This window comes from Thalassospira sp. SM2505 (assembly GCF_054901115.1).
Genome location: NZ_CM142731.1, coordinates 3,282,844 through 3,339,744, shown reverse-complemented (window position 1 = coordinate 3,339,744; position 56,901 = coordinate 3,282,844). Strand labels below are relative to the sequence as shown.

Annotated in this window: 53 protein-coding genes (2 of these 53 cut by a window edge); 26 read left to right on the top strand and 27 right to left on the bottom strand. The window is 53.8% G+C overall.

Annotated features, from left to right (window positions below; genetic code table 11):
* Positions 1–742: the 5' portion of a polyphosphate kinase 2 gene (ppk2, locus tag ACTU44_RS15670; protein ID WP_462095873.1), read on the bottom strand. It extends 296 nt beyond the left edge of the window; 742 of the gene's 1,038 nt are visible here — the first part of the coding sequence; its start codon is at positions 740–742; its stop codon lies off the left edge, out of view.
* A 240-nt stretch (positions 743–982) separates the two neighbouring features.
* Positions 983–1,246, bottom strand: a complete 264-nt coding sequence (locus ACTU44_RS15665; RefSeq protein WP_181850256.1) for a DUF1127 domain-containing protein — start codon at positions 1,244–1,246, stop codon at positions 983–985.
* Between the two features lie 137 nt (positions 1,247–1,383).
* Between ACTU44_RS15665 and ACTU44_RS15660 the strand changes: the two genes are divergently transcribed.
* Complete coding sequence (locus ACTU44_RS15660) at positions 1,384–2,325, top strand: transcriptional regulator GcvA (RefSeq protein ID WP_114098345.1); 942 nt, start codon at positions 1,384–1,386, stop codon at positions 2,323–2,325.
* An 18-nt stretch (positions 2,326–2,343) separates the two neighbouring features.
* Here the strand turns inward: ACTU44_RS15660 and ACTU44_RS15655 are convergent, their stop codons facing one another.
* The gene (locus ACTU44_RS15655) at positions 2,344–2,760 is read right to left on the bottom strand and encodes a DUF1489 family protein (protein ID WP_114098344.1); all 417 of its coding nucleotides are present in this window, start codon (positions 2,758–2,760) and stop codon (positions 2,344–2,346) included.
* Between the two features lie 229 nt (positions 2,761–2,989).
* Here ACTU44_RS15655 and ACTU44_RS15650 point away from each other — a divergent pair, with 229 nt between their 5' ends.
* From ACTU44_RS15650 to ACTU44_RS15635, 4 genes are all read left to right on the top strand, one after another.
* Positions 2,990–3,283: a DUF2849 domain-containing protein gene (locus ACTU44_RS15650; protein WP_336082634.1), complete on the top strand. Its 294-nt coding sequence runs from the start codon at positions 2,990–2,992 to the stop codon at positions 3,281–3,283.
* A gap of 11 nt (positions 3,284–3,294) precedes the next feature.
* The gene (locus ACTU44_RS15645; RefSeq protein WP_462095872.1) at positions 3,295–4,950 is read left to right on the top strand and encodes a nitrite/sulfite reductase; all 1,656 of its coding nucleotides are present in this window, start codon (positions 3,295–3,297) and stop codon (positions 4,948–4,950) included.
* Positions 4,937–5,464, top strand: coding sequence for a DUF934 domain-containing protein (locus tag ACTU44_RS15640; protein ID WP_462095871.1), 528 nt, complete (start codon positions 4,937–4,939; stop codon positions 5,462–5,464). The genes ACTU44_RS15645 and ACTU44_RS15640 overlap by 14 nt, the downstream gene beginning before the upstream one ends.
* Positions 5,465–5,689: 225 nt before the next feature.
* A complete protein-coding gene (locus ACTU44_RS15635; RefSeq protein WP_462095870.1) occupies positions 5,690–7,360 on the top strand; it encodes a methyl-accepting chemotaxis protein in 1,671 nt (556 codons plus the stop codon).
* A gap of 31 nt (positions 7,361–7,391) precedes the next feature.
* On the opposite strand, the gene ACTU44_RS15630 is transcribed toward ACTU44_RS15635, so the two are convergent.
* The 7 genes from ACTU44_RS15630 to ACTU44_RS15600 all read right to left on the bottom strand — a co-directional run bounded on the left by ACTU44_RS15630 (position 7,392) and on the right by ACTU44_RS15600 (position 14,752).
* Positions 7,392–7,883 (bottom strand): GNAT family N-acetyltransferase, encoded by a 492-nt coding sequence (locus ACTU44_RS15630; protein ID WP_114098340.1) that lies wholly within the window; start codon positions 7,881–7,883, stop codon positions 7,392–7,394.
* 3 nt (positions 7,884–7,886) lie between these two features.
* Positions 7,887–8,816, bottom strand: coding sequence for a hydroxymethylglutaryl-CoA lyase (locus tag ACTU44_RS15625; RefSeq protein WP_114098339.1), 930 nt, complete (start codon positions 8,814–8,816; stop codon positions 7,887–7,889).
* On the bottom strand, positions 8,816–10,819 hold the full coding sequence (locus ACTU44_RS15620; RefSeq protein ID WP_462095869.1) for an acetyl/propionyl/methylcrotonyl-CoA carboxylase subunit alpha: 2,004 nt from the start codon (positions 10,817–10,819) through the stop codon (positions 8,816–8,818). The genes ACTU44_RS15625 and ACTU44_RS15620 overlap by 1 nt, the downstream gene beginning before the upstream one ends.
* Positions 10,819–11,631, bottom strand: a complete 813-nt coding sequence (locus ACTU44_RS15615) for an enoyl-CoA hydratase/isomerase family protein (protein WP_336082648.1) — start codon at positions 11,629–11,631, stop codon at positions 10,819–10,821. Before ACTU44_RS15615 ends, ACTU44_RS15620 begins: the two co-directional genes overlap by 1 nt.
* A 7-nt stretch (positions 11,632–11,638) precedes the next feature.
* Positions 11,639–13,249, bottom strand: coding sequence for a carboxyl transferase domain-containing protein (locus tag ACTU44_RS15610; RefSeq protein ID WP_114098336.1), 1,611 nt, complete (start codon positions 13,247–13,249; stop codon positions 11,639–11,641).
* Positions 13,250–13,534: 285 nt separating this feature from the next.
* On the bottom strand, positions 13,535–14,155 hold the full coding sequence (locus ACTU44_RS15605) for a 2-hydroxychromene-2-carboxylate isomerase (RefSeq protein ID WP_114098335.1): 621 nt from the start codon (positions 14,153–14,155) through the stop codon (positions 13,535–13,537).
* 123 nt (positions 14,156–14,278) lie between these two features.
* Positions 14,279–14,752, bottom strand: coding sequence for an Lrp/AsnC ligand binding domain-containing protein (locus ACTU44_RS15600; protein WP_068518581.1), 474 nt, complete (start codon positions 14,750–14,752; stop codon positions 14,279–14,281).
* Between the two features lie 203 nt (positions 14,753–14,955).
* On the opposite strand from ACTU44_RS15600, the gene putA reads away from it, so the two are divergent.
* The 3 genes from putA to ACTU44_RS15585 all read left to right on the top strand — a co-directional run bounded on the left by putA (position 14,956) and on the right by ACTU44_RS15585 (position 20,080).
* A complete protein-coding gene (gene putA / locus ACTU44_RS15595) occupies positions 14,956–18,759 on the top strand; it encodes a bifunctional proline dehydrogenase/L-glutamate gamma-semialdehyde dehydrogenase PutA (RefSeq protein WP_462095868.1) in 3,804 nt (1,267 codons plus the stop codon).
* Between the two features lie 300 nt (positions 18,760–19,059).
* Positions 19,060–19,689, top strand: a complete 630-nt coding sequence (locus tag ACTU44_RS15590) for a BON domain-containing protein (protein WP_114098333.1) — start codon at positions 19,060–19,062, stop codon at positions 19,687–19,689.
* Between the two features lie 157 nt (positions 19,690–19,846).
* Positions 19,847–20,080, top strand: coding sequence for a (2Fe-2S)-binding protein (locus ACTU44_RS15585; protein ID WP_114098332.1), 234 nt, complete (start codon positions 19,847–19,849; stop codon positions 20,078–20,080).
* A 93-nt stretch (positions 20,081–20,173) separates the two neighbouring features.
* Here ACTU44_RS15585 and ACTU44_RS15580 read toward each other — a convergent pair whose 3' ends face one another.
* Complete coding sequence (locus ACTU44_RS15580; RefSeq protein ID WP_462095867.1) at positions 20,174–21,232, bottom strand: Glu/Leu/Phe/Val dehydrogenase dimerization domain-containing protein; 1,059 nt, start codon at positions 21,230–21,232, stop codon at positions 20,174–20,176.
* 585 nt (positions 21,233–21,817) lie between these two features.
* On the opposite strand from ACTU44_RS15580, the gene ACTU44_RS15575 reads away from it, so the two are divergent.
* Entirely contained in the window at positions 21,818–22,051 is a 234-nt protein-coding gene (locus ACTU44_RS15575) for a hypothetical protein (RefSeq protein ID WP_114098330.1), read from the top strand.
* Positions 22,052–22,161: 110 nt separating this feature from the next.
* On the opposite strand, the gene ACTU44_RS15570 is transcribed toward ACTU44_RS15575, so the two are convergent.
* From ACTU44_RS15570 to ACTU44_RS15555, 4 genes are all read right to left on the bottom strand, one after another.
* Positions 22,162–22,752: a 2-hydroxychromene-2-carboxylate isomerase gene (locus ACTU44_RS15570; protein WP_462095866.1), complete on the bottom strand. Its 591-nt coding sequence runs from the start codon at positions 22,750–22,752 to the stop codon at positions 22,162–22,164.
* 146 nt (positions 22,753–22,898) lie between these two features.
* Entirely contained in the window at positions 22,899–24,107 is a 1,209-nt protein-coding gene (locus ACTU44_RS15565) for a hypothetical protein (protein WP_462095865.1), read from the bottom strand.
* Positions 24,107–25,243, bottom strand: a complete 1,137-nt coding sequence (locus ACTU44_RS15560; protein ID WP_462095864.1) for an NAD(P)/FAD-dependent oxidoreductase — start codon at positions 25,241–25,243, stop codon at positions 24,107–24,109. The genes ACTU44_RS15565 and ACTU44_RS15560 overlap by 1 nt, the downstream gene beginning before the upstream one ends.
* A gap of 51 nt (positions 25,244–25,294) precedes the next feature.
* Positions 25,295–26,320 carry a hypothetical protein gene (locus ACTU44_RS15555; RefSeq protein WP_462095863.1) on the bottom strand — a complete coding sequence of 342 codons (1,026 nt, stop codon included), beginning with the start codon at positions 26,318–26,320 and terminating at the stop codon, positions 25,295–25,297.
* 194 nt (positions 26,321–26,514) lie between these two features.
* Between ACTU44_RS15555 and ACTU44_RS15550 the strand changes: the two genes are divergently transcribed.
* The 6 genes from ACTU44_RS15550 to pgmG all read left to right on the top strand — a co-directional run bounded on the left by ACTU44_RS15550 (position 26,515) and on the right by pgmG (position 32,863).
* A complete protein-coding gene (locus tag ACTU44_RS15550; RefSeq protein WP_114098326.1) occupies positions 26,515–27,414 on the top strand; it encodes a division plane positioning ATPase MipZ in 900 nt (299 codons plus the stop codon).
* 68 nt (positions 27,415–27,482) lie between these two features.
* Positions 27,483–28,205 (top strand): VWA domain-containing protein, encoded by a 723-nt coding sequence (locus ACTU44_RS15545; RefSeq protein WP_462095862.1) that lies wholly within the window; start codon positions 27,483–27,485, stop codon positions 28,203–28,205.
* Positions 28,205–29,041 carry a J domain-containing protein gene (locus tag ACTU44_RS15540; protein WP_114098324.1) on the top strand — a complete coding sequence of 279 codons (837 nt, stop codon included), beginning with the start codon at positions 28,205–28,207 and terminating at the stop codon, positions 29,039–29,041. The genes ACTU44_RS15545 and ACTU44_RS15540 overlap by 1 nt, the downstream gene beginning before the upstream one ends.
* 112 nt (positions 29,042–29,153) lie before the next feature.
* Complete coding sequence (gene galU, locus ACTU44_RS15535; RefSeq protein ID WP_462095861.1) at positions 29,154–30,041, top strand: UTP--glucose-1-phosphate uridylyltransferase GalU; 888 nt, start codon at positions 29,154–29,156, stop codon at positions 30,039–30,041.
* An 81-nt stretch (positions 30,042–30,122) separates the two neighbouring features.
* Complete coding sequence (locus tag ACTU44_RS15530) at positions 30,123–31,439, top strand: UDP-glucose dehydrogenase family protein (RefSeq protein WP_114098322.1); 1,317 nt, start codon at positions 30,123–30,125, stop codon at positions 31,437–31,439.
* A gap of 8 nt (positions 31,440–31,447) precedes the next feature.
* Positions 31,448–32,863, top strand: coding sequence for a phosphoglucomutase/phosphomannomutase PgmG (gene pgmG / locus ACTU44_RS15525; RefSeq protein WP_114098321.1), 1,416 nt, complete (start codon positions 31,448–31,450; stop codon positions 32,861–32,863).
* Positions 32,864–32,973: 110 nt separating this feature from the next.
* On the opposite strand, the gene ACTU44_RS15520 is transcribed toward pgmG, so the two are convergent.
* Complete coding sequence (locus ACTU44_RS15520) at positions 32,974–34,275, bottom strand: D-alanyl-D-alanine carboxypeptidase family protein (protein ID WP_258548704.1); 1,302 nt, start codon at positions 34,273–34,275, stop codon at positions 32,974–32,976.
* A gap of 219 nt (positions 34,276–34,494) precedes the next feature.
* Here ACTU44_RS15520 and ACTU44_RS15515 point away from each other — a divergent pair, with 219 nt between their 5' ends.
* The 5 genes from ACTU44_RS15515 (at position 34,495) to ACTU44_RS15495 (ending at position 40,437) form a co-directional block, all read left to right on the top strand.
* Positions 34,495–35,208, top strand: a complete 714-nt coding sequence (locus ACTU44_RS15515; protein ID WP_462095860.1) for a hypothetical protein — start codon at positions 34,495–34,497, stop codon at positions 35,206–35,208.
* A 382-nt stretch (positions 35,209–35,590) separates the two neighbouring features.
* The gene (locus ACTU44_RS15510; RefSeq protein ID WP_462095859.1) at positions 35,591–36,850 is read left to right on the top strand and encodes a phasin family protein; all 1,260 of its coding nucleotides are present in this window, start codon (positions 35,591–35,593) and stop codon (positions 36,848–36,850) included.
* 293 nt (positions 36,851–37,143) lie between these two features.
* A complete protein-coding gene (clpS, locus tag ACTU44_RS15505) occupies positions 37,144–37,470 on the top strand; it encodes an ATP-dependent Clp protease adapter ClpS (protein WP_008890601.1) in 327 nt (108 codons plus the stop codon).
* Between the two features lie 3 nt (positions 37,471–37,473).
* Positions 37,474–39,795, top strand: a complete 2,322-nt coding sequence (gene clpA, locus ACTU44_RS15500) for an ATP-dependent Clp protease ATP-binding subunit ClpA (protein WP_114098319.1) — start codon at positions 37,474–37,476, stop codon at positions 39,793–39,795.
* Positions 39,796–39,897: 102 nt separating this feature from the next.
* Positions 39,898–40,437: a hypothetical protein gene (locus ACTU44_RS15495; protein WP_462095858.1), complete on the top strand. Its 540-nt coding sequence runs from the start codon at positions 39,898–39,900 to the stop codon at positions 40,435–40,437.
* Positions 40,438–40,540: 103 nt separating this feature from the next.
* Here ACTU44_RS15495 and ACTU44_RS15490 read toward each other — a convergent pair whose 3' ends face one another.
* Positions 40,541–40,807, bottom strand: coding sequence for a hypothetical protein (locus ACTU44_RS15490; protein ID WP_462095857.1), 267 nt, complete (start codon positions 40,805–40,807; stop codon positions 40,541–40,543).
* A 156-nt stretch (positions 40,808–40,963) separates the two neighbouring features.
* Here ACTU44_RS15490 and ACTU44_RS15485 point away from each other — a divergent pair, with 156 nt between their 5' ends.
* The gene (locus tag ACTU44_RS15485; RefSeq protein WP_462095856.1) at positions 40,964–41,581 is read left to right on the top strand and encodes a hypothetical protein; all 618 of its coding nucleotides are present in this window, start codon (positions 40,964–40,966) and stop codon (positions 41,579–41,581) included.
* Positions 41,582–41,592: 11 nt separating this feature from the next.
* Positions 41,593–43,275: a methyl-accepting chemotaxis protein gene (locus tag ACTU44_RS15480; RefSeq protein WP_114098315.1), complete on the top strand. Its 1,683-nt coding sequence runs from the start codon at positions 41,593–41,595 to the stop codon at positions 43,273–43,275.
* Between the two features lie 70 nt (positions 43,276–43,345).
* Here ACTU44_RS15480 and ACTU44_RS15475 read toward each other — a convergent pair whose 3' ends face one another.
* Entirely contained in the window at positions 43,346–44,506 is a 1,161-nt protein-coding gene (locus tag ACTU44_RS15475) for a GNAT family N-acetyltransferase (RefSeq protein WP_462095855.1), read from the bottom strand.
* 242 nt (positions 44,507–44,748) lie between these two features.
* Between ACTU44_RS15475 and serA the strand changes: the two genes are divergently transcribed.
* A complete protein-coding gene (gene serA, locus ACTU44_RS15470) occupies positions 44,749–45,990 on the top strand; it encodes a phosphoglycerate dehydrogenase (RefSeq protein WP_462095854.1) in 1,242 nt (413 codons plus the stop codon).
* 82 nt (positions 45,991–46,072) lie between these two features.
* Here serA and ACTU44_RS15465 read toward each other — a convergent pair whose 3' ends face one another.
* From ACTU44_RS15465 to ACTU44_RS15445, 5 genes are all read right to left on the bottom strand, one after another.
* Positions 46,073–46,555: a GNAT family N-acetyltransferase gene (locus ACTU44_RS15465; RefSeq protein ID WP_462095853.1), complete on the bottom strand. Its 483-nt coding sequence runs from the start codon at positions 46,553–46,555 to the stop codon at positions 46,073–46,075.
* Positions 46,556–46,627: 72 nt separating this feature from the next.
* Positions 46,628–47,275, bottom strand: coding sequence for a leucyl/phenylalanyl-tRNA--protein transferase (gene aat / locus ACTU44_RS15460; protein WP_114098312.1), 648 nt, complete (start codon positions 47,273–47,275; stop codon positions 46,628–46,630).
* Positions 47,276–47,489: 214 nt separating this feature from the next.
* Complete coding sequence (gene accC / locus ACTU44_RS15455) at positions 47,490–48,839, bottom strand: acetyl-CoA carboxylase biotin carboxylase subunit (RefSeq protein ID WP_114098311.1); 1,350 nt, start codon at positions 48,837–48,839, stop codon at positions 47,490–47,492.
* Between the two features lie 17 nt (positions 48,840–48,856).
* Positions 48,857–49,309 carry an acetyl-CoA carboxylase biotin carboxyl carrier protein gene (gene accB, locus ACTU44_RS15450; protein ID WP_114098310.1) on the bottom strand — a complete coding sequence of 151 codons (453 nt, stop codon included), beginning with the start codon at positions 49,307–49,309 and terminating at the stop codon, positions 48,857–48,859.
* Between the two features lie 11 nt (positions 49,310–49,320).
* Positions 49,321–49,689 (bottom strand): type II 3-dehydroquinate dehydratase, encoded by a 369-nt coding sequence (locus tag ACTU44_RS15445; protein WP_114098309.1) that lies wholly within the window; start codon positions 49,687–49,689, stop codon positions 49,321–49,323.
* 286 nt (positions 49,690–49,975) lie between these two features.
* Between ACTU44_RS15445 and thiS the strand changes: the two genes are divergently transcribed.
* Positions 49,976–50,971 (top strand): sulfur carrier protein ThiS, encoded by a 996-nt coding sequence (gene thiS, locus ACTU44_RS15440; protein ID WP_462095852.1) that lies wholly within the window; start codon positions 49,976–49,978, stop codon positions 50,969–50,971.
* Positions 50,972–51,100: 129 nt separating this feature from the next.
* Here the strand turns inward: thiS and ACTU44_RS15435 are convergent, their stop codons facing one another.
* The 3 genes from ACTU44_RS15435 to ACTU44_RS15425 form a co-directional block, all read right to left on the bottom strand.
* Positions 51,101–51,862, bottom strand: a complete 762-nt coding sequence (locus ACTU44_RS15435; RefSeq protein ID WP_462095851.1) for a DsbA family protein — start codon at positions 51,860–51,862, stop codon at positions 51,101–51,103.
* A 76-nt stretch (positions 51,863–51,938) separates the two neighbouring features.
* On the bottom strand, positions 51,939–52,550 hold the full coding sequence (locus tag ACTU44_RS15430; RefSeq protein ID WP_462095850.1) for a hypothetical protein: 612 nt from the start codon (positions 52,548–52,550) through the stop codon (positions 51,939–51,941).
* Positions 52,551–52,642: 92 nt separating this feature from the next.
* Positions 52,643–53,998, bottom strand: coding sequence for a M48 family metalloprotease (locus tag ACTU44_RS15425; RefSeq protein WP_336082705.1), 1,356 nt, complete (start codon positions 53,996–53,998; stop codon positions 52,643–52,645).
* On the opposite strand from ACTU44_RS15425, the gene ACTU44_RS15420 reads away from it, so the two are divergent.
* Positions 53,985–55,373: a gamma-glutamyltransferase gene (locus ACTU44_RS15420; RefSeq protein WP_462095849.1), complete on the top strand. Its 1,389-nt coding sequence runs from the start codon at positions 53,985–53,987 to the stop codon at positions 55,371–55,373. The two genes, ACTU44_RS15425 and ACTU44_RS15420, sit on opposite strands and share 14 nt — an antisense overlap.
* A gap of 80 nt (positions 55,374–55,453) precedes the next feature.
* Entirely contained in the window at positions 55,454–56,605 is a 1,152-nt protein-coding gene (locus ACTU44_RS15415; RefSeq protein WP_462095848.1) for a pyridoxal phosphate-dependent aminotransferase, read from the top strand.
* A 76-nt stretch (positions 56,606–56,681) separates the two neighbouring features.
* Here the strand turns inward: ACTU44_RS15415 and ACTU44_RS15410 are convergent, their stop codons facing one another.
* A protein-coding gene (locus ACTU44_RS15410) for an Rne/Rng family ribonuclease (RefSeq protein ID WP_462095847.1) crosses the window boundary here: on the bottom strand, positions 56,682–56,901 show its 3' end. Its footprint extends 2,783 nt past the window's final position; 220 of the gene's 3,003 nt are visible here — the last part of the coding sequence; its start codon lies beyond the right edge, outside the window — the gene reads right to left on this strand; its stop codon occupies positions 56,682–56,684.

Genomic DNA, 56,901 nt, shown 5'->3' with positions numbered 1-56,901 from the left:
TGGCCTGTTCTTTTTTGCTGACCGAGAAATAGAATTTGGTCATGCGGATGTTCGACCGGATCAGCATTCTTTCAAGTTCAGGGACAGATTGCAGGAATTCGCTGACATCAAACATGCTGCAAAAACCCATCACCCGTTCAACCATGGCCCGGTTGTACCAGGAACGGTCAAACAGCGCCATTTCGCCACCACTTGGCAAATGTTCAATGTAACGCTGGAAATACCATTGGGTCAGTTCCCGGTCGTTGGGTTTGCCAAGAGCGACAATGCGCGCACCGCGCGGGTTCAGGTGTTCGGTGAACCGTTTGATGGTGCCACCTTTTCCGGCGGCGTCACGTCCTTCGAAAATGATCAGGGATTTAAGGTTTTCGGCCTTGATCCAGTTTTGCAATTTCAGAAGTTCGATATGAAGCGGGGCGATCAATTCAAGATATTGTTTTCCAGGCATCTTCTTGGCGCGTGCCATGGGATCAGCGCTGATATCAGGCGGGAGATCACCGTTGGGAGCAGTGATGACAAAGTCAGCCTTTGATGGTTTGTCGTCAAGGCGGTCCATTGTCATGTTCTCGGCATCAAGCAAAAATCGATCCTTGGTTTCCTTGTCAAGCCCGGTAAGAGCGGCCGTCTTGTTGGCGGCAGCACGGCTTTTGCCTGTATGACGGGTTGCTGCGCGCACCGGCTCGGATTCATTCCTGTTCGAGGATGGCGTCGACTTTTGGTGGGGTTTTTTGCTCTCACTCATGTCCGGAAATCCAAAGTTCTTGAAGACCACTTTGAAAAGTTTGCGGGATAAAGCAGTAACTTGCAATGAACTGGATCAATTTATCCGGGTAGGCCGTATATCGTCTGATCGCTAAAAAAAAGAAACCCGGTCGATCAGGGGATCAACCGGGTTTTGGCGGATTGTGCTGGTGGCACGAAGGGCGGACCTGTTCTGACTGTGAAATCCGTGGGGGCGGAAGCAAAGCAGGTCCGACTGGTGTTAAAGCAGCCGGAAAGACTGCCGGTATTCTTCCTCGGCATCGGCGCGCGTCAGTCCGATATCAAGAAGTTGTGCGTCAGACAGCGACATAAGGGTTCTGCGTTGACGGCGGATTTCGACAAACCGGGAGTACCGGTCTGAGAGGCTGTTGAGGGCTGCGGTCAGATGTGATGGACGCAGCATGGTTGCAACGATTGAAAGCGTATTTTGCGCGTTCTGGTGAGACTCCCGTGACGCAGGAGCAGGGCAAGCCGTGTAAGCCATGATCTTCTCCATGAGTTAATATTGCTAATGCAATGTTTGCTGTGAAAACCATATTGCTGATATGTTTGGTTGATGACAAACGACGATTTCTGATCAATCGGATTAGTTCAACTAATTCATGAATTCGGAGAAGCCAGATGCGACTTCCGCCATTGCAGTCCCTGCGTGCCTTTGATGCCGCTGCCCGCCATCTCAGCTTTACCAAAGCGGCCGAGGAGCTGTTTGTGACGCAGGGCGCGATCAGCCAGCAGGTGCGCCAGCTTGAAGATTATCTTGGTTTCAAACTGTTTCACCGTTTGCCGCGTCAGATCTATCTGACTGAGGAAGGAGCACAGTTGGCCCATGCCACAACAGCCGGCTTTTCTCGAATTTCTGATGAAATCGAACGTTTGATGCTGGTCGAGGAAACCGGTGTGGTCACCGTCAGTGTTCTTCAAAGTTTTGCCGTGAAATGGCTGGTGCCCAGACTGGGATATTTCCGCGAAGCCTATCCCGACATCGATGTGCGTATTCATGCCGATGACCGGATGGTTGATTTGCGCACCGAGGGCATTGATCTTGCCGTGCGGTTTGGGAATGGCAAATATCCGAACCTGCATTGTGAAATGCTGATGCGCGATGAATCGTTTCCGGTATGCAGCCCGGCCTATCTTGCAAGCAATCCTGGCCTGAAAACACCCAAGGACATTGCGGGCCATCAACTGCTTCATGACGCAACGGCGGTGCTTGACCATCCCCATGCCGCAGACTGGGAATTCTGGCTTGATGGAGTTGGCGTCAGCGGCGTGGATGTCAGTCGCGGCCTTCGATTTAATTCGGGAGACATGGTTATTCAGGCCGCACTGATGGGGCAGGGGATCGGCATGGCGCGGACAAGTCTTGCCGCTCTTGATCTTAAGGCCGGAAATCTTGTTCGGCCCTTTCCACAAACCGTGGCGTCAAACGGGGCCTATTATCTGGTTTATCCGGAAGAACATCTGCGGCGGCCGCGTGTGCAGGCCTTTGTCAACTGGCTTAAGCAGGAAGTCGCAGCAACCCTGCGCGAGATTGACGATGACGGGGCCATGGCCCCGGTCTGAACGCCGAAAGGGGCGCGATCAAATCAAACCAAGATCTCGCAATTCATCGGCCATGTCGTCGGGCAGGGTTTCGGTGCCGCCCCCCTGCTTGTCATCGGGCGGGCATTTGTCGGCGGTCAGATAGCGCCATCCCTGAAATGCGCGATGCGGATAGGGGCGGGTTTCAATCAGCTCGGGATCAAGCACGATGCGGCAATATTTCGTGCCTTCCTCATTGACGAACTCTTCCAGGTCGATGACGCGCTGACGGCATCGTATAGCCCCTTTGAAAACCCAATAGATCGATCCGCCATCAAGAATTTCGTCGCGGCGTTTCGGTGTCATCCGCGTGGTGTGATAAACCCGGCCATAAGCAGACTGGAACCATGTTTGCCATTCGCGCAAACCTTCCGGTGTTTCTGTTCCGACGCTGAGCTTGATGATGTGAAGGGGCATTTTTCAGGCTTCTTTTGAGGTCGTTTCATCGCGGGGCAATATTCTGTGTCCTGACCTAGAACCAGTACGATCAGGGGTCAAGGGTGGATTAATTAAACACATAAAATTGTGTAATTAAGTATATTTAACAAAAAAACTTGACCATTTGAGGTTAATCAGACAAATTCTTGTGCAGAAAAGGTCCCGCCATAGGACCAAACCCGAGAGATATACAGGCTGAGAGAACCGAATGTCCCTGCAAGTTGTCACGGCAAACCGTCTGGGTGACGGGTTGGTGGTGTTCCTGACCGCTGATGGTGGTTGGAGCGAGAACATCAATGATGCCCGCGTTGCCGACGGAAAAGATGCCGCCGAGGCGATCCTTGCCCAGGCAAGCGCCCCTGAGCTCGACGTTGTGATCGTCGGGCCGTATCTGATTGATGTCGAACAGCAGGACGGTGGACTGGTTCCGACAAAATACCGCGAAGTTCTGCGCACCAAAGGCCCAAGTGTCCGTGAAGACCTTGGCTATCAGGCGGTATAAGGAGAGACCCCATGTATCGTTACGACGATTTTGACCGCCAGCTTGTTCAGGAACGCACCGAGCAGTTCCGTGAACAGGTAAAACGCCGTTTGGCCGGTGACATCACCGAAGAACAGTTCCGCCCGCTGCGTCTGATGAACGGTGTGTATCTTCAGCTGCACGCCTATATGCTGCGCGTGGCCATTCCCTATGGCACCCTGCGCGCCGATCAGCTGCGTGAGCTTGGTTCGATTGCGCGTAAATATGACAAGGGCTATGGCCATTTCACCACGCGCCAGAACATCCAGTACAACTGGCCGAAGCTCGATGAAATCCCGGATGCGCTGCTTGATCTTGCCAATGTCGAGATGCATGCGATCCAGACGTCGGGCAACTGCATTCGTAACACCACGACAGACCAGTATGCCGGTGCGGCAGCTGACGAGATCGAAGATCCGCGTCCCTATTGCGAACTGATCCGTCAGTGGTCGACCTTCCATCCGGAATTCACCTATCTGCCGCGTAAGTTCAAAATCGCTGTCACCGGTTCGCCCAATGACCGTGCAGCGGTGAAGGTGCACGATATCGGCCTTCGCATGCATCAGAACGAGGCTGGCGAGACCGGCTTTGAAGTGATCGTTGGTGGTGGCCTGGGCCGTACGCCATTTGTTGGCAAGACCATCCGTGACTTCATCGGCAAGAACGACCTGTTCTCGTATCTCGAAGCCATCCTGCGCGTTTATAACCGTTTTGGCCGTCGCGATAACAAGTACAAGGCACGGATCAAGATCCTCGTTCACGAGGAAGGTATCGATAGAATCCGCGATCTGGTCGAAGAGGAATGGGCACAGATCAGGGACGGATCGCTTCGTGTCAGTGACGAGGAAATTGCACATTACATCGCGCAGTTCACTCCGCCTGCCTTCGAAACCCTGTCTGATGATGACGCCGATTTTGAAGTTCACAAGGCTGCAAACCGTCGCTTCTTTAACTGGGTGCGTTCGAATGTGATCGAACACAAACAGCCGGGCTATGCGATTGCCAACGTATCGCTGAAACCGATTGGCGGTATTCCGGGTGACGCGACTGACAGCCAGATGGAACTGGTTGCCGATCTTTCGGAAAAATACAGCTTTGGCGATGTCCGCGTGACCCATGAACAGAACCTTGTTCTGCCGCATGTGAAGAAAGCCGATCTGTTTGCGCTTTGGACTGCACTTGATGCAGCGGGTCTTGGTACGGCAAACCTCGGTTACGTGACCGATATCATTTCCTGCCCGGGGCTTGATTACTGCGCCTTGGCAACCGCGCGTTCTATCCCGCTGTCACAGCGTATTTCCGAGCGTTTCGGCGATCTGGATCGTCAGCACGATATCGGCGAACTCAAGATCAAGATTTCTGGCTGCATCAATGCCTGCGGGCATCATCATGTGGGTCATATCGGTATTCTTGGCCTCGATAAACGCGGCAAGGAATTCTATCAGATCACTCTTGGCGGCGATGCCAGCGAGAATGCCGAGATCGGCAAGATCGCCGGTGCCGGTTTCTCCGAAGCCGAAGTCGTTGATGCCATCGAAAGTCTGGTGACCAAATATATTGATATCCGCGAAAGCGGCGAACGTTTCATCGACACCTATCGTCGTGTCGGCATGGACCCGTTCAAGGAGGTGCTTTATGGCGATCGTTAAGAATGACAGCGTGATCGAACAGGAATGGGTCACGGTTGATGCCGAGGGCGATCTGCCATCCAGCGATGAAAACCTGATTGTACCGTTGGCACGCTTCATGGAAGAGCGTGCCCACCTTTTGGGGCGCAATGGTGGTTTGGGCGTGCAGCTTAATCCCGGTGATGCGCCCGAAGATCTGGCAGATGACCTTGATCGCCTGTCGATCATCACGGTGAACTTCCCCGCCTACACGGATGGACGCGGCTATTCATATGGTCGTGTGTTACGAGAACGGATGGGCTTTACGGGGGAGCTTCGCGCGATTGGTGACGTGCTTCGTGACCAAATTCTTTATATGCATCGCTGCGGCTTCGATTCCTATGACCTCAAGGTCGATGGGGAAACAGCCCTGACCAAGGTGCGTGCTGCCCTGAAGGAAATGTCTGTCTATTACCAGCCGACTGGCGATGGTCGCGTGACAGCACAGTCGCTGCGCGAACGTCGTCGTGTCGCATTGGATCAGAAAGCTTCCTGACCACTTGATCCCAGTAATCACGTCAAGGGCACCAAGGTTGGTGCCCTTTTTCATTGGCGGAGCTGCAATCTTTGGTTGTTGTGTTGTTTGATGGATGGCTCTTTGGTGTAATTCAGAGGTTGCGGTTGTGATATCGGTCACACATTTTGTGACGAGGCCTATGGTGCTGCTTATATTCAACTTATCGAAGTTTATTCTGATAACGTTGCTTGTCGGGGGCTTTTCATGATCGGGGCATTCAATATTCTTAAAATATCGACCAAGGTTTTCGGTGGCTTTGGCATGGTATTGCTTTTGCTTGCCGGTATCGCTTTGCTTGGTGTTTTGTCTATTGCCAGCGTCAGCGACGATTTCGTCCGTTATCGTCAGGTTGCCTTGCAATCAAATCAGGCAGGACGTGTACAAGCTAATCTTCTGGAGGCACGGGTTTCAGTCAAAGATTATCTGCTAACGGGCAGTGCGGCTTCCGCCAATAAGGTGAAGGAACGTCTTGCATCGACGCTGGCACTTAATGAAGAGCTCTTTGCTCATTTATCGGAGCCGGAGCGCAAGGCAGTCGTCGAGGACGCGGAAAAGAATCTCAAAATATATGCAGAGACCTTTGACAGGATCCTGTCCATGCCTGCTGACGATCCGAACCGTATTGATCTTGTAAACGGCACGCTGGATCGGGTTGGACCAATTATTGCTGCTGACCTTGAGAACCTGAAGCTTTCGGTGAAGGCCGAGCAGGATGAACTGGGGCCACATGCGACGAAGGCGGCCCTTCAGTCAGAACTGCTGACAACAATATTGTCAGTGATTGCTGTTGCTCTGGGGTGCTTTGCTGCCTGGTTGATCGGAGCTGGAATATCAAAGCCAATCCACCTGATCACGGCGACCATGAATGACCTGGCCGGTGGGGATAAGCAAGCTGACATTCCCTGTCAGGATCGTGGAGATGAAATTGGCGAGATGTCCAGGGCCGTGCTGGTTTTCAAGGAAAACATGATCAAGGCCGATGAACTTGCGGCTCAGGAAGTTGAAGCGGCGCGTAAGCGCGAAGAACGTGCGCGCAAAATCAGCGAACTGACATCCGGGTTCGATGCCGATATCTCAGAGGTTCTTAAAACACTGGCATCGGCTGCTACTGAAATGCAGGCAACGGCAACCGGTATGAGCAGCACGGCGGAACAAACCAGCCGACAGTCAGGTATCGTTGCCGCCGCTGCAGAACAGGCATCGACCAATGTGCAGACGGTTGCCAGTGCGACCGAACAACTTAGTGCCTCCATTGCCGAGATCAATCAACAGGTTAGCCAATCGACCGCGGTGGCGGGGCGTGCGGTTGATGACGCTGAAAAAACCAATGCACAGGTCCGTGGACTGGCAGAGGCTGCGCAGAAAATTGGCGATGTTGTCGGATTGATCAGTGACATTGCCGAACAGACAAACCTGCTGGCGCTGAATGCGACGATTGAAGCCGCCCGTGCGGGTGATGCTGGCAAGGGCTTTGCGGTTGTTGCCGCCGAGGTCAAAAACCTTGCCACGGCAACATCACGTGCGACCGAGGATATAACTGCGCAGATCACCGGCATTCAGAATGAAACAGAGGGTGCGGTAACAGCCATCGCAGCGATTTCGACCACCATCGCCGAAATTAGCGAAATTTCATCTGCCATCGCCAGTGCCGTTGAGGAACAGGGGGCTGCAACCCTTGAAATCACCCGCAATGTTCAGGAAGCATCGGTGGGTACATCAGATGTCACGACAAACATCGTCAGTGTGAACGAAGCCGCCGGATCCACCGGTGTAGCAGCCGAACAGGTCCTGGGGGCGGCGGGGGAACTGTCAAAGGAATCCGAAATCCTGCGCACCAAGGTCGAACAATTCCTGAATTCGGTTCGCGCGGCCTGATCAGGATTGCTGATCAATTTGAATTGGATTGTCAGGGGGCCAGTGTCATTAAAAGGCACGGCCCCTTGGCGGTTTCATATTCGCGTCCGGCAACAAAGCCGATGGCCTCATAACAGCGAATGGCGCGTTCGTTTTCCGGGTCCGGGTCAATGCCGATCATTGGCGCGCCGCGTTCAAACAGCATCCTTGTCAGCGTTTTTAAAAACATCTGACCATGCCCACATCCCATCATGTCGGGCACCCCGATAAAGGCATCAAGACAACGGGTGTTTTCGGGCAGGGGATCGAAATGGGCTTGTGGCCATTGATGGGCGTCGTAATGCTGCACAAAGGCAAATGGCCGATTGCGGTATGACACAATCAGGGTCGCCATTTCAGGCAGTTCGACATCTTCGGAAATCAGTTCAATCTGCTCGGCCGGGTCGCCCCACCAGCGGACAACTTCCGGGACGTGTAACCAGCGGCCAATCATTGGCAGATCATTTGGGGTGGCCCGTCGGAAGCTGTAATTTGACGGGCCCATCAATTATTCCCCGGCAGTGGATCGTTTCGCCGCAAAGGCCAGATTAACCTTCGAAGCACTTGATCTTCCTATCTGATCACAAATCCAGCTTCCTGTCTCGGCCAGCTTTTCAAGATCGATGCCGGTGTCGATGCCAAGGCCGTTCAACATATAGACGACGTCCTCGGTTGCGACATTGCCACTCGCCCCCTTGGCATAGGGGCAGCCGCCAAGACCGGCAACCGAACTGTCGATGGTGGCAACACCCATCTGAAGCACGGCCAGCAAATTGGCGAGTGCCTGGCCATAGGTGTCATGGAAGTGCGCAGCGAGTTTTTCGACCGGAACATGCTTGGCAACGGCGTCAATCATCGCCTGTGCCTTGGTCGGTGTGCCGGTTCCAATGGTATCGCCCAGACTGATTTCATAGCAACCCATGTCATAAAGGGCCTTTGAAACCTCGGCGACCTTTGCAGGCGCAATTTCGCCTTCATAGGGGCAACCCAAAACACAGGATACATAACCACGCACGGCAAGACCCGCTTCGCGTGCGGCATCGGTTACCGGACGAAAACGATCAAGGCTTTCGGCAATCGAACAGTTAATGTTCTTTTGCGAGAAGCTTTCTGATGCCGCACCAAATACCGCAACCTCGGTTGCGCCGCTGGCTATGGCGGCTTCAAGCCCCTTAAGGTTTGGGGTCAGAACCGGATAGGTCACACCGGCCTTGCGGGTGATCTGTGCCATGACATCGGGTGCATCGGCCATTTGCGGGACCCATTTCGGGCTGACAAAGGCGGTGGCCTCGATCACTGACAAACCGGCATTATTAAGCCGGTTGATCAGTTCAACCTTGGTGGCGGTCGCGACCATGGTCTTTTCGTTCTGAAGCCCGTCGCGTGGGCCGACTTCAACGATTTTGACCCGGCTGGGAAGATCGGAAATCGCGGCCATTATTCGGCCTCCTCGATCGCGATCAGTTCTGCACCATCGTCAACCTGATCACCCACGGCAAAGAACACTTCCCTGACCGTGCCCGAAACAGGAGCGGAAATGGTGTGTTCCATCTTCATGGCTTCCATAATGACAAGCTTGTCCCCGGCGGTCACGGTTTGGCCTGTCTCGGCCATCACGGCGATGATTTTACCGGGCATCGGGGCGGTTAGGCCGCCACCGGCACCTTCATTGCCACCGGCTGCTGCCAGCGGATCAAAGATGTCGAGACGATCAAGACGACCGGCCCGGAATATTGTCATACGATTGCCATCGCGCAGGACGGTTGCCCGTTTGCGGACATTATCGAGCTTGGCAACAATCGCGCCGTTTTCGTCATGTTCGGCAGATGCGATGACAGCGTTTCCGTCAGGCATGTCGATGACATAACCCTGGTCGCGGTAATGGACCTTGACCGCAATATCCGATCCTTCGTGGCGCAGGATCAGATCATGGTGGTTATCGTCATTCAGACGGAAACCGGCCGTGCTGTTCCAGGGGGAATAGGGATCGTTGCTTTGCGCAGCGTGACGGGCAGCCTCGGCATCGCGGGTCAGCAGGATATCAAGGGCGGCAAATGCCAGTGCCTCGTTATCCGGGGTTGCCGGGGCCGGGATCAGGGCATCCTGATAATGCGGGATAAAGCCGGTTTCGACTTCACCGCGCTCAAAGGCCGGATGGCGGGCAATATTGCCAAGGAAACCGGTATTGGTGGTGACGCCAACGATCTGTACATCATCAAGGGCGGATGCCATGCGACGCAGGGCCGATTTACGATCGACATCCCAGGTGATCAGCTTGGCGATCATCGGGTCATAATGGATTGATACCTCGCCGCCTTCATAGACGCCGGTATCAACACGAACATGTTCGGTTTCGCGTGGCATGCGCATATGAACAAGCTTGCCGGTGGCGGGCAGGAAATCATTCTGCGGATCTTCGGCATAAATGCGGACTTCAAAGGAATGCCCGTTGATCGACAGTTCTTCCTGTGCCTTGGGCAGTTTTTCACCGTCAGCCACACGCAACTGCCATTCCACCAGATCCTCGCCGGTGATTTTCTCGGTCACCGGATGTTCGACCTGAAGACGGGTATTCATTTCCATGAAATAGAAACTACCCGACGCATCCAGAAGGAACTCAACCGTGCCAGCGCCTTGATAGCCAATGGCCTTCGCTGCATCGACGGCGGCCTGACCCATTTGGGCACGCAATTCTTCGGTCATTCCGGGGGCAGGGGCTTCTTCGATCACCTTTTGATGGCGACGCTGAAGCGAACAGTCACGTTCAAACAGATAGACCGCGTTGCCATGACTGTCGGCAAAGACTTGAATTTCGACATGGCGCGGTTTGACGATCAGCTTTTCAATCAGGCAATGGTCATCACCAAAGCTGCTGGCAGCTTCACGTTTGCAGCTGATCAGGGCATCCTTGAAATCAGACGCTTTTTCAACGGCACGCATACCTTTGCCACCACCACCGGCCGATGCCTTGATCAGAACCGGATAGCCGATTTTATCGGCCTCTGCTGCCAAAAGGTCAGGGTCCTGATCTTCACCGTGATAACCGGGGACCAGCGGCACGCCGGCCTTGCCCATGATTTTCTTGGCTTCGGATTTTGACCCCATGGCGCGAATGGCACTGGCTGGCGGGCCAACAAAAACGCAGCCTGCCTTTTCAAGCGCATCGGCGAAACCGGCATTTTCCGAAAGAAAACCATAACCGGGATGAACCGCATCAGCCCCGGATTGCGCAATGACTTCAAGCAGACGGTCGGTGCGCAGATAGCTGTCCTTGGGGGCCGGAGCACCGATGTGATAGGCCTCGTCGGCATGTTTGACATGGAGCGCATTGGTATCCGCATCGGAATAAACAGCAACAGTCGCAATGCCCATGCGACGGGCTGTCTTGATCACGCGGCATGCAATTTCACCGCGGTTGGCGATCAATAGTTTACGGGGCATTATTTCTTGCTCCAGTTCGCGGGACGTTTTTCCAGAAAGGCACCAACGCCTTCGCGGCCTTCATCGCTTGCACGCTGATCGGCAATGCGGTGCGCGGTATCGTCAATGACGGCGTCCGAAATCGGTTTGTTGGCAACCGCATAGATCAGGTCTTTGGCGGCATGCATGGCAGCCGGACCATTGGCCAGCAGAATATTTGCCATGTCATCGCCGCGCGCAGCCAATTCATCGCCGGAAACGATTTCGTGAACCAGTCCGATCTGTTTGGCGGTTTCGGCGTTAAACCGTTCGGCGGTCAGGAAATAACGGCGTGCCTGATTAACCCCGATGGCTTCGACCACATAGGGCGAAATGACAGCCGGGATCAGGCCAAGCTTGACTTCAGACAGGCAGAAACTTGCACGATCCGATGCAATCACGATGTCACAGCACGCAGCCAGCCCAACCCCGCCGCCAAAGGCAGCCCCGTTGACCAGTGCGATGGTCGGTTTTGATGCGAAGTTCAAAACCTTCATCAGTTTTGCAAGGGCGCGTGAATCGGCAAGGTTTTCAGCATGGCTGTAACCGGCCATGCGTTTCATCCAGTTCAGATCGGCCCCGGCAGAGAAGCTTTTGCCTGCTCCGGTCAGGATGATCGCGCGTACCAGCGGATCGGCATCAAGGGTTTCGATCTTTGCTGTCAGGTCGGCAATCAGAACATCGTCAAAGGCGTTATGAATGTCAGGACGGTTGAGCGTGATGGTGGCAACGCCGTTTTCCGCAATTTCGCAGATGGCGGCATCAGAAATGTTATTGGTGTTTACATTTGTCATGACGGCCTCACATTCTGAACACGCCAAACCGGGTTTCTTCGACCGGTTTGTTCAGTGCTGCCGACAGGCCAAGGCCAAGAACCATGCGGGTATCAGCCGGATCAATCACGCCATCATCCCACAAGCGGGCAGAGGCGTAATAGGGATGGCCTTGTTCTTCATACTGATCGCGGATCGGGGCCTTGAATGCTTCCTGTTCTGCCTCGGGCCAGGTTTCCCCGCGTTTCTCGGCGGCATCGGCACGAATTTGGGTTAGAACATTTGCGGCCTGTTCGCCACCCATCACAGAGATTCGGGCATTTGGCCACATCCACAGGAAGCGCGGGCTATAGGCACGACCACACATACCATAGTTGCCAGCACCAAATGATCCACCGATCAGAACGGTGAATTTTGGCACATTGGCGGTGGCAACGGCGGTGACAAGCTTTGCGCCATCCTTGGCAATTCCGCCGCTTTCATATTTGCGGCCAATCATGAAGCCGGTGATATTTTGCAGAAACACCAGGGGAATGCCGCGCTGGGCGCAAAGTTCGATGAAATGCGCACCCTTAAGCGCGCTTTCGGAAAACAGGATGCCGTTATTGGCGATGATCCCGACCGGATAGCCAAAGATACGGGCAAAGCCGGTGACAAGGGTTGTCCCGTACTGCGCCTTGAATTCATCAAAGTCCGAGCCATCAACGATGCGGGCAATGATTTCGCGCACGTCATAGGGTTTCTTGGTGTCGGTTGGCACCACACCATAAATCTCGCGCGGGTCATAGGAGGGCGCACGGGGCTCGGTCAAAGTCAGGCCGGGGTTCTTGGTCCAGTTCAGGTTCTTGACGATATCGCGCGCAATCGAAAGCGCATGATTGTCATCCTGTGCGTAATGATCAGTGACACCGGACGTTTTGCAATGCACATCCGCACCACCAAGGTCTTCGGCTGAAACAACTTCACCAGTTGCAGCTTTTACCAACGGCGGACCACCCAGGAAGATGGTGCCCTGCTTGCGCACGATGATGCTTTCATCCGACATGGCCGGAACATAGGCACCGCCCGCGGTGCAAGACCCCATAACAACGGCGATCTGCGGGATGCCCTTCGACGACATGGTTGCCTGATTAAAGAAGATGCGCCCGAAATGATCGCGATCAGGAAATACGTCATCCTGACGCGGCAGGTTGGCACCGCCACTATCAACCAGATAGATGCAGGGCAGATTGTTCTCAAGCGCAATTTCCTGAGCGCGAAGATGCTTTTTAACCGTCATCGGGTAGTAGGAACCACCCTTGACCGTCGCATCATTGGCAACAATCACGCATTCGATGCCGGAAACCCGCCCAATGCCGGTGATAATGCCGGCTGCCGGGACGTCCTCATCCCCATACATGCCATATGCCGCAAGCTGGGAGAGTTCGAGAAACGGCGATCCGATATCAAGAAGCTGGCGAATACGTTCGCGTGGCAGCAGCTTTCCGCGGCTTGTGTGACGCTCGCGGGCGCGTTCGCCGCCGCCCAGCTTTACCGTCGCGATCTGTTCACGAAGATCAGCAACCAGTTTTTCCATGTGTTCGGCATTGTTGCGGAATTCTTCGGAACGGGAATTCACCGCAGATTTCAGTACCGTCATTGTCCGTCTGCACCGTTTGTTATGGGCAATCGGTCGCCCGAGTGAGTGGTGTTTATGGCTGTTGTTATGGGTGAAGTTTACGTAAACGTCAATATTAAATCGGTATTTCAGTACCGGATTTGTATATATGAGGCGTGATCACGATTTATGCGCAGTATTCTGCGGTTTTATGTGCTGGCTGGCGCTACCTGTTCCGTGCGAAAGCGTATCTGTTCACATCAATATTCAGCCGGGTTTTGTCAAATCCGGCATCTGGAAAGGTCAATATGCAAAGATCACGGCTGGTTAGCCAGGCAGGCTGTTTGCCGTGCTTCGGCGCAGTGAAATCCACTGTTCGAGTTGATCAAGGCGGTCATTCCCGAAAAACGGTTCATCCTCGTAAAAGAAGAAGGGGGATCCGAATGCGCCAAGGGCAATGGCCTCGTCGGTGACTTCACGGGTGCGGTCTTTCCAGCGTTGCGATTCAACGGCCAGACGCATTTCACCGGGATTGATCGAATGGCGTGTGGCCGCGGCAAAAACGTTTTCCGGGTTTGCCATATCAAGCCCGTCGGCAAAATAGCCGCGATAGATGTCCTTGGCAAAGCGCCGGGCAAGGGCCGGGGACCGCGACTCAAGCCAGTAGAATGCCCGTGTTGGAACAAGTGCCGAATAGGGGAAGTTGTCGGGGATGTTAAAGGGAGTACCTTGCAGGCGCGCACATCGTTCCATGTCGTGGCGGAAATATTTGCCACGAATCGGCTGGCTAAGCAGCGGGCTTTGTCCTGTCTGTTTGAAGGCAGCACCAATCATGAAGGGACGCCAGATGACCGTAACCCCGACACGCGATTCGAATTCTTCCATTCGCTCGGCAGCGAGATAACCGTAGGGTGAAGAAAAATCGAAATAGAAACTGACTTCTGACATTTTCCTGCGCCTGCCTTGTTTGGTTTCTTTTGGGCAATAGCCGACCCTAACAGGTTTTTATCCTGTTTGAATTTCACGGATTGTGCGCATTAAGCTATTGCAAAGCAACCAAAAAACAGTCGATCAGGGGATCGTGATGCCCGGACGGACTTTTACTTCTTCCATGACGACATATGTATGAGTCTGGCTCACCCCCTGCACTGATGACAGGCGTTCAAGAAACTCGCGATAGGCATACATGTCTTCAACTCGCAGTTTGGCGAGGTAATCGAAGCCGCCAGCAACCATATGACATTCTTCGATTTCCGGCAGCTTGCGAATGGCGGCGGCAAATACGTCAAAAACGTCCGGGGTGGTGCGATCCAGGGTGATTTCGACAAAGACGACCAGAGACTGGTTAAGCTTGCGCGGATCGAGGGTCGCCATATAGCCGGTAATAAAGCCGTGCTGTTCGAGGCGACGTACACGTTCAAGGCAGGGCGTCGGGCTGAGATTGACCCGGCGCGACAGCTCCACATTGGACATGCGTCCGTCGTTCTGGAGTTCCCGCAGGATCTGCTTGTCGATCTTGTCGAGGCTCTTTTGGTTCTTCTGCATAATAATAAACTAACCAGTGTTTGTGACTGCTTAAAGTCGAATTGTTTGGATGATATATCGTATTTTACCGAAAATTGGCAGCACATTTTTTGGGTGAAATAATAATGTCTGTCGTCATAGAGGTGCCATCAGGCTCTGAAAACAGCACTTTGTCCTGTGACGGAGCCCGTGAAAGTCAATACTGCAGGGAGAGGTCGAACTAGATGTTCCGCACTGAATTGCCCCAACCGAATGCCATCCGTAGCCAGATCCGTGATGCCTATCGTGCCGACGAAGAAGCCGCGGTCGAACGCCTTATCGAAAAGGCGCGTCTGAGCCCCGAACAGACTGCACGTGTGCAGGCCAAGGCCTATCAGCTGGTTGCCAATGTTCGTAAGGCCGATAACGGCAAAAGCGGCATTGATGCGCTGCTGCACGAATACGAGCTTTCAAGCAAGGAAGGCGTCATTCTGATGTGTCTGGCCGAGGCGCTGCTGCGCGTGCCCGATGCGGTGACGGCTGACAAGCTTATTCAGGACAAGCTGTTCGACGCAAACTGGCAGAGCCATCTGGGACATTCAGACAGCTTCTTTGTGAATGCCTCGACCTGGGGGCTGATGCTGACCGGTAAGGTCATCAAGTTTGGCAAGGCGGAAAAGGCCGATCCGGGCCGTTTGCTGAAACGCATGATTGCGCGGTCGGGCGAGCCGGTCATTCGCAAGGCATTCAACCATGCGATGCGCATCATGGGGCGCCAGTTCGTTATGGGCCGCACCATTGACGAGGCCGCCGTTCGTGCCAAGGCGAACGAGGAAAAGGGCTATCGCTATTCCTACGACATGCTGGGCGAAGCAGCCCGCACGATGGAAGACGCAGATCGGTATTACAAGGCCTATGAAGACGCGATCAACGATATTGGCCGTGTCGCCAATGGTCGTGGTCCGATCAACAGCCCGGGTATCTCGGTCAAGCTGTCGGCGATCCATCCGCGTTATGATTTCGCCAATTATGACCGCGTCATGAATGAACTGACGCCGCGTCTGAAACAGCTCGCACTGCTTGCCAAGAAATATGACATCGGTTTCACCGTCGATGCCGAGGAAGCCAACCGTCTTGACCTGTCACTTGATGTGATTGGTGCGGTCTTTGCCGACCCTGAACTTGATGGCTGGGAAGGTTATGGTCTGGCGGTTCAGGCCTATCAGAAACGTGCATATTATGTGCTGGAATGGCTGGCAGACCTGTCGACCAAGGTCGGTCGCAAAATGATGGTGCGCCTTGTGAAGGGGGCCTATTGGGATACCGAAGTCAAATTCAGTCAGGAAAACGGTTTTGAAGGCTATCCGTGCTTCACGCGCAAGGCATCAACCGACGTTTCCTATCTGGCATGCGCCAAACTGATGCTGTCACGTCGCGATGCATTCTATTGCCAGTTCGCAAGCCACAATGCGCATACGGTTGCCTCCATCCTTGAAATGGCGGGCAATGACCGTACCTTTGAATTCCAGCGTTTGCACGGTATGGGCGAGGCCCTTTATGAGCAGATCGTCGACAAGGCTGGCGAAAATGTTCCGTGTCGCGTTTATGCACCCGTCGGCACACATGAAGACCTTCTGGCTTATCTGGTGCGTCGTCTTCTCGAAAACGGTGCGAATACCAGCTTCGTGAACCGTATTCAGGACGAACAGCTGCCGATCGAGGAAATGATCGCCGATCCGATTGAAAAGATGGCGGCACTTCCGCGTAAGGGCCACCCAAAGATCCCGGCACCGGTCGATCTTTATGGTGCAGGGCGCGTCAATTCGCGCGGTATTGACCTGACCGATACCAATATGTTGCTGCCGCTCAATGCCAAGCTTGCCGAAATTCAGGGCAAGACCTGGAACGCGGCCCCGCTGATCGACGGCAAACTGGTTTCCGGAACCCCGGTTGATGTCGTGAATCCGGCAAAACTGGCTGAGAAGGTCGGTGATCTGGTGCAGGCCACCAGTGATGACGTGGAAGCAGCAGTTGTTGCTGCTGTCAAAGGCTATGGCGTCTGGAACAAAACACCGGCTACTGATCGTGCTGCAGCTCTGCGTCGTTTGGGCGATCTGCTTGAAGCGAATATGGACGAGTTCATCGCGCTGTGTCAGCGCGAAGCAGGCAAACTTTATTCCGATGGTGTTGCCGAAGTCCGCGAGGCCGTTGATTTCTGCCGTTACTATGCAAACCGTGCCGAGGAAACCTTCCGCGAGGGAACAGCACTTGAAGGCCGTGGTGTGATTGTCTGTATCAGCCCGTGGAACTTCCCGCTTGCGATCTTCCTTGGTCAGGTGACTGCCGCGCTGGCAGCAGGCAATGCTGTCATTGCCAAACCGGCAGAGCAGACTTCTTTGGTTGCGGCCCGTGCCGCAGAACTGATCCTTGAAGCCGGTGTACCCGGTGCTGCGTTCAATCTGGTCCCCGGACCGGGTCGGGTGATTGGTAATCAGCTGATCAATGATCCGCGGATTGCCGGTGTGGCCTTTACCGGTTCGACCGAGACCGCACAGGTCATCAATCAGGCACTTGCGAAGCGTCCGGGTGTGCCCTTGCCGTTGATTGCGGAGACCGGTGGGCAGAATGCCATGATCGTTGACTCGACCGCGCTTCCCGAGCAGGTCGTTCAGGATGCGATCATTTCCGGCTTCCAGTCCGCTGGTCAGCGTTGCTCGGCCCTGCGTGTCCTGTTTGTTCAGGAAGATATCGCAGACAAGCTGTGCCACATGCTGGTCGGTGCGATGAAGGAACTGCGCGTTGGTGATCCGAAATTCCTTGATATCGATGTCGGGCCGGTCATTGACGAAAAATCGCGCAAGACGCTTGAAGCACATGCAGAGCGGATGAAGAAAGAAGCCAAGCTGCTTCATGCCTGTGACGTTCTGCCGGAATGCAAGGACGGCACGTTCTTTGCCCCGCATTGCTTTGAGATTCCGTCGATTGACGTTCTTGAACGCGAAGTGTTTGGTCCGGTCGTGCATGTGGTTCGCTACAAGGCCCGTGATCTCGACAAGATTCTTGATCAGATCAATGCATCTGGCTACGGCCTGACGATGGGGATTCATTCGCGTATCGACGGCACGGTTCGCCAGATTTCGCAGAAGCTGCGTGTCGGCAACTGCTATGTGAACCGTAACATGATCGGAGCCGTTGTCGGTGTTCAGCCGTTCGGTGGTCAGGGCAAGTCGGGTACCGGTCCGAAAGCCGGTGGGCCGCACTATGTCGAACGCTTTGCCAAGCCGATTGCTGTTGCAAATGGTGCGGCTCATGATGCCGTCCTTGATGATCGTGCGCCGATCATCGTCAAGGATGTGATCCCGACCGCCGAATATGCCGCGATGCTGTCCGCGCAGGAAGAGTGGCAGGCGGTTGATGGCAATGAACGCGTCCGCATTCTTGAAACGCTTGCGGCAAAGCTCAATGAGTCTGGCAAGGATGAGCTGGTGGCGGGTGCAAACCATGTGGCCAGCTTTGCAGCCCTGTCGGAAAACGGATTTGTTGCCCCCAAACGGATGCCCGGGCCGACTGGTGAAACCAACGATCTTTATTGTCTGGGACGGGGGGTCTATCTGGTGCAGGTCGACAAGGATGCCGAGCCGACCCGTGTGATCCGCCATCTTGGTGCGGCATTGGCAGCGGGGAACTCTGTGATCCTTGCCGGTGATCTGAAATGGTTTGCTGACATTCCCGCGCTGGCGAACGAAGCCGGACTTCCGGCCAGGCTGGTGAAGGTTGTTGGTGCCAATACCGGTCTGGGCGCGATGTATGATGGCGATATTGCCGGTGTGTCCTGTATCGCGCCGCTTGATCGCGTCACATCGTTCAAACAGCTGCTTGCCAAGCGTGATGGCGCGATCCTGTCGCTGATTTCCGATAGCGGGGCTGAGGATGACGGTGCGCTTCCTGATGAAGCGTTCCTGCATCGCTTTGCCACCGAGAAAACCATCACCATCAACACCACGGCCGCAGGGGGTAACGCATCCCTGATGTCGATGGAGGAGAATTGAGTTCGAAGGAGCACGGCGTGTCCGGAAAGCCGGACGATGAGCCCCCGAGATAGCAATATCCAGACCTTGGACCGGAAAGAAAGTTCCGGTCCATTTTTCTTTCATTCACTTTCTTTTATGTAAGATGCGCCGCTGCGCATTTGCGTCGGGCTTTTTTTTGTCAAAATTCACTGTAATAGATAAAGACAGGAACCGATCAGGATTTTACGCGTTTGATCAGAAACACTGATGAAGCAGCGATAATTGCCGGTCGCCAAATATTTTGAACCATGCCAGACGGGCATGAAAAGGAGAACATTGATGATCAAGGTTAACCGAGGCTTGCGCAGTGTGTTCAAGACGCTTTCCATCTGTGCAGTTTTGGCAGCACCTCTTGCCGCATGCGGGCCGCTTCAAATGCCGCTTGAAGACCGCACAGGCAATGATCAGTGGCTTGATACACAGATCAAGTCAGGCATCCTTGGCGAGTTTTCCAAAGTGGATCATACCTATTTGCTCGATGTGAATGTCGACATCTGGAAACAGAATGTCATGGTCACCGGTCTGGTTGATTCCAAAGGTAAATATTATGACGTCATGTCGCTGGTCAGACAGGATAACCGGATCAAGACCGTTTATGATCACCTTGTGATTGCCGATCAGGAAACCATTGACGCCTATCACCGGGCCGAAGACGAATATGGCAAGAATGCCGTACCGGCGGATTCGGCGACCCAATCTGTTTCCGATGTCTGGATCGAAAGTCAGATCAAGGCATTGTTATTGGCCGAAAAAGGCGTGAGTTCGGTCAACTATCGTTGGCAGTCTGTTCAGAACATTGTCTACATCATGGGCGAAGCACAGACCGATGAGGAGCTCAATAAAGTGCTATCCATCGTGCGTCGTATCAAAGGTGTGGCAAAGGTTGTAAGTCACATAAGTCTTGCCTGATCTTCTTGTAAGTAAACAGCTTTCCCAAAATCCCCTGCAGAAATCCAAACCTGCAGGGGATTTTTTTTGATCTGGTGTTTGCAAAAGTGTTTGAAAACTATTCGCATTTATCCTACATCTGTGTGCACGTAATTAATAACTGATTGCAATCGCACCTATGTATGTCTGCATTTGTAATGCGTTAAGGGAAAAAGACGTTCGTCGTGCCGCCGAGGAAGGTGGTGCCACGCGTCCGGCGGAAGTATTTCGTTTCCATGGCTGTGCACCTCAATGCGGCAAATGTGCCTGTCACATGCGCGCAGAATTGCTTCAGTCGAAAACCTGTGGCAATTGTGATTGTGAAGATGCAGCGGCTGTGACCGCAAATGTTGCGCCGATCGCGGCAGAATAGCCGTCTCTCTGATCTGACGGCATACAATCGGTTAAATGAAAAAGGCGAAGCCATGTGGGCCTCGCCTTTTTGTTTTTGTGGATTTTGTGGCCGTCAGGCTGCCTTGCGAACCAAGCCGAACCGTTCCTCGGCAAGGCGGTCGGCGACAAAGCCGGTCGACAGGTTTTGCTGTTTGGCGCGATCAAAGATTTCGCGCACGGTGCCAGCGATGCCTTCGATATGCTTGTTTGTCTCGGCAACCGGTTTGCCTTCGCGGCAATAATGAACCTCGACCACGCCACCGGCATTGATCACGTAATCCGGCGCATAGAGGACGCCCGCTTCGCGAAGCATGTCGCCATGCCGGTCATGTTCAAGCTGGTTATTGGCCGCACCGGCAATAATGCCAGCACGGAGCTTTTCGATACTTCTGTCGTTGATCACCCCGCCAAGTGCACAAGGGGCGAGAATGTCGGCTTCTACAGACAGGATTTCATCCACAGACACCGCAGTTGCGCCAAACTCGTTCACAGCGGTCATCACGCTGTTCTTGTTGAGATCAGCGACAATAAGCTTGGCACCTGCCGCAAACAGCATCCGGCACAGATGATAGCCAACATGTCCCAGTCCCTGAACGGCAACGCGAAGATCCTTAAGGTCGTCTGTGCCGTATTTGAAACGAGCAGCTTCCTTCAGGCCTATAAATACCCCATAGGCGGTGAAGGGGGACGGGTCACCTGTCCGGGCCGGGTCCGAGCCATCATTGATCCCGCCAACATGTTTGGTCTGGCTTGCAATCTGTTCCATGTCTTCGGGGCTGGTGCCGACATCTTCGGCGACGATGTAGCGGCCGCCAACCTGTTCGACAGCGCGGCCCATGGCGCGGAACAGTTCAGGAGTCTTCTGACTGCGCGGATCACCGATGATCACGGATTTCCCGCCGCCAAGCGGAAGATTGGCAAGAGCTGACTTGTAGGTCATGCCGCGCGACAGACGAAGCACATCATGAATGGCTTCCTGTTCGCTTGCATAGGGCCACATGCGGCACCCGCCAAGCGACGGACCAAGATTGGTATTGTGGACGGCGATGATGGTTTTCAGACCAGTGGCTTCGTCACTGGCAAACACGACCTGTTCATGGCCATCAAATGCGGTATCGGAAAAGACGTTCATCCTCTTGCAGCCTCCTGGCAGCATCATTGTTCTGATGCAGGCTGATGCCTGCTTATCCTTTTATGTTTGATGCATTGCTCGTCCGATCAATTTCAAATTCATCACATGCTTAAAAAAGAACGTTTCGGTTGGGGTGGGGCGATAGCGTGGAATTTTATGATCACTGCAGAAAAGCTTTGTAATATTATTGCGCGACCTGTGCGCTGCAACATAACCGCAAATGATCAAAATGGTGCAAAACCTTGGGCAGGATGATTCTTAATGCGTCTGTCGAGGGTCGATAAAAGCAGCAACTTGGTATTGTGTGGCATTTAAAACAGAAGATTTATTTCACAGAATAGCGATCCGGGCGTGATTTGTGCTGACCGGCGCCTGACCGGCGTTTGCCGGTGATGCAGCTATGACAAATTCGCACTTGAAACCGGAGCAATTAATCTAGAAATACAAATTAACCGGACAATTTACGGCTCGTTAAGGCGCGAAACGTAAGCTGGAGGTTGGGTGTCTTGTGGTTGAGATTCCCGGTTCAGGACACGACGGCGTCTGGGCGGCGCCGCCGGACAAAAAGTAAGGAGATCGGCGGAAATGTCTGCATTCACAGACCATCGCCAGACCGTTTTCGAAGTTGAACTGCACAACCAAGCCGTTCGCGAATGTGTCAAAGAAAATCGTTCCCACGAGATTTTTGACGATCGCTGGGCAGATGTGCAGACCCATGAAGTCGCCGCAAGTGACGAGCATAAGGCCCTTGCCATGATCGAAAACACTTATCCGTCATCTGACGGGTTTGTTGTCGATCACGTCAAACGCCTTGGCTAGGGGAACAGGAATTCTGGTTTATTGATCTGATCAAAGACCAAAACGAACGGGGCGGGAAATTTTCCCGCCCCGTTCGTTTTAAGCAATCTGTTCAGTACTGTCGGGGGAGATCAGCCGAGTGCCCGGTCAACGAAATCGAGCCGGTCCTGGCCCCAGAACATCTCATTGCCGATAAAATAGGTCGGGACGCCGAAAATGTTGTGATCACGTGCGGACTGGGAATTGCCATCGTAAATATTTGCGATCTCGGGCAGGTCGGCATTTTCAAGGTATTCTGCGGACAGTCCGTTTGCGATCAGAGCTTCGCGTATGACGGCCGCATCTGCGATGTCGCGTTCTCGCAACCAGATATCACCCATCAGGGTTTCGGTCAGTTGCGATACATCCTTGCCATCTTGCTGAACCGCAATGATGGTCCGCGCTGCGCGTGTTTCATCAACCTGGAAATATTTGGGATGCAGGTTAATCGGAATGTTCAGGAATTCAGACCAGCGTTTGAGTTCGACCAGTCGATAGTCCTGACGGGGTTTGGGACGTTTGGCCAGCGGGACACCGCCACCATGTTCCCATACATCCGCTGCCCGGCAGGGTTTATGAATCATAGCGACACCATGTTTGCGGGCAATTTCGACAACACGCCGAAATCCGAAGAATGACCAGGGTGACTGGACAAAGAAATAATGAATGATGGGCTCGGACAAGATGACCTCCTGTTTCTGCAGCGCAGATTGTCTTTTATCAATGAGCTACAGTGCCCAAGCACAGATAGGTCGTCAAATAACCAGTCATATGGTTGCTCGGGCATGTGATCATAAATTCGTGATGGCCATGAGGAGATCTGACCGGGTCAGTAATCAAGCCACCAGGAATGTTCATCCAACCCACCCAGAAGTACACCGTCAAAGCCGAGTTTCATGACGCCGCCAAGGTAGCTTGCTTCGCTGCCATATATCAGGCTCTGCCATTTCGGTGTCCAGTAATGGACATGATGTTCCTGCCCCCAGCGGGCAAGTAAATTGCCTTCACCGATGAAATCGGGTGATCCGGTGCGCCAGTTGCTTTTCCAGTAATAACGATAGGTTTCGGCTGTGGCGATATTGATATAGGCCATCAGTGTCCGGGGTGTTCCGGTCTTCTTGTAGCGCAACCGTTTCATATCGTCATAGGTCAGCGGGATGGTGCCGCGGTGGAACGGATCAATGATCAACGTGTCGTAATTGGTTTCGGCCAGCGCATTGATATAGGCGTCTTTGGTGCCATAAGGAGAACTGTCGAGCACCATGGCAAAGTTTTTTGCCTGACGCAGATTGTCGATCACGTGCGGGTTTGACCCGATTGGCGTCTGCGGGACCTTGGCAAGGGTCGATAACTGCATTCCCGGTGGCGGAGCAGCATAGTAAATGGCATCAAGCCCGGAAAGTTGCTTGCGAGCCGCCTGCATGTTCTCGATCTTGTTCGTGTAATCGACGATCAGATATTTCAGGCCCTCAAGCTTCAGACGGTCGAGATAGCCAAGGATATATTTGCTTTCCTCGCCATTGGTTGGCTCGCCGTAATTCTCATAGCCGAAAAACGGGGCTTCGCTCAGGATGCCATCAAGGGCGCGCAGATAATCCCGTGCCGGCTCTGCCGTGCCGCGAGCAGCAAATAACGTGGTTTCCAGATACTCGGTCAACTCCAACCCGTTCATCGCGACGATGGAAAAGTCGCTGCGATAACTTTTCGCCCACCGGCTAAGCGCAATAACGTATTCGCGCATCTTGTCGGTAAAATCGACTTTGGGCTTGTTGCTGTCACTGCCAAGACCGCGTCCTGTGGTCAGACTGTTCGGTGCAAGTGTAAAGGGTTCAAGTTGCTGGGCATGAAGGGCTAGCGGGCTGGATGCCAGAACCGCACCGCCCAATCCCAGCATGCTGCCTGCAAGGAAACGTCGCCGCGACAGACCGCGAACTGATTGCGCGGGTTTGGGTGTCGCAATCTCGTTCTGGCTATGTGTCGTCATGTTGCGGCGTGACTTGGTCATGTTCCACTCGTCGCTGTTCTCAGAGAACGACATCAAGATGCTGCTTGAAAATCGCCCTGTTTCGTAATCAGGTCTGAAACGCGTTCTCCAATGGCTATGGATGCCGTCAGGCCAGGTGATTCAATACCATAGAGCATTACAAGTCCATTAAGACCGTGCAGCTTTTCATCAGCAATCATGAAATCGCGCGCGGCTTCTCCCGGTGCCTGAATTTTGGGGCGAACGCCTGCATAGCCGGTCTGAAGCGCGTCCTCATTGAGGTCGGGGTAATATTTGCGAATGGCTTGGGCAAAGGCCGCGCGGCGTTCCTCCGGAACGTCATAGTCGGGCTGGTCGACCCATGTTACGTCCGGACCAAAACGTGCCTGTCCCCCCAGATCAAGGGTCAGATGAATCCCAAGGCCGGCCTGCTCAGGGGCGGGATAGATCAGGGTCGAAAATGGTGCCTTGCCCGATAGGGTAAAGTAACAACCGCGCGCGTAGTGTTGTGGCGGGACGGTATCTTGCGGCAAGCCCGCAAAGTTCCGGCCAAGGGTCTGGCTGTGAAGGCCGCCTGCGACGACAAGTTCTGCGCATGTCAGGCTCATTTCCTCGCCGTCGGCGTCGCGGGTGGTGAGTGTGTAGAGACCGTTTGCGTGATCGACCGAGACGACCTTGGTGTTAAGGGCCAGTGTCGCGCCATTATTCTCGGCCTCGCCCAGCAAGGTCACCATCAACTGGTGAGAATCGACTATGCCGGTCGACGGGCTGTGCAATGCGCCAACACAGTTCAGGGCCGGTTCACGTTCCAGTGCTTCTTGCTGGCTTAGCCACACAAGATCGGTCACCCCGTTTTCACGTGCCTTGCTTTCGATGCCATGCAGAGCTTCGATTTGATCCTCTGCTGTTGCAACGATCAGTTTGCCGGTGCGTCTGTGGCTGATGCCGTTTTCGGCACAATAGCGATACAGCATTTCTCGACCGGAAACGCACAATTTGGCTTTCAGGCTGCCCTTCGGGTAGTAGATACCGGCATGGATGACTTCGCTATTGCGTGCGCTGGTTTCGGTGCCGATCGCATCATGTTGTTCAATGATCAGAACTTCTCGGCCGGTTCGGGAAAGCGAACGTGCGCATGCAAGTCCGACAACGCCTGCGCCAATTACAATGGTCTGGATATCTGCGGTCATATTCGTTTGATTCTTTGGGGCAAAATGAGTTGGGTTTTCGGTCGTTCGGGATCAGTTGGCCTGGCGGAAATAGACTGCCTGTCCCTGATTGTCCTGTCCGTCACCTGTAACGGTTGCAGCCGTTTCGCTGGTATAGTGACCGCGGGCAAAGCTGCTGTCATTGCAGTACACATACCAGCTGCCAAAGGGCAATGTGCCACTTTGATATGCACCGCCTTCGTGGCGCCAGATACCCTCGCAATGGCGTTGGTCGTCATCAAGGATCATGGTGCCTTCGCCAGATGGCTGATCAAAATGCAGTTTACCGGTGCCACGTACACCCTGCCAGTTGGTGGTGATTGCAATGCCATCAGCCGGTGCCGGGGCAACGGAATCTGTTGACACGGGTGTATCCACGGTTGCGGCAACCTCTGCCGTGACCGGTGAGTTTTCCGGCAGCTTAATTGCCAGGCGACTGAAGAAGGCGGCTGCAAATTCCTGGGCATCAATCACGGGAAGACTGTTTTGCGGGGATACTGCACCCGTTTGCGCTTGTAGTAGTGCGGGAGTGCAGTAATAGCCAAGAATTCGGCTGCCGCGCTGTGTTTGTGTTTGAGGGTCCCATTGCCCGACAAAGGCAATACATTGGGAACCCTGACGAACAAACGGGGTAAGGGCAACAGGGCCAAAGCGGGTATCCTGTACAAATCCCTGACCATTAATGCTGGTGCGGTCTTTCAAGCTTTGGAACATCTCAAGCAAATTTTCGGGGGCCATCGCGGTACTAAACCGAAAACCCGGAGCGGACGTCGTATAGACGGCTTCAAGATACAGGTCGCTAGCTGCGTTCTGTGGTTCCTTTTCAGTGCGCGGCGCAAACCAACGGGCGACAAAGACTGTGCTGTTATCGCGATATTGACGCAGGAACGCGCGCTGGCCATCAATGCGGGTTGTATATGAGACGGGGCTCTGATCGTCGGGAATCTGTTCAAACCCGACTGCTTGCTGTGCAAAGGCCGTAGATGTGGCCATCATCATCAAACTGGCCAATATGCCGCCAACCGCCGCCGCCCGATACCTCACATTGCGTCCTTTCATCTTGTTTTCATGCGCATTTTGGTGCTGCGCTACCCTTATCTTTACCTTTGTGCTCATAGATTGGCTAGTGATCAGTCACACGACTTCAGTCAGATGGGTTTCTTTTACCTTGATTTTTACTGGTAAAGTGGCTCATTGGGGGAGATTGGTCATGGGGACACAACCAATAAGCCTGAATAACGGAGCAGACATTCATGACGGTGGACGAGACCAGCGCAAACGGGGACAGCGCAGGCCAGCAGACAGCGACGGAAAAACAGCCGTCGTCCAAACGCGCCCATGTGATCGTGATCGGTAACGAGAAGGGGGGATCAGGCAAATCGACAACGGCGATGCATCTGATTGTTTCCCTGATGAAGATGGGATTTCGGGTCGGATCGCTTGATATCGATGCGCGGCAGGGAACTTTGACCCGTTATGTCGAGAACCGGCAAGCATTCAACGAGAAAAAACGTCTTCAACTTCCTGTGCCCGATCATCGTCCGATCTATCGCAGTGAACTTCCCGATGCCAACGAGGCCAAGCTTGACGAGCGCGAACGCTTCACGACTGCGCTGGGTGAGATGGTGCTGGCGTGCGATTTCGTGGTGATGGATTGTCCGGGGAGTGACAATTATCTGTCGCGCCTTGCCCATGCCTGTGCCGATACGCTTATTACGCCGATCAATGACAGCTTCATTGATCTTGATATGCTTGCGCGGATTGATCCTGACAGCCTTGCGATCAAGGGGCCGAGTATTTATGCCGAAATGGTCTGGGATGCGCGCAAACGCCGTGCCGCCATCGATGGCGGCACAATTGACTGGATTGTCATGCGCAACCGCCTGTCGCATCTTGATGCCCGCAACAAGCGCGACATCGCTGAAATCGTTGAAAAACTGGGCGAGCGTATCCGTTTCCGTTCTGCGCCGGGCTTTGGCGAACGTGTCATTTATCGCGAACTTTTCCTCAAAGGTCTGACCCTTCTTGACTTGCGTGAAAAAGGGGTCGGCATTCCGATGAGCATGTCCCACATGGCTGCCCGTCAGGAAGTTCGATCCCTGCTTGAAGTGATCGGGTTCAAACCGGCCGAAGGTGAAGAGTTGCCGATCTGACTGCCTGCAGCCTATATCTTAAGGGGCGCTATTCGTGCTCACACAGTATATGAAGCAGGCAGGTTTTCTTGGGACGCAAAGACATCATCTCGGATACATCGAGCAGACAGGAAGTCGATGACTTCCTGCATCGTGCGCGTGGTCTTTCTGTGCGTGCGCCGATATCTGGTCCGGCAATGGGGCGACTGGTCTTTGCAATGGACGCGACAGCCAGTCGCCAGCCAAGCTGGGACCGGGCGGCCGAAATTCAGGCCGAGATGTTTGATGCGGTTGACGGAATAGGTGCGCTTGATATCCAGCTTGTGTTTTTTCGCGGGCTGTCCGAGTGCAAGGCAAGCGGTTGGTGCCGCAATGCCAAGGCGCTCCGCGATTATATCTCCAAGGTCAGTTGCCATGCCGGGCATACACAGATCGAGCGCGTGCTGGCGCATGTCGAACGAGAAGCCAGCAGCAAAAAAATTGATGCACTGATTTATGTTGGTGATTGCATTGAAGAGAACCCCGATCATTTGGCGCCGATTGCAGGAAACCTTGCACTCAAAGGTGTTAAGGCCTTCATGTTTCAGGAGGGCTATGACAGGGATGCCAGCTTTGCCTTTGGCGAGATTGCACGCATAACTGGCGGCGCATTCATGCAATTTGATGCGAGTTCCGCATCCAGACTTCGGGATTTGCTCGGCGCGGTGGCGAGTTATGCGGTTGGCGGGGATAGCGGTCTTTCCGTTTATCAACAGAAAACCGGATCGCAAGAAGTTTTGCGTCTTGGTCATCAATTGCGAAAGCCCCGGTAATGCAGTGGGTTCTGATCGGGATTGCGCTTTTTGTTGGTGTGGGCTTTTTCATCCGCTGGATGAGCGAGGCTGAACCGAAGGATGTCCGAAAAGTCGGATTGTTCCTTATTGTCGGCCTTCTGATCCTGTTGGCGTTGTGGCTTCTTTTGACTGGCAAAATTGCCGCAATGTCGGCGGCTTTGGCCGTAACATCGCCATTTTTAGTTCGGATGATGAAGCTTGGTTATTTATGGCCATTGTTTCGACGGGTGTTTGCCTATTCCCGCCGTCGTGCCCGGCCGGGCAACATGGGGGGGAGTTCAAATGGTTCTGCGGGTTCTGGCAGGACATCGGAAATTCGAACGGAAATTCTGCATATGCTGCTTGATCTTGAAACCGGACAAATGAAGGGCTCTGTCATAAGCGGAACCTATGCCGGTGCAGATTTGGACAGCTTGGGGGTTGACGACCTGCAGTTGCTTTTTGTTGACTGTTGTTACGCAACCGACCAAAGCCAGACGGTTCTTGAGGCTTATCTTGAACGTCGTCCCGACTGTAGGGGATGGCAGGAATGGTCCCGCAACGATACTGGCAGTCAGGATGCACATTCCGGAGGAAACGACCGCAACAATGGCGATAGGAACCATGGCAATAGCAGGAGCAAAAGCGCGGCTGACATGAGTGCGGAGGAAGCGCGAAAAATCCTTGGTGTGGATGCGAATGCATCACGCGAAGAGATTAATCGTGCTTACAAGATCCAGATCAAGGCGGTGCACCCCGATCATGGTGGATCAGATTATCTGGCCGCAAAACTCAACACCGCGCGCAGCCTTTTGTTACGGCTATGTAAAGATTAGCGTGAATCATTCGTACGCTCGCTTGATCGGAGTTCCGGAAATGTGGCAGAAGCATACATGCCGTACTTTCGATCAGACTGGGCGTGCAGCGGTTGAAAAGGGAAGTGTTTGAATGTCGAGAAAAATCAAGAAGGCTGTATTTCCGGTTGCAGGTATGGGAACCCGCTTTTTGCCAGCAACCAAGGCAATGCCCAAGGAAATGCTTCCGGTTGTTGATAAGCCCCTTATCCAATACGCTGTCGAAGAGGCCATCGCTGCGGGGATTGAAGAATTCATTTTCGTAACCGGCCGTGGCAAAACTGCCATTGAAGATCATTTTGATCGCTCTGCCGAACTTGAAGCGATCCTGACCGAACGCGGAAAAACCGACGCGCTTGAGACGGCCCTTGCAATGATCCCGGAAAATGGTCGTGTGACCTATACCCGTCAGGGCAATCCGCTGGGCCTTGGTCATGCTGTTTTGTGCGCCAAATCGCTGGTCGGGGATGAGCCGTTTGTGGTTCTTCTGGCCGATGACCTTATTCAGGCAAAGACACCTTGCATGAAGCAGATGGTCGAAAGTTATGGTCGCACAGGCGGTAACATGGTTGCCGTAATGGATGTTCCGCGTGAAGAAACCCAGCGCTATGGCGTTCTTGAAGTCGAAGGCACCAACGGCCGTCTGGTCAGTGCGTGCGGGATGGTGGAAAAGCCAAAACCCGAAGAAGCACCCTCAACGCTGTCGGCGATTGGCCGTTACATTCTGGATCCGGGCATCTTCGAAACTCTCGAAAATATTCCGCGTGGTGCGGGTAACGAAATTCAGCTGACCGATGCACTGGCTGCGATGATCGGCAAAGTTCCGTTCTATGGATATCGTTTTGAAGGCCGCCGTTTTGATTGCGGCAACAAGATCGGTTTTCTTCGGGCAACAATGGCATTTGCTCTGGCGCGTGAAGACATGAAGGACGATGTCCGTCAGCTTATTCACGAATTCGCCGAAGGCGAAGCAGCAGAATAATCACTTAATTTCAACGATAACTGACCGGAATGGTTCAATGATCTGTTTCGGTCAGTCTCCACTTACTAGGATTAAACCTCCATGCGCGTAGCAATGATCGGAACCGGATATGTTGGACTCGTCTCCGGTGCCTGTTTCTCCGAGTTTGGCACGGATGTTATTTGTGTCGACAAGGATGTGGAAAAAATCGCCCGTCTTGAAGACGGTATCATGCCAATCTACGAGCCTGGTCTGGATGTTCTGGTCGAAAACAATGTCAAGGCAGGTCGTCTGACATTTACCACCGACCTCAAGGAAGGGGTCAAAGGGGCTGATGCTGTCTTTATTGCGGTAGGAACACCGACCCGTCGTGGCGACGGTCATGCTGATCTCAGCTATGTCTATGCTGCTGCCGAAGAAATCGCAGACGCAATGGAAGGTTTTACCGTCATTGTGACCAAATCGACGGTTCCGGTCGGAACCGGTCGTGAAGTTGAGCGCATTATTCGTGAAAAGCGTCCAGATGCCGAATTTGCAGTGGTTTCCAACCCGGAATTCCTGCGCGAAGGATCGGCGATTGGCGATTTCATGCGCCCGGATCGTGTCGTTATCGGTACGAGCGACGAGCGTGCCCGCGAAGTCATGTCTGATCTGTATCGTCCGCTTTATCTGATTGAAACACCGATTGTCTTCACCACGCGTGAAACCTCGGAAATGATCAAATATGCGGCCAATACATTCCTTGCTGCCAAGATTACCTTCATCAACGAAATCGCCGATCTCTGTGAAAAGGTCGGTGCAGACGTGCATGACGTTGCCCGCGGCATTGGGCTTGATGGCCGTATAGGCAAAAAATTCCTGCATCCCGGTCCGGGCTATGGCGGATCGTGCTTCCCGAAGGACACGCTTGCACTGGTGCGTACCGCGCAGGAACATGGCAGCCCGCTTCGCATCATTGAGACGGTTGTGGACGTGAATGCCAAACGCAAGAAAGCCATGGCTGATCGTGTGATTTCTGCCTGTGGTGGTTCTGTGGCTGGTAAGACCATCGGTATCCTCGGTCTGGCATTCAAGCCAAACACCGATGACATGCGCGATGCGCCGAGCTTAGATATCGTTCCGGCCCTGATTGCAGCGGGTGCAAAGATCAAGGCATTCGATCCCGAAGCCATGGGCGAGGCCAAAAAGCTTCTTGATGGCATCGAATATTGCGATGGCGCGTATGACGCGATTTCCGGTGCTGATGCCATGGTCGTTCTGACCGAATGGAACGAATTCCGCGGCATGGATCTTGATCGTATCAAGGATGCGCTGGTTCACCCGACCGTGGTTGATCTGCGTAACGTTTATGACCCGACCGAAATGGCTGAAAACGGTTTTAGCTATTCCTGCGTCGGACGTGCAACTATTGGAGGCTGACCCAGGCTATGACGAATTCCGCAGCACACAAGTTTGACAGTTCGGTATTGCGTGAATACGACGTACGCGGGGTTGTCGGGGATACCCTTCATGCAGCAGATGCCAATGCATTGGGCAAGGCGTTCGGGACCATGGTGCGTCGGTCAGGAGGCAAGCGCGTCGCTTTGGGGCGTGACGGGCGTCTGAGCTCGCCCGAACTTGCTTCGGCGCTGGCAGACGGCATTCTTTCGACCGGCTGTGATGTCGTGCTTGTCGGCCGCGGCCCGACCCCGATGCTTTACTTCACGGTTTATGACGAAAAAACCGATGCAGGTATCATGGTTACCGGATCGCATAACCCGTCAAACTATAACGGGTTCAAGATGCTCAATGCCGGCAAGTCTGTTTTTGGTGCCGCCATTCAGGAACTGGGTAAAATTGCCGCTGCCGGGGATTTCGAGACCGGGCAGGGAACCGCAACCGAAATTGATGTCGAGGACCGGTTTGTTGCCCGTCTTCTGGCGGAACTTGATTGTGACGTTCCCGATCCGATGACCATCGTCTGGGATTGTGGCAATGGTGCCGCCGGTGATGTTGTTCGCAAGCTGACGGCCCAGCTTCCGGGAACGCATCATTTGTTGTTTGACGACATTGATGGCACTTTCCCCAACCACCATCCTGATCCGACGGTTGAAGCCAATCTGGTTGATCTCAAGGCCGCCGTGGCCAAGCATAATGCTGATTGGGGTGTTGCCTTTGATGGTGATGGCGACCGTATTGGTGTGATTGATGGCAAGGGCAATGTCCTTTGGGGTGATCAGTTGCTTCAGATCTATGCCGCCGATGTTCTTGAACGGCAGCCAGGTGCGTCGATTATTGCCGATGTCAAGGCAAGCCAGACCCTGTTTGACGAGGTTACCCGCCTTGGTGGCAATGCCATTATGTGGAAGACCGGTCACTCGTTGATCAAGACCAAAATGATCGAGGCAAAAGCCCCGATTGCAGGCGAAATGAGCGGCCATATCTTCTTTGCTGAGCGCTATTATGGCTATGATGACGCAACGTACGCGGCGGTTCGTCTGTACCGTATTCTGGTCCAAAGCGGTAAGAGTCTTGCGCAATGGCGCGAAGCTATGCCGGTTGCAGTCAATACACCGGAAACCAGGATTGATTGTCCGGATGATCGCAAATTTGCCCTGATCGAAGAAGTGCGTGCGCGCCTTGCCGAGGCTGGTGCAGAGGTTAGCGGCATTGATGGCGTACGTGTCAGTACTGTGGATGGCTGGTGGTTGCTGCGTGCCTCCAATACCCAGCCAGCCATCGTTGCGCGCTGCGAGGCAGCAGATAACGATGGCCTGATCCGGCTCAAGGCCCAGGTAACAGATCAGCTGGTTAAAAGTGGACTGGCATTAGATGACTTCTTTGCCCCCGGTGGCGGGCATTGATCCGGCCATAACCCCCGACGGCTTGATGTCGACACGGGATTTTGGACAAAAACAAAGGCTGTCAGATTGCTCTGACAGCCTTTGTTGTATCTTGATATTGTGCGAGTTGTTTAACCAGCGCCGCCGGAATTAACCGGGATACACGCCAGTTTTTCACGGCGCAGTGCTGCGCAAGCGGCGCGGGCTTCGCTTTCACCGTCAAAACCAAGAAGACGTGCGCGGTAAACGACACCGGTTCCGCTTGCCTGCTGTTCAACAGCCGCGCGGGTCAAACGCAACACATCCGGGGCCGTACGGGCGGCTGCAAGAACAGCTTCCTGTGCCCGACGCTGATCGCTGAACGCACCAACCTGAATGGCCCAGCTTCCATTGGTTTCCGGCTTCATACGGGTCACCACGGTCTGTGTATCAATGCGGCCGGGTTGCTCTGCTTCACGCATGGTTTCACGCTTGGCCATCAAAAGCTGGGCATCGGCGGGAAGAATTTTATCTTCCGGGCTGACGCGTGGACGCGGAACCCTGATTTCGCCTTCCTTCGTCAGTTCGACATAGGCGCTATCAAGGAGCTTTTTCATCTGATCGTCACGGGTACGGGCGGTTCTGCCACCAAACACGACGCCGATCAGGCGTTTGCCATTACGGTTGACCGATGCAACAAGGTTAAAGCCCGAAGCATTGATATAGCCGGTCTTGATCCCGTCGGTTCCGTAATAGGACGCCAGAAGGTTGTTGTGGTTGCCATAGGTACGGTCACCGAAACGAAACTTCTGGGTGGCAAAATAGTGGTAGTAGCTGCCAAAATTCTTGCGAAGCGCAACTGCAAGCGTGATCATATCACGCGCTGTAGTCATCTGGCCGCGATTGGGCAGGCCCGATGCATTGCGGAAGGTCGTCCGTTTCATGCCAATCCGACGCGCTTCGGCCGTCATCATCTGGGCAAATTTGATTTCTGTGCCGCCAAGATGTTCAGCAACAACGACGGCAACATCGTTGGCCGACTTCGTTACCAGTGCAAGAATGGCGTCCTTGACTGAAATGGTGTCACCGGGCTGAACACCCAGTTTGGACGGCGCCTGTCCCCATGCACGCTTGGATACTTTCATTGGAGTTGACAGCGATACCTTTCCGCTATCAAGGGCGTCAAACAGCATATAAAGCGTCATGATTTTGGTCAGGGACGCAGGGTACACTTTATGGTCTGCACGATATTCATGCAGTACGTCGCCCGTATCACCATCGATGACCATGGCGGTATAGGTTCGTGCCAGCGCCTTGTTCGGGACAAGGGTCGCAGAAAGCGTGATTGCTGTCAGACACAAAAACGCAGCCAAACAGGCACGCAGAAAACGGCTGCGTGTCAAAAGCGGTGTCTTGGCCAACGCATTTGGCCCGGAAGGGGTCATTAAACGCATTATTCGGGCTCGGCTTTCGGTAGTCCCCAAGAACTAAATATGACCAATCTGGCATCACAGACTTAAACAAATGTTTAAGACCGTCAATTTTCGGCTTTTCTAATCGCGGCCATTCTGTGACCATCTTTCTGCGCCAATGTCACTTTTATATCTCCTGATCGGCAAAAAATCGAGGATCGAATGGTGAAAAGAATTGCCCCACTTCTCAAAACGATAAGCATGAAACGTGCCAGTTTGGCAGGGGTGGGGGTGTTTACACTTGCTGCCGTCGGGCTGGCCGGGTGCGCTTTCACGGAAAATAGTGACGTCAGTAATCCGCTGGTGCGCAAGTCGGCCTGGTTTTCGTATTTGAACGCAGATGATTTGCGCACGGCCTGTTCTGCCGGTGATGCGGAGGGCCGGATTCGCATCATCTATAATGCCGACTACTATAAAGAAGTTCGTGTCTTCGAGCTTGAGCCCAAAGCTGGCAACCAGCAATTCGATCTGACAACGCGTGTGTTCGGGCCTGCTCAGGTCAGTGAAATCAATGTCGAGATCAATGCGCCTTTGGGAGTGTTCGGGGGAGAGCAGAGTGTTGATGTGATCGGACGCGATGACTATCTCGTGGTCACCGATGCCTTGCAAAAGGACGGATTTGGAACCCAGCAGGGCCGCGATGGTGTCCGATTATATTCCGATGATTTTTACTGGGTCGCACTTGGATGCTCATCTGGCTACGTAACGCTGGGAACATGGATGTCCGGCGTTGATGATTTGCGCGCACTTGGGTTCCCGGCCGTGTTAACGAATTTGTCGAGCATCGAAACAAAGCTGCCGGAGCCGCCAGCGAAGGATAAAGCGCGTTCGCAATCAGCGGCACAGCTTCAAACCATTCAAAATAGCGAGTCTGGTACATTTTACCGGACTGTGCGTGGAAATATGCTGCGCTAAGGCGTGGACCGGATTGGAAATGTCTTCAAACGGGGATGCATGGAGATGCATCCCCGTTTGCATTCATGCCGCATTGCGAAATCAAGTTTGTCGCTAGAACTTTGTTGCTGCTGATCTTTTGTCGGCGCAGCAACGTCCGGGCACGAATTTGTAACGTTTCCAAATACGGATGCTGTGACTGGGTCGCTGTTTTGTCACCAAACTGTGCTTGACCTTTGGGGGGAATTCCATCTAGGGTTATGTTGCGATGCAGCATGAATTTGGGGCGTCCGCCCCGGCAAGTATGAGGTTGGAGACAATGGCTGTTTCAAAACAAAAGACCTCTGGGAAATCAGGTAAAAAAGCACCTGCTCCCGCCAGGGCCACAGCGCCCGCAGCACCGGTGCCATCTGTAGCTTCCGGGCAAGTATCAAAATCGGCCGCCGGGACTGCTTCGACAGGTGCAGAGCTGCCAGCCAAGCGGGTGGTGATGACCTCGTCAGAGATAGAGGCCGCGGCAAAGCAGGTAGATGATGCTCCTGTGCCCAAAAGTGATGCCGTTGTGGAAGATGTTTCGACGTCAAAGAACGCCCCGGTAACGTCAAAGGATGGTGCTTCGGTATCGGGCACCACGATTGATGAGGCAGGGACGCCAGTGCCAGTCAAGCTGACTGAAAATGCACCTTCTGTGCCCGAGCCCGCCGTGAAGGCTGCGCCGAGCAAGGTGGCAGCCTCAAAAGTAACGCCGGCGACCCAAAAGGTTGCCCCTGTGAAGGCTGCTCCCAAGTCGTCATCCAGGCCAGCGTCAAAACCAGCCGTTGTTCAGGCGAAATCTGATGTCAAACCGGTACCGGCTGCAACAGCCACCGCTGCATCCTCGTCCAAGCCGGTAACGTCTTCTGAAACTGAAAGGGCCAGCACCGTGACTACGACAAGCAAGTCCGCAACTGAGACCAAGAAAGCAACAGCCTCGACCACCCCGAAAAAAGCCGCGGCCCCGAAAAACGTTCCCGCAGAGGCCCCGTCTGTTGCAAAATCTGCTAGCAAGTCGGCCGAAAAGCCGGTTGCAAGCAAGGAGGAGGCGCCGAAGCAGGCTTCGAAACCCGCTGCGCCAAAAGGGGATGATCTGTTCGGGTTTGGTCCGATGTTCATGGCGCCCGATGCGATGGAAAGTTATCTGGAGCTCTGGAAAGCGCCCGAAATTGACGCGATCGTCGAAGCCGGAAATGATGCGCTTGAAGAAAGCGTAGCTGTCGCAAACGATGCGTTTGCCAAGCTGTTTGATGCAATGACCGGGCAGTCGGACGTGATTTCTGATGCCGGATCGCGCATTGCGGCCCAATGTGAAGAATTGGTCGATATGCACCAGAAAAATCTGGAAGAAACCTGGCTGGCTTCCAGGACTGTGTTCGAGAAAACTGGTGGTATTGGTGCAGAGCTTGCAGCCTGGATGCAGCGCGAGATCGAGGCATCCCAGGATGATATTGATGCGCTAACCAAGGCTGAAAGCCTGTCCGACATTCAGGAACTGCAATCGAAAATTCTGACGCGCTATGTCGAAAGCAGCGTTGCCGAGGGCGAAAAGATTCAGGAAATCATGTTCTCGGCAATGTCAGATAGCTTTAACGCAATGTCCAAAGCCGCCAGTGCTGTCATGAAATGACGGCAGATCAACCGGTTTTTCGGACCTTGCTTTGAATATGGAAACGGGCATGACATTGGTTGTGCCCGTTTTCTTTTGGCGCGATGGCCGGTTTGTTCGGGTTTCGAGTGCCGCGATCACGCGGGTTCGCACGAAGTTTACAGATTGATCTTGCAGCAGCTCAATCGCAGCCTAAATGAATTGAAGATAGACTATAAATTAGTGACACGATTTTAAGCTGCGGCCTTTGAAAGAGCCTGGCAATGACCTATCATGAAGTTCATGCAGGAAATAAGGGTTCCGGTAAGTAAACAATGACTGAACAGGATAATGACGGCACTGATCTGCCGAACACGGGGATCGTAACAAAGACACGGCCCAAGACGAAAAAGCCGTCCATGTACAAGGTGCTGTTGCTGAATGACGACTACACTCCGATGGAGTTCGTTGTGCACGTATTGGAACGGTTTTTTGAAAAGGGCCGCGAAGAAGCCACCGAAATCATGCTTCAGGTTCACCGCAAGGGCGTTGGAGTATGTGGTGTGTTCACTTACGAAATTGCGGAAACCAAGGTTAACCAGGTCATGGACCTGGCCCGCCAGAATCAGCATCCGCTGCAGTGTACCTTAGAGAAGGAGTGACATATGCTATCGCGCAATCTTGAGGAAAGCCTGCACCGTGCGCTCGCATATGCGTCGGAGCGTCGGCACGAATATGCCACTCTTGAACATCTTCTGTTGTCCCTGACCGAAGATCAGGACGCGCTTGCTGTGCTTAAGGCATGCCGGGTCGATATTGATCGATTGCGATCGGATTTGCTGGAATTTGCAGATAGTGAGCTGTCCGGCCTGATCAGTGCGCGCTTGATTGATCCCAAACCAACTGCCGGGTTCCAGCGCGTTATCCAGCGTGCCGCAATCCATGTGCAATCGTCCGGCCGCGAAGAAGTCACCGGTGCCAATGTGCTGGTTGCCCTGTTCTCTGAGCGGGAATCGCATGCTGTCTATTATCTGCAACTTCAGGACATGACCCGTCTTGATGCGGTCAACTACATTTCGCATGGTATTGCCAAGGCGTCCGAGCTTAATGAACGTCGCATCCCGCGGGGGGCAGACGAAGAACCGGTTGCCGGTATTCCGCCAGAAGGTGATGACAGCGGCCCGGCCGAGGGCGAGGCGCTTAAGGCCTATTGTGTGAATCTCAATGTCAAAGCGCAAAAAGGCAAGATTGATCCGTTGATCGGGCGTCAAAGTGAAATTGAGCGCACGATCCAGGTTCTGTGCCGTCGTACCAAAAACAATCCGTTGTATGTTGGGGATCCCGGGGTTGGTAAAACCGCCATCGCCGAGGGTCTTGCACGTCGGATCAATGACGGTGATGTGCCTGAAGTTCTGGCCGATGCAACGATCTTTGCGCTTGATATGGGGGCACTTCTGGCCGGAACCCGCTATCGCGGTGACTTTGAAGAACGTCTCAAGGCGGTGGTCAAGGAACTTGAAGAGTATGAAGGTGCTGTTCTGTTCATTGATGAAATCCACACTGTTATCGGTGCCGGGGCAACGTCAGGCGGGGCAATGGACGCCTCCAACCTGTTGAAACCGGCGCTGGCAAGTGGTTCGTTGCGGTGCATCGGGTCGACGACCTACAAGGAATTCCGTGGCCACTTTGAAAAGGACCGCGCCCTTGTGCGTCGCTTCCAGAAAATCGATGTCGAGGAACCGTCCGAAGAAGATACCGTGAAAATCCTCAAGGGTCTGAAGCCCTATTATGAGGACCATCACAAGGTCAAATACACCAACGAAGCTATTCGTTCGGCGGTCGAGCTTGCGTCGCGCTACATCAATGACCGCAAACGTCCTGACAGTGCGATTGACGTGATCGACGAGGTCGGGGCATCGCGCATGTTGATGGCACCAAGCAAGCGCAAACGCACGGTGGGCAAGCGCGATGTCGAGGAAATCGTCGCGAAAATTGCCCGTATCCCCCCAAAATCGGTTTCGACCGATGATCGCAAGGCGCTGGCAAATCTCGAGCGTGACCTTAAAACCGTTGTGTTCGGTCAGGACAAGGCGATTGAGTCGGTCGCAAGTGCGATCAAACTCGCCCGTGCCGGTCTGCGCGAACCTGAAAAGCCGATTGGTAGCTATCTGTTCTCTGGTCCGACCGGGGTTGGTAAAACCGAGGTCACCAAACAGCTGGCAACCGTTATGGGTATCGAGTTCATCCGGTTCGATATGTCGGAATATATGGAACGCCACAGCGTTTCACGCCTGATCGGTGCCCCTCCGGGCTATGTCGGGTTTGACCAGGGTGGTCTTCTGACCGATGCCGTTGATCAGCATCCCCATGCAGTGGTTCTGCTTGATGAAATTGAAAAGGCCCATCCGGACCTGTTCAATATTCTGCTACAGGTCATGGATCACGGCAAGCTGACCGACAATAACGGCAAGACGGTTGATTTCCGCAATGTTGTGCTGGTCATGACGACCAATGCCGGTGCATCTGACATGGCCAAGCCGCCAATCGGGTTCAAGCGCGAAATGCGTATCGGAGAAGACGAGGAGGCGATCAAACGCACTTTCTCGCCGGAGTTCCGCAACCGACTGGATGCTGTTATTCCGTTTGCCAACCTGCAGCCGGAAGTGGTCAAGATGGTGGTCGACAAGTTCATCTTGCAGCTTGAGGTGCAGCTTGCTGACCGGAATGTGTCAATTGAATTGACCGAGGCGGCCCGAGCATGGCTTGCCGAGCGTGGCTACGATGCGGCCTTCGGGGCGCGTCCGCTTGGTCGCGTTATTCAGGAGTATGTCAAGAAGCCGCTTGCCGAAGAACTTCTGTTTGGGAAGCTTTCCAAGGGTGGTGCGGTTCTTGTGGATATCGAGGATGACGTTGTTGTCTTCCGCTATCCCGAAGAGGATGGTGACAAGAAGCAGGCCAAAAAGAGCCCCGAGATGGTCGAAGGTTGATGTCTTGCCCCGGACTTGGGGTGTTGTTAATCATTGGCGGTTAGATTGTGCCCGGGGAGTTGTTCCCCGGGCACGATTTTAGAATAAGAACGCCAGAGCAAAATGAGCCAAGCAGCACAACGACAATATCGAACAGAGGTCGAGGAGTTTCTGTCCCGGCTTGAATTACGTGCGCGCAAGCTGGTTGCACTGGCTGATAATATGGAAAAGACCACGGACAAAATGGACGTGACCGGATATCGGCCATTCCGCGAGGAGGTTGATAATTTCAAGGCTCTGTCACTTGTGATTTCCGAGCGCCTCAAGAGGCTTGAAAAACATCCGAAAAAGGAAGAGCTGGAAGGACAGTTTCACAAGCTTCAGGTTCTGATGTTGCGTCTTGTCATCAAAACCAGTCTTAAGTTCTTCTTTGTCATGAGTGCCAAGGAGCATCTGCCGCTTGGTGCGCGCGAAATGTTCCAGAGCGAACTTCGAACCCTGTACGAAGCCGAACGCATGATCTCTGACCCGCGCTATATCAGTCAGCTTGACGAGACAGCGCGCGAGGATCTTGATACGGCAAAATCCATCCTGGAAGAGATCATTGAGAAGGCTCCCGCCTTGCTGAATTTCGGGGCGCGCAAGAAAAAGCGCCGCCAGTAAACCGGTTTTTGCACGGGCCTTGGTCTTCTGACAAAATTGCAATTTGCAAAATGCAACGAAGGGTCTTTGCGTTTTGCAATTTTTGCGTTTTGAAATGCAAAGATCATTTAAGGCTGTCTATTCGTTCAGGTTTTGGATTGGCTAAATCCCCTAAGAAAATATGGTTTTTCATGGATTTAAAAAGTTGGCACGCTTCCTGCTTATAGGATTGTGGACAGTTGTTCTTTGCAGGGGCGCTTTGCGCCTGGAACAACGTAATCTTCTGCAGTTTGCTCGTGTCCCAACCAAACTCAGCGGCGGTTTTACCGCCGCTTTTTTCTTTCCCGGATTTCAAATCATTCCAGTTGCGGTCTTGTTGCTGCGCGCGCAATCCACATATGAACCTGTGTGGAGCTGCCCTTGTGCGCTGCGGTCAAGGGTCTGTTTCTAAAATAAGTTGTATGGGAATTATTACTTTGGTATAAATACCTATACTTTAAGTTAGTCCCCCTTGACGCAAGAAAAACAAAATTCGGGAGAGAGACCGATGATGTCCTGCAAAAGTAAGGTTTTGACGGGCTTTTTCGCGGCGGCTTTGTTTGCGGCACCGCATGCAGCAATGGCCAAGGCAGAGCTACCTGGTGATCCGAATGTCCTTATAACCGACAAGATGATCAAAGATATTCGGGAATGGCTTGCAAACCCTGTTGTTTCTTTGTCGATCAATTCCCAGAACCGTCTGAGAACAGATATGACACAGGATCAGATTGATGCAGCAGATGCGCAATGGCGGGCTGAGCGCGAAGCGGATGATCAGCCTCTTGTTGCCGCGATCCTGACCAACCCGTTATCGAGTTATCTGACACAGGTGCAGGCCCGTTCAGGCGGGCTGTATGCCGAGATTTTTGTCATGGATTCAAAGGGACTCAATGTCGGGCAAAGCTCGATTACATCGGACTTCTGGCAAGGAGATGAAGGCAAGTTCCAGAATACTTATCCCAACGGTCCGAACGCGGTTTTCATCGATGAAGCTGAATATAACGAGGATACGGATACCTGGCGATCGCAACTGAACATGACCATGAGCGATGAGAACCGGCAGCCCATCGGCGCCGTGACCATTGAGGTCAATTTGAATGAACTTGCGCGTCGTGGTGGCCAGTAGGGAGAAACGTCATGAACTTCTTTAAGAACCTTTCCATTCCTGCCAAGCTGACGACCTGCTTTGCGATCATGATCGCTGTGATCCTTATGGTTGCAGCGGCTGGCATGTTTGCGACGATGCAGGTCAAATCCGCAAACGAGCAACGCGACTACCTGTCAACCTTTGAACGGGATTATCGAGACCTTGATCGCGCATATCTCATGGCACGTCAGGAACTGATCTATTTCCTGACAACCGGTGATCGTGCCGGTCTTGTGAGCTATGAAAAGTCGCTTGAGGAAATCGACACCCGCACGGACGTTATTAAAACCTATGCTTCAATCAACAGCGAAGTCGCCGGTCTGATTGAAGCAATGGACGGGGCAATTGATCGCTGGGAAGAAATCGCCGGTCAGCAGGCAAAGCTGATGCGCCATTATCTGACGGTCAACCATGCGCGTGCGATTGAAGCATCAGGTGAGCCGCGTGAACTCTCTGATCAGGTGAGTGCTCTTGCAAGCCAGCTGGCGCAAGTGATTGACCAAATGGTTCTGGATGTCGAAAGCAGGGTCGATCAGGCCATGCGGATTTTCCAGGTTACGCTCGGGGTTGGAGTGGTTTTGCTGATTGCGATGGCGGCCCTGTTCGGAGGCACTTTGTCACGAATGATCGCAACGCCAATCCGCAAGATGACCGAAGCGATGGGAAGCCTTGCCTCAGGTAATTTGGATATTGAAACCCTTGACATGAAGCGCAACGACGAAGTCGGTGCGATGGCCAAGTCGCTTGAGGTTTTCAAGGAAAATGCCCGTGAACGTGCCCGTATGGCCGAGCAGGAAAAAGTCGAGGCCGAACGCCAGGTCGCGCGCAGTAAACGTATGGGAGTCCTGACCAAGGGATTTGATGAAAAAATCCAGGATGTCCTGACCTCGGTAAATGCAGCACTTGATGAGGTCCGTTCTGCTTCGGAAACCCTGACATCGCATGCGGTTCGCGCCAATCAGGATGCCCAGTCCGTGGCCGAACAGGCACAGGAATCATCAAGTAATATCGAAACGGTGGCCTCGGCCACGGCACAGCTTTCGGCATCGATCTCGGAAATCTCGTCGCAGATCGCACGGGTTACCGAAATCACCCAGCTTGCTGTTGGTGAAACCGAACGGACCAATGAACGGGTCGAGAAGCTTAATGATGCGGCACAAAGTGTTGGCGAGGTTGTCAACCTGATCAGTGACATTGCCGATCAGACCAATCTTCTGGCGCTAAACGCAACCATTGAGTCTGCCCGTGCCGGCGAAGCGGGCAAAGGCTTTGCCGTTGTGGCTGGCGAGGTTAAAAATCTTGCCTCCCAGACGGTCAAGGCGACCGAACAGATCACGGCCAAGATCGCCGAAATGCAAAGCGAAACCGGTGCTGCGTCCGAAGCAGTTCGCGGCTTTGCCGAAACAATTCAAAAAATCGATGAATTGATGTCGGTGGTCGCAAGTGCGGTAGAAGAACAGGGGGCAGCAACCGAGGAAATCTCGCGCAGTGTTGAAGGTGCGGCAAACGGTAACGTCGCCATTTCAAATGCGGTCAAAAATGTTGCCGATGCGACAACTGAAAGCGGTGATCTTTCCAATGGCCAGCTTGACAGTGTTGGCAAGCTTGCCGCGGCCAATGACGAGTTGCGCAGCCATGTGAACGGCTTCCTTGATGACGTCCGTGCCGTCTGATTGCTGAAAACATCCAGAAAAAAGGCGCAAGGTATAAACCTTGCGCCTTTTTCATATCTGAACGGCCTGCCTACTTGTTTGGCTCTGCATTGCGGTAGGGGCTGTGTTCGGCAAGGATATAGTCGCGGTCTTGCGTGATATGGCTCTGTTCCTGCTTGAGAAACTGGGCAACGGCACGTCGCAGACCTTCATCCGCAATCAGATGGGCTGAATGTGTGATCACCGGTTCATAGCCGCGCTGGATCTTGTGTTCGCCCTGTGCCCCGGCCTCGACCGTTGCAAGGCCATGGGCAATCGCAATATCAATCGCCTGATAATAGCAGGTCTCGAAATGCAGAAGCGGGGTGCGATCAATCGTCCCCCAGTTGCGTCCATAAAGCGTGTTTGATCCGATCAGATTCAAGGCACCCGCAACCATGTCCTCATCGCGAAATGCAGCGACCAGAACGGTTTTATCGCCGATCCGTTCATGGAGAAGTTCAAAGAACTCACGCTTCAGATAGGCCTGTCCCCATTTTCGGTCGGATGTATCGCGATAGAACTGATAAAACCTGTCCCAGTGACGGGGTTTAAGGTCATCCCCGCGCAATGCTTCAAACCGGTAACCGGCGTCAAGAACCTGCTTGCGTTCCTTGCGCAGGTTCTTGCGTTTGCGCGAATTCAAGGCCCCGAGGAAGTCATCAAAACTTTGATAGCCGCGATTATGCCAGTGATACTGGATGCCGGTTCGACGCAGGAAACCCGCATCCTCCATCAACCGGCTCTCGTCACTGCTGCAAAAGGTCACATGTAACGTCGCCATGCCGAGTTTTTCGGGCAGCATCGCCAGACCATCAATCAGGATACGACGCACACGATCAGGATCCGGGTGATCGTCTGCGACCAGAAGGCGCGGGCCGGGCACCGGGGAAAAGGGCACGGATGATTGCAGTTTGGGATAGTAACGCCCCCCGGCGCGCTCATATGCCTCTGCCCAGCTCCAGTCGAAAACATATTCGCCATAGGAATGGGCTTTGACATAAAGCGGCACAATGCCAACCGCCTGACCGGCGTCATCATTCAAAACCAGATGAAACGGTTGCCAGCCAGTCTGGGCGGTCGTCGATGCGCTGTCTTCCATTGCCGAAAGGAATGCGAAGCTGACAAAGGGATTGTCTGTGCCTGCGCATTTGTCCCATTGGGCTTGGCCGATTGCGTGGATATCGGTGACGGTCTTGATTTCGGCAGACAAGATTTTATCCCCTGAACAGGCAACGATCTGGCAGTGACCCCTTGGCGGGCCTTTGTTTTTGTACGCATTAGCCGGTATATGCGTTCAGAAGATAGGGGCAATGCATATTTACGCAAGGGAAAGCCTTTGACGGACGCGCTTCAAGGCCCTATTTCATTGGTCCACGGGCCGTTATGGAACGGCCTGACAAACGGCTCGGGGATGATCCCGTGTCGCCCTCGCGAAGAAAAGGATGGTGCGCCGTGAACAGCAAACTTTCGTTGGAGAAGGACAAGATCAAGATCGTCCTGCTCGAAGGAATCCATGAAAACGCTGTAAAGATGTTCAAAGAGGCCGGCTACTCTAATGTCGACCACTACCCAGCTGCGCTCGACGCGGACGAACTCAAGTCCGTTGTCTCCGATGCGCATTTCCTGGGCATCCGTTCCCGCACCAAACTGACCGAAGAAGTTATTGAAGCTGCTTCCAAGCTGACCTCGATTGGCTGTTTCTGCATCGGTACCAATCAGGTTGACCTGACGGCCGCGGCCATGCGTGGCATTCCGGTATTTAACGCACCGTATTCGAATACCCGTTCGGTTGCTGAACTGGTTCTTGGTCAGATCATCATGCTGCTTCGCGGTGTTCCGCAGCGTAGTGCCGCAGCCCACAAGGGCGGATGGCTTAAAAATGCCAAGGGTTCATACGAAGCCCGCGGAAAGACCCTTGGTATTATCGGTTATGGTCATATCGGCTCGCAGCTGTCGGTTCTGGCAGAATCGCTTGGCATGAACGTCATTTACTTTGACGTGATCAACAAGCTTGCGATGGGCAATGCGACGGCCTGTGCATCAATGGATGAACTGCTTGCGAAATCCGATGTGGTGTCGCTGCATGTTCCGGCCAACGAGCAGACCAAAAACATGATCACCGCAGCCGAAATCGCCAAAATGAAGAAGGGTGCGCATCTGATCAATGCTGCACGTGGCAATGTCATCGTCATTGATGATCTGGCCGCGGCCCTGGAAAACGGCCATCTGGCCGGTGCTGCCCTTGACGTGTTCCCGGTTGAACCGGCAGGCAAGGACGAAGAATTCGTAAGCCCGCTGCGTGGTATGGATAATGTCATCCTGACCCCGCATATCGGTGGTTCCACCCAGGAAGCACAGGAAAATATCGGGATCGAGGTTGCTGACAAGCTGATCACCTATTCCGATAACGGATCAACCCTCGGTGCGGTCAACTTCCCGGAAGTTTCGCTTCCGGTCAAGGATCGCTCGCACACCCGTTTCCTGCATATTCACCGCAACGTTCCGGGCGTGCTGTTGAAAATCAACGATGTCTTCGCATCGCGCAGCATCAATATCAGCGGTCAGTATCTGCGTTCTGAAGGTGGTGTTGGTTATGTCGTCGTCGAAGTCGACGAGGAAATCAAACCGGGTGCCGGCGTTCGCAAGGAACTCGCGGCTATCGAGGGGACGCTGCGTGTCCGCTTCCTGTTCTGATTTTCAGAGCCGTTAGACAAAAAACATGAACAAGGGCGGGTGCCAGATGGTACCCGCCCTTGTTCTTTTCAGACTGAATATCCTAGAGCTTGCGATACATCACCAGTGCGTCGGTTTCGCCAAGTTTGGGATGCATGAAAGCACCGGGCAGGCGTCCGACAATTTCAAAGCCAAGCGTTGGCCACAGATGCACGGCGGCTTCGTTGCTGGCAATTACGAAATTGTATTGCATTGCGCGGTAGCCAAGTTCTCTGGCGCGCACAAACGAATCTTCGCCCATGCGTCGGGCTATGCCCCGTCCGGTTGCTTTGGGGGATGTCATATAACCGCAGTTACATACATGCGATCCGCCGCCACCCTGATTTTTGCGGATGTAATAGGTGCCAACGATCTCGCCTTCTTCTTCGGCGACCAGCGTGACCTTGTCCGGCCCCATCCAGTAGGCGATGACCTGATCATCATCCATATTGCTGTCGATGGCATAGGTTTCACCGGCCCGCAGGGTCGGGGCAACGATCTCAAGAATGGCCGGGATATCTTGCTTGGTGGCGGGGCGGATATTCATGATGCGGGTGGCTCGTTTGATATGTGGGGCAGGGTGCTTGCAGGTGCGCTGATTTCGCAAGGTGCTTGCAGCTTAACTATCGCCGCCTGAAAGGGTTTGTTCAAGGAATTCCGGTTCGACCTCGAACGGAAGATTTGCCCGCCCTGCCAAGGCCTTGGCAAGTTCGTTGCGATATCTTTCACGCGGGATTTCCAGAACGCCAAACTGCTTGAGATGATCATTCACAAACTGTGTATCAAGCAGGCTGAAGCCGCCCTGCCGCATCAGGGCAACCAGATGGACAAGGGCAACCTTGGACGCGTTGGTTGCGCGCGAAAACATGCTTTCGCCAAAGAATGCCTTGCCCAGACTGACACCATAAAGTCCGCCGACCAGTTCGCCGTCTTTCCATGCCTCTATCGAATGCGCGCAGCCCATTTTGTGAAGCGCGCAATAGGCTTCAAGGATATTGCTGTTGATCCATGTGTCATCGCGGGTTTCGGTTTGTTCTGCGCAGGCGCGGATGACATCGGGAAAGGCGCGATCTACATGGATTTTATAAGTGCCTTTGCGCACAGCCTTTTTGAGGCTGCGCGGGACATGAAACCCGTCAAGCGGCAATACGCCTCGCCATTCCGGATCAATCCAGTAAAGGGTTGGATCGTCATGGCTTTCGGCCATGGGAAACAGACCGACGGAATAAGCGCGGATCAAAAGATCAGGGGTCAGCTGGTTCGACATGATCGCAGTGATAATTGTTTCTGTCCTGTCTATCTGGGGTCAATTTACATATGAGAACGGAGGCAAGCCAGACAAGGGATCTTGTCAAATCTAGACGCGCGATACCATCAGGTTAGACCCGGATCGATTAATTTTTTGATGCTGATTTGATGAAATATGCAGACAAAAAAACGGGAACCCGAAGGTTCCCGTTTGAAATCTGTATCATTTGTGATCAGAGGGTCTTTCTCATGCCCATGAACTTTTCCAGCCAGTGGATGTCATAATCCCCTTTCTGGATGTCAGGGTTGGCAAGAAGGGTCTGATGCAGCGGAATGGTGGTTTTGATACCGCCAATCGCATATTCAGCCAGTGCACGGCGCAGGCGCATCATGCATTCTTCGCGATCACGACCATGAACGATCAGCTTGGCAATCATGCTGTCGTAATAGGGCGGGATCGAATAGCCGGTATAGATACCACTGTCGACGCGTACGCCAAGGCCGCCCGGTGCATGATATTCCTTGATCTTGCCCGGTGACGGGACAAAGGTCTGTGGATCTTCTGCGTTGATACGGCATTCAATGGCGTGACCGTGAATTTCAAGGTCTTCCTGTTTGAATGACAGTTCAAGGCCCGCAGCAACGCGGATTTGTTCACGCACAAGGTCAACGCCGGAAATCATTTCGGTGACCGGGTGTTCCACCTGAAGACGGGTGTTCATTTCAATGAAATAGAACTCGCCATTTTCATAGAGAAACTCGATGGTGCCGGCATTGCGATAGCCCATGCCGATCATGGCATTGGCAACCGTGGAGCCGATCCGCTGGCGTTCTTCGACCGTCAGGGTCGGAGATGGTGCTTCTTCGAGAACCTTCTGGTGGCGACGCTGCAGCGAACAATCGCGTTCAAACAGGTGAACAGCATTGCCGTGACTGTCACCAATGACCTGCAATTCGATGTGACGCGGTTTGCCAAGGTACTTTTCCATGTAAACGGCAGCATTGCCAAAGTTCTGCAATGCTTCCTTACGGGTCATGGAGAAGGCTTCTGCAAGGTCTTCTTCGCGTTCAACGACTTTCATGCCACGGCCGCCGCCGCCGCCCGATGCCTTGATCAGGACCGGATAGCCGATTTCCTTGGCGCATGTGCGGGCTTCGTCAACGGTAGTGATTTCACCATCAGAACCCGGAACGCAGGGAATGCCAAGTTTTTCGGCGGTTTGTTTTGCCGTGATCTTGTCACCCATCATGCGGATATGTTCCGCGGTCGGGCCGATAAAGACAAAGCCGTGTTCTTCGACCATGGCTGCGAAATCGGCGTTTTCCGACAGGAAGCCGTAACCCGGATGGATGGCTTCGGCGCCGGTGATTTCAGCAGCCGAAAGAATGGCCGGGATATTCAGATAGCTGTCTTTGGATGCAGGCGGGCCGATGCAAACCGATTCGTCGGCCAGACGCACATGCATTGCGTCAGCATCGGCGGTGGAATGCACCGCAACAGTTTTGATGCCCATCTCACGGCAGGCGCGCTGAATACGGAGCGCGATTTCGCCGCGGTTGGCAATCAGGATTTTGTCGAACATGCGGTTCTTGCCCCGGCTTATTCAATAATGATCAGCGGTTCGTCATATTCGACCGGATGGCCGTCGGTCGCCAGAATCTGGCTTACTTTGCCTGATTTCGGCGCACGGATCGGGTTGAAGGTTTTCATCGCCTCGATCAGCATCACGGTCTGACCTTCGGAAACACTTGACCCGACCGAGATGAACGGAGCAGCGCCCGGTTCCGGTGCGAAGTAAACAACACCGACCATCGGTGATTTTACAGCGCCCGGATGCGAGGCAGCATCAGACGGAGCCGCTGCAACAGAGGCAGCAACCGGTGCCGGAGCCGCCGCAACCGGGGCTGCAGGAGCCGCAGCAACCATGGTGCCCTGGCGGGCAACGCGAATGCGGTTGTCACCAGCGGCAACTTCAATTTCGGTCAGATTGGTGTCGTCCAGCAGCTCGGCGAGCTGGCGAATGGCGTCATTGTCGATGTTGAACTTGCTCATTTCGATATCTTTTATGATGGTGTGTGGATCAATTCGCGCATGGCATCCAGGGCGTGTTTATAACTCTGGGAGCCAAAGCCATAGATCATACCGTTTGCAGCTTTCGAGACGTTTGCTTCTAGTCTGAATGCGTCCCGCTTTTGAATATTGGACAGATGGACCTCGATCATCGGCATATCTGATGCCCCAATCGCATCGAGGATCGCAACCGATGTGTGCGTATATGCCCCAGCATTGCAAAGAATGCCAGACTCTTCTTGTCGGGTTTCCTGAAACCAGTCAACCAGTTCACCTTCTTTGTTGTCTTCATGGCAGATGGCCCTAAGGCGCTCAGCCGTGTCATTGACTTCACATCGATCGTTGATCACGTGCAATGTCATCTTACCTCAGACATCCATTCGGTTATCGCATCCGGTTCCGATCTGGCACCTTATGTCCAACTTTTGGTGTTGCGTTTATAACACGACCAAAGTCTGACGCAACTTTGCAATAGTCTTGGCAATGCAGCATTGCATAACCGGTTTGCCATTCTTCATCGTCTTCGGGATGACTTTCCGCACATGAATGCTTAAAAGCCTTGGATGACGACTTGCCTCAGGCCGGGTCGCTGCGCATACTGCGCGGCAATCATGAAGATTTTAATACCACAGGGATTGAACGAAAAAGATGCTTCTGACGATCAACGGTGAAGACCGCAATATCGAGAATGCCGTAAACGTTGCCGAATTGCTTGGCGAGCTGGGCATTGCTGCAACCAAGGTCGCGGTTGAACGCAATCTCGAAATCGTTCCCAAAACAGCCTATGGCGAGACGCCTCTTGTTGATGGTGACAAGCTCGAGATCGTCCATTTTATTGGTGGCGGTTCGCAGGAGGCGGATCTTGCCGCAGCGGATGACGACGGGTTCGTCGTTGCGGGCAAAAAGTTCTCCTCGCGTCTCCTGGTTGGTACCGGAAAATACAAGGATTTTGATGAAACCAAAATCGCGATTGAAGCATCGGGGGCCGAAATCGTCACGGTTGCTGTGCGTCGTGTCAATCTGACCGATCCCAACCAGCCGATGCTGGTCGATTATGTCGATCCGAAGAAATATACCTATCTGCCCAATACAGCGGGTTGCTTTACGGCCGATGATGCCGTCCGGACCCTGCGCCTTGCGCGCGAAGCAGGTGGCTGGAACCTTGTAAAACTTGAAGTGCTCGGGGATCAGGCAACGCTTTATCCCAATATGCCCGAAACACTCAAGGCGGCCGAAGCCCTGATCAAGGATGGCTTTGATGTCATGGTTTATTGCAGCGATGATCCCATTCAGGCCAAGATGCTTGAAGACATGGGGTGCTGCGCCATCATGCCGCTGGGATCACTGATCGGGTCGGGCATGGGGATTCTCAATCCGGTCAATATTGCCCTGATCAAGGAACATGCCAATGTGCCGGTTCTCGTCGATGCCGGAGTTGGTACGGCGTCTGATGCCGCGGTTGCCATGGAGCTTGGCTGTGACGGGGTTCTTATGAATACCGCGATTGCCGGGGCAAAGGATCCGATCCGCATGGCTCGCGCGATGAAGCATGCAATTATTGCGGGCCGTGAATCCTTCCTTGCTGGCCGGATGCCCAAGAAGAAATATGCCGACCCATCTTCGCCCTTGGCAGGCATCATCTGATTTTCGAGTTTGGCAAATAGCTCAAAGGCCCGTTTCGAAATCGAAACGGGCCTTTGTTTTTTGTTCGCAGACCGAAATGGCGTGGCTACAAATGTAGTCCGTCTCTGTCGCGCGTGATCATTGCGAAAATCACGATGCCTCTTCGAGACCGGCTTTCACAAGCGCATTGACACGGTCCATATCCGCACCGGAGACCAGACTGCCATTGATGATAAAGGCCGGTGTGCCACTGATGCCAACGGTGCGTGCCATTGCGGCATACTGGGCAATCATGCCGCCGATTTCCGGCGATTTCATATCTTCGCGCATTTTGGTCACATCGACGCCAGCACCAGCAGCAAGCTCGTCAATCCGGACATCATCAAGAAGACCACGGTTGCTCATGAAGGCTTCGTGGACTTCCATGTATTTGCCTTGCTTGTCAGCAGCCAGCGCAGCACGCGCGGCTGTGGCACTCTCTTCTCGCAGGATCGGGAATTCGACAAAAATCGTGCGAACCTTGCCGTCATGTTCCTTGGCAATGTCCATCACGCCATCGAATGCACTTTTGCAATATCCGCAATGATAGTCAAAGAACTCGATGACTGTAACGGGTGCATCAACCGGGCCGATAGACGGTACAGAACTGTCGGCAACCAGTGCATCCCAGACAGGTGTGATGGCCTCTGCCTGCTGGCGGGCTTTTTCGGTTGCCTGCCAGATCTGGACATTCTGAATGGCGCGCAGAAGAACTTCGGGATTCTTCATCAGGTAGTCTTCGATCACGCTTTCGACTTCGGCCTTCTGACCTGCATTAAGGGCTTCGTCAGCCTGCGCAATCGATGCACCAAACAGCATGGTCGTTGCAATCGCGCTGCAGCCAAGGAAGCGTTTAACAATCTGGGAATTCATCGGGAGTCCTTCTGTGACTGTGGCCGCTTATGGCCTTGGAATTAGTGTGTTGGTTCTGTGATACGTGATCAGGTGTCTAACGGGAAAGTAAAATTTGCGTCAGATAGGTGATCCCACTCACAGACGCCTTGTGGTCGCGACCGGGCACAATACCGATCCAGACCAGCCGGACTTCGTCATTTGGGGTATCCGGCCAGTAGTGGCGGTAAAGGGTTGAAAGGTCGAAGTATTCGCGCTGCCATTCTCCATATTGTACGGTGCTTTGACCAATCGGAATACGTACAAGTTGATCCATGAACGGTTTGCCCGATCCCAGATCGCTTTCATTCCAGTTGCCCTGATCCTGTTTACGAAAACCAAGCTCAAGCTCAATGTCCCCGACCTGTGCCGTGCTGTTGAACTGCCAGTCAAAAGACAAATAGGGTGAAGCCAGAACAACCACATTGGTTCTGCGTCCGATCTCGAATGATCCGACACCCGGACGCACTGCCAGCGCGATATTCCCGTCCTTATCGACCCATTGAAGCGGTGTATCTGCGCGGGAAAGCTGTCCCGGGTTGATTTTCTGGCTGACGGTCCAGTAAGGCGGCGGACGGTCAAGCGAAAAGGGCGCATATAACAGTTTCAGATCACCTGCGGCATCAACCCCGGCATCGGGCAGTGAACATCCGGCGACTGATGCAGACACAAATATCGAGCATGATAAATATGTTATGCGTCTAAATGCCGTGAATCTTGCCAAAGATATTTTGTGTCCAGCGCGACGCAGCAGACGACCGATCACTTCGGCGCATCCCTGCCCGGTGTTCCGTCAGGATTTGTGGCCTGCAAGATATCCTGTGCGCGTAGCCATGCTGCCGTTCCTTTTTCAAGTTTTCGGTCGGCCTGTACCGCGTGATAGCTTGCAGCCTGACGGTCACCGGTCAGAAGGCTGTATTCGGCCTGTGACAGCGATGCCTCGCCCTCATTACCAAGACGGCTTTCAACGATTGCACGGAAACGCCAGGCAGATGCATTGCCACGCTCTCGCGACAAAACGCCCATCAGGGTGGTTTTCGCTGGCTCGAGAAACGCATTATCACCGGTTTCGATCATCGCATGCGCCAGTAAAAGACGGATCAGAGGAGCACCGTTCGAAAGTTCGACCGATTTTTCAAGCGGCGCTATTGCGTCATTGGCGCGACCGAATTCCAGAAGAACCTGACCTTTGAGTTCCTCGAAATAGGGGTTGGACGGCTCAACCGCGATCAGTTTTTCAATGATCTCAAGTGCCGGATCCAGTTCGGAATTCCGGTAATAGGCAATGGCGCGCGCATATTGGCCGGCAATGCTGGTATCGCTTTCGGGATAGATGCGCAGCGTGTTCTGGATATGGTTGGTAAAGGCATAAAGTTTGGCGCGCATGCGGGCATGGCGCTCGTAAAACTCGGCGCTGACCCTGGCGTCTTTCAGTGATGAATTAGCAACGTAATTTTCCAGAAACTCGACACGTTCGGTGGTCAGCGGGTGACTGCGCATATACGGATCCTGACTTGCCGTGCTCAGCAATTCCTGACCTTCAAGCGTTTCCATGAATTCCATCATGCCACGTGCGGAAATGCCCGCCGCTGTCAGATATTTGACACCGGCCTGATCGGCACTGCTTTCCTGTGTACGGGAATAGGCCAGAAAGTTACGCGTCGCAATATTCTGACCACCCAGAATCGCCGCCGTCCCCACATCGGATCTGCCCGCGGCAACACCGGCAGCAACACCTGCAATGGTCGACAGGATCGAGATTGCAGAGGCATTGCGCAGTTGATCATGCACGCGCGAAAGGTGCCCGCCGGTGATGTGACCGGTCTCGTGGGCCATGACCCCGATAACCTGTTCTGGAGTCTCTGCTTTTAACAACAGCCCAGTATTGATAAAAAGCTTTTGTCCACCGGCAACAAATGCGTTCAAGCTGTTGTCAGAAACGATATAAACAGACACACCGTTCGGATCGAGCCCCGCTGCCTTGAAGATAGGTGTGGCATAGAGACGAAGGGTATCCTCGATCTCGGTATCGCGGATAAAAGAACGACCCTGCGCCAAAACCATGCTAGGCAGGGCAACAAGGAAAATGGCAGTGAGAGTTAAAATGCGTCTGAGCAAAATGTGCGTTCCATATTTTCGTTCGACTGATGTCGGTTCCGTGCCGACGCGCAAGCCATCATGGCGGATCGCGTTTGCAATCGCAATGACTGCCGGACTTGCGGCCTGTGGTAGTACTAATACAGAAAATCTTGGTCAAATAGGGGCAGTTACCGGATATTTCGGTGGTGTTGTCGCCGATGAGCCGCGGGCAGTAAGGGTTGCGCGCGACGTCCTGTCTGCTGGCGGGACGGCTGCGGATGCTTCTGTCGCGCTGTATGCGACCATGACAGTAACCAAACCATCTGTTGCTGGAATTGGCGGCGGCGGTGTGTGTGTCGTTCACGAACGCGCAGGCAAAAAGGTCGAGGTTCTTGATTTCTGGCCGCGTCCGGGGACTCGAACCAGTGCAGGTCAAACCGCAACCACGATTCCGGCCGTTCCGCGTGGTCTATATGCACTTAGTGCGCGCTTTGGGCGCCTGCAATGGGCGTCACTTCTAAGTGCAGCTGAACAATATGCCCGCCTTGGTGTGCCGGTATCGCGCTCACTTGTGAACGATATTCAGGCCAACCGTGCGCGCATCGAAGCTAGCCCGGCCTTGCGCAAGACATTCATGCCCGACGGCAAGTTGCTTGAAGTTGGTGATCGTATCCGTTCGGTCAATCTTGCAGCACTGCTGACATCGCTGCGTGTCAAGGGACCGGGTGATTTCTATAACGGTGCGCTTGGTGCAGATATTGCCGCAGCCGTCCAGAATGCCGGTGGCACGCTTACGGCTGACGATTTGCGCAATTATCGTCCGGAATGGAAAGCGGCGACCGAAGTCAAACATGGCAATGAAATTGTCTATCTTGCCTATCCGCCGCGTTCAGCAAGCGGACCATCCGTCATTACCGATGGCAGTGATGTTGCCGAAATCCTGAACCGTTATCTTGCCGATATCGCGTCTGGGGATTTGTCCGGGCAGGCACTTTCGGGTCGCAGTGGCTTTGTTGTCGTCGATCGTGCTGCCAATGCTGTTGCCTGTATGACGACCATGAATACGCCGTTTGGTGCGGGCCTTGGTGCAGATGCCTTTGGTCTTAACCTTGCCGCTGGTGATGCCGCACAGGCGGCTACGCCGCTGATCGGCCCGGCCCTGATGGTGAACCCGTTTGTCTGGGAATACTACTATGGCATTGCCGGGACGGGCACACCGGCCGGTGCAACCAAACAGATTGCCACCATGGCCGAAGATCTGATTGGTGCCGGTGCGGCATCGGGAATTACCCTTAATTCCCAGGGTGCGTCTTCGGTCAATGTGATCCGCTGCCTTGAAGGCGTGCCCCCCCATCCGGAAAGTTGTCAGTTCGTGGCTGATCCGGCGGGCGGTGGCATGGCCGGTGTTCGCTAACAGGACATTTCAACAGGGCAGGGATCATCCTGCCCTGTTGCACTTGACATCGTAGTTAAAACGAATTGGGACCCCACAAAATGGCTTTGAAACAATCCCTGCGCGGCGCAATTTCGCCCTTTATCGTCATGGATGTGATGCGTGCAGCCAATGCGCGCGAGACCGAGGGAAAAGCTGTTTATCATCTTGAAGTCGGACAGCCAGGGACACCGGCCCCGCGCAAGGTCCGCGAAGCTGCTGCCAAGGCGCTTGAAGCGGACCTGATCGGCTATACCAACGCCATGGGCATCGATCCGCTACGCGAAGCCATTGCCGGACATTACAAAACAAAATTTGGTGTGCCGGTTGATCCGTCGCGCGTTTGCGTTGCCAGTGGATCGTCGTCGATCTTTGTGCTGGCGTTCCTCGCGGCCTTTGATGCGGGCGACCGTGTTGCGATGGCGGCACCTGGATATCCAGCCTACCACAATATTCTAAGCGCGCTTGGTATTGATACGGTCAACCTGCCTGCGGGCCCGGAAACCCATTATCAGCCGACCGTTCAGATGCTCCGTGATCTTGAAGAGCCGGTTGATGGCCTGATCGTTGCCAGCCCGTCCAATCCGGCAGGCAGCATGATCGATGTCGAAACCTATCGTGAGCTGGCAACCTATTGCCGCGAAAACGGCATTCGCCTGATCAGTGACGAGATTTATCAGGGTATCTCGTTCGGGGATGTCAAGGAATGCACCGCCCTTGAATTCGGGGATGACGCCATCATCATCAACAGTTTTTCGAAATATTTCTCGATGACCGGCTGGCGTCTGGGCTGGGCAATTGTGCCGCCTGATCTGATGCGTGCGGTGGAATGCTTGCAGCAAAACCTGTTCATTTCCGCCCCGGCTTTGTCGCAAATCGCAGCCGTCGCCGCCTTTGATTGCGAAGACGAACTTCAGGCCAATATCGCGGCCTATGCGCGCAATCGCGAAATCCTGCTTGAAGGTCTGCCCAAGGCAGGCTTCACCAAATTCGCCCCGGCGGATGGCGCGTTCTATCTTTATGCGGATGTTCGCGAGCTGACGAATGACAGTGAGGTATTCTGTCGCCAGATGCTCGAAGAAACCGGCGTTGCGACCACACCGGGCACCGATTTCGACCGGATGCGCGGCAAGGGCTATGTGCGCTTCTCATTTGCCCATAGCGAGGCAACCATGATCGGTGCCGTCAAGGCATTGCAGAACTGGAAGCGCTAATCGCGCAAACCATGTAGCGAAAAAGGGCTGCCCGATGTTGTCGGGCAGCCCTCTTTATTTGTTCTGTGATCAGGTCTTAACGACCAAGGCTCCACCAGCCGCGTTTTTTCGACTTGGGCTTTTCGTCCTTTGCCGGTTCGGCCGCAGGGGCTGCTTCCGGTGCCGGGGCAGGCGCCTCGGTTTTGGCCGGTTCAGCCGGTTTTGGTTCTGCCGGTTTTTCGACAGGTGCCTCAACCTTTGGTGCTTCTGCTTTCGGTGCCGGTGCTGCGACTTCTGCCGGGGCAGTTGCCGGTGCG

Excerpts from the sequence above, each read along its gene's own strand:
- ACTU44_RS15665 (WP_181850256.1), bottom strand. The coding sequence starts at position 1,246 with ATGGCTTACACGGCTTGCCCTGCTCCTGCGTCACGGGAGTCTCACCAG.
- ACTU44_RS15660 (WP_114098345.1), top strand. The coding sequence starts at position 1,384 with ATGCGACTTCCGCCATTGCAGTCCCTGCGTGCCTTTGATGCCGCTGCC.
- ACTU44_RS15655 (WP_114098344.1), bottom strand. The coding sequence starts at position 2,760 with ATGCCCCTTCACATCATCAAGCTCAGCGTCGGAACAGAAACACCGGAA.
- ACTU44_RS15650 (WP_336082634.1), top strand. The coding sequence starts at position 2,990 with ATGTCCCTGCAAGTTGTCACGGCAAACCGTCTGGGTGACGGGTTGGTG.
- ACTU44_RS15645 (WP_462095872.1), top strand. The coding sequence starts at position 3,295 with ATGTATCGTTACGACGATTTTGACCGCCAGCTTGTTCAGGAACGCACC.
- ACTU44_RS15640 (WP_462095871.1), top strand. The coding sequence starts at position 4,937 with ATGGCGATCGTTAAGAATGACAGCGTGATCGAACAGGAATGGGTCACG.
- ACTU44_RS15635 (WP_462095870.1), top strand. The coding sequence starts at position 5,690 with ATGATCGGGGCATTCAATATTCTTAAAATATCGACCAAGGTTTTCGGT.
- ACTU44_RS15630 (WP_114098340.1), bottom strand. The coding sequence starts at position 7,883 with ATGGGCCCGTCAAATTACAGCTTCCGACGGGCCACCCCAAATGATCTG.
- ACTU44_RS15625 (WP_114098339.1), bottom strand. The coding sequence starts at position 8,816 with ATGGCCGCGATTTCCGATCTTCCCAGCCGGGTCAAAATCGTTGAAGTC.
- ACTU44_RS15620 (WP_462095869.1), bottom strand. The coding sequence starts at position 10,819 with ATGCCCCGTAAACTATTGATCGCCAACCGCGGTGAAATTGCATGCCGC.
- ACTU44_RS15615 (WP_336082648.1), bottom strand. The coding sequence starts at position 11,631 with ATGACAAATGTAAACACCAATAACATTTCTGATGCCGCCATCTGCGAA.
- ACTU44_RS15610 (WP_114098336.1), bottom strand. The coding sequence starts at position 13,249 with ATGACGGTACTGAAATCTGCGGTGAATTCCCGTTCCGAAGAATTCCGC.
- ACTU44_RS15605 (WP_114098335.1), bottom strand. The coding sequence starts at position 14,155 with ATGTCAGAAGTCAGTTTCTATTTCGATTTTTCTTCACCCTACGGTTAT.
- ACTU44_RS15600 (WP_068518581.1), bottom strand. The coding sequence starts at position 14,752 with ATGCAGAAGAACCAAAAGAGCCTCGACAAGATCGACAAGCAGATCCTG.
- putA (WP_462095868.1), top strand. The coding sequence starts at position 14,956 with ATGTTCCGCACTGAATTGCCCCAACCGAATGCCATCCGTAGCCAGATC.
- ACTU44_RS15590 (WP_114098333.1), top strand. The coding sequence starts at position 19,060 with ATGATCAAGGTTAACCGAGGCTTGCGCAGTGTGTTCAAGACGCTTTCC.
- ACTU44_RS15585 (WP_114098332.1), top strand. The coding sequence starts at position 19,847 with ATGTATGTCTGCATTTGTAATGCGTTAAGGGAAAAAGACGTTCGTCGT.
- ACTU44_RS15580 (WP_462095867.1), bottom strand. The coding sequence starts at position 21,232 with ATGAACGTCTTTTCCGATACCGCATTTGATGGCCATGAACAGGTCGTG.
- ACTU44_RS15575 (WP_114098330.1), top strand. The coding sequence starts at position 21,818 with ATGTCTGCATTCACAGACCATCGCCAGACCGTTTTCGAAGTTGAACTG.
- ACTU44_RS15565 (WP_462095865.1), bottom strand. The coding sequence starts at position 24,107 with ATGTCGTTCTCTGAGAACAGCGACGAGTGGAACATGACCAAGTCACGC.
- ACTU44_RS15560 (WP_462095864.1), bottom strand. The coding sequence starts at position 25,243 with ATGACCGCAGATATCCAGACCATTGTAATTGGCGCAGGCGTTGTCGGA.
- ACTU44_RS15555 (WP_462095863.1), bottom strand. The coding sequence starts at position 26,320 with ATGAAAGGACGCAATGTGAGGTATCGGGCGGCGGCGGTTGGCGGCATA.
- ACTU44_RS15550 (WP_114098326.1), top strand. The coding sequence starts at position 26,515 with ATGACGGTGGACGAGACCAGCGCAAACGGGGACAGCGCAGGCCAGCAG.
- ACTU44_RS15540 (WP_114098324.1), top strand. The coding sequence starts at position 28,205 with ATGCAGTGGGTTCTGATCGGGATTGCGCTTTTTGTTGGTGTGGGCTTT.
- galU (WP_462095861.1), top strand. The coding sequence starts at position 29,154 with ATGTCGAGAAAAATCAAGAAGGCTGTATTTCCGGTTGCAGGTATGGGA.
- ACTU44_RS15530 (WP_114098322.1), top strand. The coding sequence starts at position 30,123 with ATGCGCGTAGCAATGATCGGAACCGGATATGTTGGACTCGTCTCCGGT.
- pgmG (WP_114098321.1), top strand. The coding sequence starts at position 31,448 with ATGACGAATTCCGCAGCACACAAGTTTGACAGTTCGGTATTGCGTGAA.
- ACTU44_RS15520 (WP_258548704.1), bottom strand. The coding sequence starts at position 34,275 with ATGCGTTTAATGACCCCTTCCGGGCCAAATGCGTTGGCCAAGACACCG.
- ACTU44_RS15515 (WP_462095860.1), top strand. The coding sequence starts at position 34,495 with ATGAAACGTGCCAGTTTGGCAGGGGTGGGGGTGTTTACACTTGCTGCC.
- clpS (WP_008890601.1), top strand. The coding sequence starts at position 37,144 with ATGACTGAACAGGATAATGACGGCACTGATCTGCCGAACACGGGGATC.
- clpA (WP_114098319.1), top strand. The coding sequence starts at position 37,474 with ATGCTATCGCGCAATCTTGAGGAAAGCCTGCACCGTGCGCTCGCATAT.
- ACTU44_RS15495 (WP_462095858.1), top strand. The coding sequence starts at position 39,898 with ATGAGCCAAGCAGCACAACGACAATATCGAACAGAGGTCGAGGAGTTT.
- ACTU44_RS15485 (WP_462095856.1), top strand. The coding sequence starts at position 40,964 with ATGATGTCCTGCAAAAGTAAGGTTTTGACGGGCTTTTTCGCGGCGGCT.
- ACTU44_RS15480 (WP_114098315.1), top strand. The coding sequence starts at position 41,593 with ATGAACTTCTTTAAGAACCTTTCCATTCCTGCCAAGCTGACGACCTGC.
- ACTU44_RS15465 (WP_462095853.1), bottom strand. The coding sequence starts at position 46,555 with ATGAATATCCGCCCCGCCACCAAGCAAGATATCCCGGCCATTCTTGAG.
- aat (WP_114098312.1), bottom strand. The coding sequence starts at position 47,275 with ATGTCGAACCAGCTGACCCCTGATCTTTTGATCCGCGCTTATTCCGTC.
- accC (WP_114098311.1), bottom strand. The coding sequence starts at position 48,839 with ATGTTCGACAAAATCCTGATTGCCAACCGCGGCGAAATCGCGCTCCGT.
- accB (WP_114098310.1), bottom strand. The coding sequence starts at position 49,309 with ATGAGCAAGTTCAACATCGACAATGACGCCATTCGCCAGCTCGCCGAG.
- ACTU44_RS15445 (WP_114098309.1), bottom strand. The coding sequence starts at position 49,689 with ATGACATTGCACGTGATCAACGATCGATGTGAAGTCAATGACACGGCT.
- thiS (WP_462095852.1), top strand. The coding sequence starts at position 49,976 with ATGCTTCTGACGATCAACGGTGAAGACCGCAATATCGAGAATGCCGTA.
- ACTU44_RS15435 (WP_462095851.1), bottom strand. The coding sequence starts at position 51,862 with ATGAATTCCCAGATTGTTAAACGCTTCCTTGGCTGCAGCGCGATTGCA.
- ACTU44_RS15420 (WP_462095849.1), top strand. The coding sequence starts at position 53,985 with ATGCGTCTGAGCAAAATGTGCGTTCCATATTTTCGTTCGACTGATGTC.
- ACTU44_RS15415 (WP_462095848.1), top strand. The coding sequence starts at position 55,454 with ATGGCTTTGAAACAATCCCTGCGCGGCGCAATTTCGCCCTTTATCGTC.